Here is a 57,481-nt window from a genome sequence, read left to right as displayed (position 1 = left end):
CGAGGTGGATGCCGGCAAGCCGGTGGACGTCCAACAGGTGGTTAATGCGGCCACGGCAGCACTGGGCGGGCTTGAGCCGGCGACGGTGGAGACGGGTGGCGGCGGCGAGCGCGTGGCGATGCGCTACGCCGAGACGCTGAGCAAGGACCAGATTGCCGCCCTGCGCCAGGGCCTTACCGACAAACTCGGTTCGACGGTCAACTTTACCGAGAGCACCGTCGATCCCCTGTATGCGCGCGAACTGGCCCAGAAGGCGGCTTGGGCCGTGCTGATCGCCTCCGTGGGCATTGCCCTGTACGTGCTGTTGCGCTTTGAATACCGTTTCGCCGTCGCCGCGCTGGTGTCGCTCTTTCACGACGCTCTGGCGACCATTGCCGCCTTTTGGCTGCTTCGCCTGGAGGTGGACTTGCCGTTCATCGCCGCAGTGCTGACCATCGTCGGGTACTCCATCAACGACACGATCGTGATTTTTGACCGCATCCGGGAAAACATAAAGTACGCGCAGCGGCTGAAGACGGCGGACGATCTGGCGCGCCTCGTGAACGCCAGCCTGAACCAAACTTTGACCCGTTCGGTCAACACGGTGCTCACGGTGCTGTTTACCGCCGTCGCCCTCTTCTTCCTCGGTGGGGAGGGCATTCGCAACTTTTCCCTCGCCCTGATCGTCGGCCTGGTCTCGGGAGCGTACTCGTCCATCTTCGTTGCGAGCCAGCTGTGGTACGAGTGGAAGGTGTGGGAGCTGCGCCGTTCGCGGGCCAAGGCCGTGGAAAGCGCTTCGTGACATGGTATACTAATAACGGATTTGCCAGTGTTTGGCCGCGGGAGACCCCCGCGGTTTTCGATTTCCGTTCGCCCGTTGCGGCGATCGTTGTGATTCGGGGTGGAGGACGTGACGATCGAACGGCGCTTTCGCCTGGCCAGCCGCCTGGCGGTCATGGGCGTCGGCGTGAACGTGCTCTTAGCCGTGGTCAAGGGGCTTGTCGGCGTATGGGCGGGGAGCCGCGCGCTGATCGCCGACGCCGTCAATTCGGCTACCGATGTCGCCGGATCCCTGGCGGTGTGGATCGGGCTGCGCTTAGCCCATCAGCCGCCCTTTTCCTATGTGCGCGACGCCTGGGTTCACGTCAACCCGTTATCACGGAAATGTTCGGATTTCCAAGGTGAAGACCCCGGAAACGGCGGGAAAACAGCGGGCAATCACGTTGTATAATCGAACGTTTACACCGCCTCATCCATCTCGTATAATGAAAGCGGTCCGAGCAAGGAGTGAAGTGCGTGCTGAAGCCCAAGACGCGGTGGCACATGCGGCCGTACGATGAGCAGGCGGCCGAGCGCCTGGCCCGGCTGTGTGGCCTGCCGGTGCTGGCGGCGCGCCTGCTTGTTCAGCGGGGGATCACCAATCCCGAGGAAGCGGAGCGCTTCCTCAACCCGGCCCCGGACCACTTTCACGACCCGTTCCGTCTCGACGGCATGGAACGGGCCGTTTCCCGCATCCGACGGGCCATAGCCGACGACGAGCCGATTCTCATCTACGGCGACTACGACGCGGATGGCGTGACCAGCACGGCGCTCATGATCCACCTCCTGCGCATGCTGGGCGCACGGTTCGCTTACTATGTACCAAACCGCTTTACCGAAGGGTATGGTTTGCATCCGCAGGTGGTCGAATGGGCCGCTGAACAGGGGTTCGGCCTCCTCGTAACCGTCGACACGGGCATTACCGCCGTGGAGGCCGTTGCGCGCGCCCGTGCGCGCGGCGTGGACGTCGTCATCACCGATCATCACGAGCCGCCCCCGGAATTGCCCGATGCCTATGCCGTGATCAACCCGAAAAAGCCGGGCTGCGCGTATCCCTTTGATCAGCTGGCCGGCGTGGGCGTGGCGTTCAAGGTGGCCCACGCGCTCCTGGGCCGTCCGCCTATGGAACTGGTCGACCTCGCCGCGGTGGGCACGATTGCCGACCTCGTTCCGCTGGTGGATGAAAATCGCGTCCTGGCCAAACTGGGGCTCGCGGCATTGAACGGATCGAACCGCCCGGGTTTGCGCGCCCTGCTGCGCGTCAGCGGCCTTGAGGGGAAATCCGTCGACGAGGGACACGTGGCCTTTGCCCTCGGCCCGCGCCTGAACGCCGGCGGTCGGCTGGAGTCGGCCGACGACGCGGTTCGCCTCCTCGCCACCGACGATGCGGCGGAAGCGGAGGCGCTGGCCAAACGCCTCGACGCACTGAACCGGCAGCGGCAGGACCTCGTCGAGCAGATGGCCGCCGAAGCGGCGGAGGAGGTGGCGGCCACCTGCGATTGGTCGCGCGACCGCGCCATTGTGGTGGCGCGGGAAGGGTGGAACATCGGTGTGGTGGGCATCGTTGCCTCCAAACTGGTGGAGCGCTTTTATCGCCCCACGGTGGTGTTGTCCATCGATGCGGCGTCGGGGATGGCCAAGGGTTCCGCGCGGAGCATCGAGGGGTTTGACCTGTATCAAGCCCTCTCCACCTGTCGAGATCTCTTCACCCATTTCGGCGGGCATCCCATGGCCGCCGGCCTGAGCCTGCCCGCCGATGCTATCCCGCATCTGCGCGAGCGGTTCAATGCCGTAGCCAGCGCACGCCTTCGGGACGAGGACCTGGTTCCCGTCACCCATGTGGACGCCGCGTGCACCCTCTCGGAGGTGACCCTCGAAGCGGTGGAGGCGCTGATGCGGCTGGCGCCCTTCGGCGTTGGCAACCCCTGTCCGCGGGTGATCCTTTCCGGCATGCGTCTGGTCCAGTATCGGCGCGTCGGGCGGGACGGGCAGCATCTCAAGGCACTGCTTTCGGACGGCAGCGGCACGTTGGATGCCGTGGGGTTTTCGCTGGGCGAACTGGCCGGTTCGCTCACCCCGGCCGATCGCCTTGACGTGGTGGGGGAGCTGGCCGTCAACGAGTGGAATGGCGTGCGTCGTCCGCAGCTTGTCCTGCGCGATGTGGCCGTTCCCCATGTGCAGGTGTTTGATTGGCGCGGTGCGCCGAATCCCGGGGAAAGGCTGCGTGATGTGCCCGAGCCCCGGCGCACCGCCGTGTTCGTGTTTTCCGACCGGCGCGAACGGGAGCTGGCCTACGTCCTCGACGTTGTCGGGAACGGCCTGCGCGGGGGCCGCGTGATGCCGGATGGCGCGGTGCGATGGGTCAATGCGCCGCCCGTGGCCGACGAGGTGGAACACGTCGTGCTGTACGACCTCCCGACCCATCGGGAGGCGCTGCGCCTGGCGCTGAAGGCTTTTCCGCGTCTGAGCCGCGTGTATTGTTTGTTTGGGGGCGATCCGGAGCGCGCCTTTGGGGCCTTTCCCGGGCGCGAGGCGTTCAAGGTGGTGTACTGCTGCCTTCCCAGCGGCCGGCCGCGGCGGCTTGACGAATCCTTCTTTCGCGCGGTTGCGCGATTTGGTGTCAGGCCCCGCACGGCGCGGTTCATCCTTGAGGTGTTCGCCGAACTCGGCTTGGTGACGCTAACGGCGGAAGGGGTGGTTCGCACGCCCAATCCGGCGCGGCGTCAGCTGGCCGACTCGCGGCGGTACCGCGAAGAGGAAGAGCGGTGCGCCCTGGAGCGCGAACTGGTCTATTCGTCCCAGACGGCGCTGGCGGAGTGGTTTGCCCAGCTGCTGGGCGAGACGGTGAACGAGGAGGCGTTGTGCCATGACCATCAACTTTAAGGAAAAGATTCGCGTCATCCCCGACTTCCCCGAACCGGGCATCCTGTTTAAGGACATCACTACGTTGCTCAAGGACGGCCCCGCATACAAGGCGGCCCTTGACGCCCTGCTGGCCTATGCGCGGGAGAAGGACGTGGAGCTGGTCGTCGGGCCCGAGGCACGCGGCTTTGTGATCGGCGCGCCGCTGGCCTATGCCTTGGGGGTCGGATTCGTGCCGGTGCGCAAGAAGGGCAAGCTGCCGGCGGAGACGGTGGAAGCCCGCTACAGCCTGGAGTACGGCAAAGACGTTCTGGCCATGCACAAGGACGCGGTGAAACCGGGCCAGCGCGTGCTCATCGCCGACGACCTTTTGGCCACGGGGGGAACCATTTCGGCGACAATTTCCCTCGTCGAGCAGCTGGGCGGGCGCGTGGTCGGGTGTGCCTTCCTCATCGAGCTGACGTACCTGAAGGGGCGCGAGCGGCTGGCCGGGTACGACATCTACTCTCTGGTCCAATACTGACGGAAGAAACGGATCGAAGAGGCGGCCTGCACGAGGTGCAGGTCGCTTCTGTTATGTGAAACCTTTACAATGCTCCCGCCCATGGTCGATAATGTACAATAAAATCATGACTATCCGTGCGGAACGAAAAAGGTGATCGGGTTGGGGATTGATGATCTGTTACAGACCGTTCGAACTTACCTGTCGGACGACGGCGTAAACAAAATCGAGCAAGCATACCAGTTTGCGGCCCAAGCCCACGCCGGACAATTCCGCAAGTCGGGCGAGCCGTACATCAGCCACCCCTTGGCGGTGGCGTCCATCCTCGCCGACTTGCAGCTGGATGAGGTGACCATTGTTGCCGCGCTTCTCCACGACACGGTGGAGGATACCGAGGTGACGCTCGACGCGATCCGCGAGCGTTTTGGGGAAGAAGTCGCCCGCCTGGTTGACGGCGTGACCAAATTGCGCCGTTTCAAATATCAGTCTAAGGAAGAACAGCAGGCGGAGAACCACCGCAAGATGCTGGTGGCGATGGCCAAGGACATCCGCGTCATCCTGATCAAGCTGGCCGACCGCCTGCACAACATGCGTACGCTGCAGTACCTTCCGGAGGAAAAACAAAAGCGGATTGCTGAGGAGACCCTGGAAATCTTCGCCCCTCTCGCCCACCGACTGGGCATTGCCTCGATCAAATGGGAGCTGGAGGACATCTCCCTGCGCTACCTCAATCCCCAGCAGTATTACCGCATCGTCAACCTGATGAAGAAAAAGCGCCAAGAGCGGGAGCAGTACCTGGAGGAAGTGATCGCCAAACTGCGCGACAAGCTGAACGAGGTGGGGATCAAGGCCGACATCTCCGGACGGCCCAAGCACATCTACAGCATTTACCGTAAAATGGTTACCCAGAACAAGCAGTTTAACGAAATTTATGACCTCTTGGCCGTGCGCGTCATCGTCGACACCGTCCGCGACTGCTATGCCGTGCTGGGGATCGTCCACACGATGTGGAAACCCATGCCCGGCCGGTTTAAGGATTACATCGCCATGCCCAAGCCGAACATGTACCAGTCCCTGCACACCACGGTGATTGGCCCGAGCGGCGAACCGATGGAGGTGCAGATCCGCACGTGGGAGATGCACCGCACGGCGGAATACGGCATTGCCGCCCACTGGGCGTACAAGGAAGGGCGGACGAAGCTCGATGACCCCTTTGAGAAGAAGCTGTCGTGGTTCCGCGAAATTCTCGAGTGGCAGCAGGATTTCCGCGACGCCCAGGAATTTCTGGAGTCCCTCAAGGTGGACCTGTTTTCCGACCAGGTGTTCGTGTTCACGCCGAAAGGAGACGTCATCGAGCTGCCGAAGGGCGCGGTGCCCCTCGATTTTGCCTACCGCATCCATACCGAGGTGGGGAACCGCTGTATCGGGGCCAAGGTGAACGGCAAGATTGTCCCCCTCGATTACGAGCTGAAGACGGGGGACATCGTTGAGATTTTGACGTCCAAGCACAGTTACGGGCCCAGCCAGGACTGGCTGAAGATCGCCAAGACTAGCCAGGCGCGCAACAAGATTCGGCAGTGGTTCAAGAAGCAGCGCCGCGAGGAGGCGATCGCCAAGGGGCGGGAGGCGATCGCCACCGAACTAGAAAAACACGGAACCGAAGCCAAAGAGATGCTGACGAACGAGAACCTCGCCCGTGTTGCCGGCCAGCTCAATTTCCAAAGCGCCGATGATTTGTTGGCCGCCGTGGGGTACGGGGAAATCTCGCCCGGCTCGATTGCGGGCCGTCTCCGGGAGCACCTGCGTCAGGACCAGGACGAAACCCTCGTCGTTCCCGAGGTGCGTGCCCTGCCGCGCAAAAAGCAGGCCGACAACGGTGTGCGCGTGCAGGGGATGGAAAACCTGCTCGTCCGCTTTTCGCGTTGCTGCAACCCCGTTCCGGGCGACGAAATTCTCGGTTATGTCACACGGGGCCGCGGGGTTTCCATTCACCGGAAGGACTGCCCCAACGTGAAGAACGGGTGCGATCCCGAACGGCTGTTGCCTGCCGAGTGGGAGGTGGGCACGTCCGACGCCTATTACCCGGTGGACATCGAGATCAAAGGCCTGGACCGGCGGGGGCTGCTCAACGAAGTGCTGCAGGCGGTGGCCGAAACGAAGACGAACATTACCGAAGTGCAAGGCCGGACCGACCGCAACCGCCTGGCCAGCATTCACATGACGCTGGCCATTCGCAACCTCGAACATCTGCACCGGGTGGTGGAGCAGATCAAGAAGGTGCGCGACATCTATGCCGTGCAGCGCGTCATGCAGTAGGGCGCGCTTTTTTGTGCGGCCACCCGGGTCCGTCCCAAGGTGCGGCAAGGCTGGAAATGGGCAGAAGGCATAACACCGATGGGCTGAAGAAGAAGGGAGGAGGATTTCGGTGCGCGTGGTGGTGCAGCGGGTGCGCGATGCGCGAGTCACCGTTGGGGGTGAGACGGTCGGCGCCATTGCGCACGGACTTTTGCTGCTGGTGGGGTTTACCCATGGGGATGCGGAAGAGGATCTGGCCTGGATGGCCGAGAAGGTGGTGCATCTGCGCGTCTTTGAGGACGATGCCGGCAAACTGAACCGGTCCTTGCTCGAGGTTGGGGGGGACATCTTGTCGGTGTCCCAGTTTACCCTCTACGGCGATTGCCGGAAGGGGCGCCGCCCCAGTTTCGTCGCCGCGGCGCGTCCGGAAGAGGCACAGCGCCTGTACGAGGCCTTCAACGAGCGTCTGCGCGCGTACGGCGTGCGGGTGGAAACGGGGCGTTTCGGCGCCATGATGGAGGTGACGTTCACCAACGTGGGACCGGTGACCCTCATCCTGGAGTCGCCTTCTCGGGGAACCTGATGCTGTTGTGACAAAACGAACCCCCCTCCGGACAATGCCGGAGGGGGGTTGTGCTTATGGCGTAGACGAGACGGCGGCGCTCGCGAGGGCCGGTTGGGAATGCGGTGCCAAGGCAAAGTAACGGATCAAGCCCTGCACAATGCCCTGTGCGGCGCGTGCTTGAAATTCCGGATCGCGCACGAGGCGCTCTTCATCGGGATGGCTTAAAAAGCCGATTTCGCACAGGATGGCCGGATATGGATTGTTGACGATGACATAATAATTGGCGCGACGCACCTGCAGGTCGCGGAGCCCGATGGCGCGCACCAATTCTTCATGCACCGCCTCGGCCAGTAGGCGAGAGAGCCCATCCTTGGCGTAAAACGTCATGGTTCCGCGCACTGTTTGATCGAGCGCCGAGTTGTGATGGATGCTGATGAACACGTCTCCTTGCATTTGTCGGGCGTAGGCGACCCGTTCGGCCAGGGTAGGATAACTATCGTCTTCTCGCGTCATGAACACTACGGCTCCCAGGTCTTCCAGGCGTGCTTTCACCAATTTTGCCAGCTGAAGATTCACCGTTTTTTCCATTGTACCTAGCGTACGGCCGATGGCCCCCGGGTCCTTGCCGCCGTGACCGGGATCGAGGATGATGCGCTTTCCGCGCAGAACGGCGCTCGGATCGTTGGGTGCGGGTGCCGGATTGGTTCCCGGCGCGTGAATGGGTTGCGGTATCGGCGCCGGGGACGTCGATGGTGCGGGCAAGGCGGGCGTCCCCGTATCCGCGCGCAGGTACTGGCTTGCGACCCAGCCTTTCAGGCTACCGGCCTGGACGCGCCACCAGCCACTGCGCTGCTCAAGGACGGTAACCCGCGTGCCGTTGGGCAGGGACCCGATCACCGCGTACTGGGTGCCGGGACCGCTCCGGACGTTGAGACGCGAAGCGGTAACGATAGCGGTCTTGGCACTCGGGGTTGTGCTGCTTCCGGGCGCCGGGGTGGCGCTGACGGGGCGCACGTACTGACCGGACACCCATCCGGTGCGGCCGTTGGAAAGGCGCACCTGCAGCCAGCCGCCCTGCTGTTTCAGCACCGTCAGGCGGGTGCCGCGTTTCACCTGGCTGGTGATGGCGTAGTTGGTGCCCGGCCCGGAGCGCACGTTGAGGACGGAGGCGGTCACCTCGACGGTCTGAGAGGAGGGTGCCGCCGGTTGTCCGGAGCCTCCCTGGGCGGGCGCCGGGGTGGCGCTGACGGAGCGCACGTACTGACCGGACACCCATCCGGTGCGGCCGTTGGAAAGGCGCACCTGCAGCCAGCCGCCCTGCTGTTTCAGCACCGTCAGGCGGGTGCCGCGTTTCACCTGGCTGGTGATGGCGTAGTTGGTGCCCGGCCCGGAGCGCACGTTGAGGACGGAGGCGGTCACCTCGACGGTCTGAGAGGAGGGTGCCGCCGGTTGTCCGGAGCCTCCCTGGGCGGGCGCCGGGGTGGCGCTGACGGAGCGCACGTACTGACCGGACACCCATCCGGTGCGGCCGTTGGAAAGGCGGACCTGCAGCCAACCGCCCTGCTGTTTCAGCACTGTCAGCAGGGTGTTGCGTTTTACCTGGCTGATGATGGCGTAGTTGGTGCCCGGCCCGGCCCGCACGTTGAGGACGGAGGCCGTGACGGTGACCTGGGAAGCCGCCGCGGCCTGTGCAGGATGGATCAGAATGGGCACCGCAAAGGTTGACGCGAGAAGGGCGAGCGCCATGGCAACCGCCATCCGGCGCAAGTGAAAACGGGCGTTCATGGCGATCGCCTCCTCATGTGATGGTGCATTCCATTTCTACACCATTCGACAGGGACGCGAAAAATCCTGTTCCTTATCGGAAAATGGGTTCTTGGTCCGGGGAAAAATGGTCGGTATGAACCCAATGAATGGGGGCACCCTAACCATGGAACGCGCGAGAGCCGGGGAACGTACTTCACAGGAGGTTGTCGCATGCGCCAACATGACCAGGAGCGGCTGGCGAACGACACGGCGCGACGCCTGATGAGCGTCGATTTTCACGACTTTTTGGAACGCGCCTCCCGCTTGGACGATGTTGAACTGGCGCGGGAATGGGGACTTTCGGTGTGGGAGGTGCGGATGTTGCGCAAGCGCATCCGGCGGCGCTGAGCGCTTTTCATTTCGCGCCAAAAAACCTATAATAACCGTGACGTGAAATGAGCGGTTTACGTGACGTTCCGTGAAGGCATCCCGGGGAATTCCGGGGCTTTTGCGTTTGAAAGGGGAGATGGGCCGGTGCGGCTGTTTGTCGATTGCGCGGATCCCTACGCGCGGGAACTGGAGCTGATTGCCAAGCTCTTCTTTGATGGCCTGTCGTTCGTGCGCGACACGCCGGAGGAGGCTTCCTGGCGCGCCCGTGTAACGGTCGAGGAGGGCGAGGGGTGCAACCCGGTGCGCGCGGTGGCCCAACTCACGACGCCGGAGCGGACCTACCGTGCGGAGCATGAGCGACCCGTGCGCTTGGGGAACGAGGCGCGCGCGCGACAGAAGGCGGCCAAGAAGGCGGCGGCGTACGTGTTCCTTGAAGTCCTCGAACAAGCCACTGGCATCGTCCAGCCCTGGGGCGTGCTCACCGGCGTGCGGCCGACGAAGCTGTACCATCAGTTCGTTCAGGCCGGTTATGCGCCCGAGGAGATCTCCGCCCTTTTGGTCCGTGAGTATCGCCTCGCGCCGGAGAAGGTTGACTTGCTTGCCCGCATTGTTGCGCGTCAGCGGACCGTGCTGCCCGACCTGTATGAGCTGGACCGGGAAGTCAGCCTGTACATTGGCATTCCCTTCTGCCCGACAAAGTGCGCCTACTGCACTTTCCCGGCCTACGACATTCGCGGCCAGCAGGGTTCGGTGGACGACTTTTTGCGCGCCCTCATGGACGAGATCGCCCAGGTGGGCGCGTGGCTGCGCGATCGGGACCTTCCCGTCACGTCGATCTACTTCGGCGGGGGCACGCCGACAAGCATGACCGCCGAGCAGCTGGACACGCTGCTGAAGACCTTGCGCACCCACATGCCGCACATCGACCGGGTGCGCGAGCTGACCGTCGAAGCCGGCCGCCCGGACACGATTACGCCGGAGAAGCTTGCCATATTGAAGACGCACGGCGTTGACCGCATCAGCGTCAACCCCCAATCTTTCACCCAGGCCACACTGGAGGCCATCGGCCGCCATCACACCGTGGAGGAAACGATCGACGCCTTTCACCTTGCGCGCCGGATGGGGGTCGACAACATCAACATGGATCTGATCATCGGCTTGCCCGGCGAGGGCGTCGACCACCTGCGTCACTCCCTGGACATGGTGGGGCAGCTGCAGCCCGATTCCCTCACCATCCACACGCTGGCCTTCAAGCGCGCCTCGGCGATGACGCAGAACCGCGAGGCGTACCGGGTGGCTTCCCGCGAGGAGATCCACCGCATGATGGCGCTGGCCGCCACGTGGACGGCCGCCAACGGGTACCATCCGTACTACCTGTACCGGCAAAAAAATATTCTCGGGAACCTCGAAAATGTGGGCTACGCCAAAGATGGAAAAGAGAGCGTCTACAACATCATCATCATGGAGGAGCGGCACACGATTATTGGCCTTGGCTGCGGTGCAGTAAGCAAGATCATTCCCCCGGGCACGGACCGGGTGATCCGCTTCGCCAATCCCAAGGAACCGAAGGCGTACATCGAACACTACCATGACACGTTGGCCAAAAAGCTGGCCCTGCTGGACGAGGCCTACGGGACGATGGGGATGCGTCGGTAACGGCGATCGAGAAAATGGCAGATGGGTGAGTCACGGTGATCACGCAGATCAACGTTCTACGGGTGTTGGCCGCATTCAGCATCATCGCGATTCACGTCACATCGGGACAAGCAGCGGTGAGTGCCGGCGCGTATTGGGTGAATCAATTGACGCGGTTTGCTTCACCGCTTTTTGTGGTGATGTCCGGGATGGTGCTTGCCGCTAACGAGTGCAAGCGACCGTCTCCTTCGCTTGGTGTTTTTTATCGCAAGCGGTTTTTGCGTGTGCTCATTCCGTATGTTTTCTGGAGTTTCCTTTACGAACTGTATACCCTGTGGTCGCAGGGGCTTCTTTTTGATGGGGCAACGATTCAAGCCGTGTTGCGGGAGCAATTTCCACGAGACCTTTTCTGCGGTACGGCGTTTGTGCATTTGTATTTTATTCTTATAATGGTTCAACTTTATGTACTTTTTCCTTTTTTATTCCGTTTTCTAGCCGTGTGCCCACGCACCGTGCTGGCGGCAGCCTTTTCATTGTCCGCCGCCATGCAAGGGCTCATTTACGCGCACCAGCTAGGCGTGCTAACATTGCCTCGACTCCCGGTTCCTTATGCAGCGCTCTTTTTGCCGTGGCTGTTTTATTTTGTGCTCGGAATGGCGGTGATGGTTTACGAAGAGAAATGGCAAGAGATGTGGCGCAAGCCGGCACGGCACATGACGGTTGTGCTGATGTGGCCACTTTCGTTTTGGCTTTTTGCGGTTGATGGCCTCTTGAGCGGGACGTATGCGGTGAGCATCAAACCGAGTGCGTTTGTCTACGGCATCGTGACCTTTTTGCTGTTCTATCTGATCCTGTTTGTATGGCTTCCAGAGCGCATGTGGGAGCGCGGGCAGAAGGCGTGGCGTTATTTTGCCCAAATGTCCTTTCTCTATTACTTGGTGCATCCCCTTATCATGCAGTCTCTCGTGAAGGCGAGCGAACGTTACGGGGGCGCTTCTCTCTTCCATGGTGGCAAGGGACTGTGCCTGTTGTATGTCCTTACGCTTTTCGGTACGTTGCTGACCAGTTGGCTTGTGGATCGCCTGCCGTTTTCCTACTGGTTGGGCGGAAGACGAAAGACGCTGTCGAGGGAGACCGGTTCCGGGGTCCCCACAAGTGCCTCATATGGGATTCCCTTCGGAAAGGGTGAAGGGGTTTGATAAGTAGGTCTCCGTGGTCCTTATCTGGGGGGCGCGGATGCGCTCTGACAGGGCTATGGAGCGTTGCGGCGCATTTTTGACAACAAACGGTCGGGCGATATAGAATAAGGGAGAACTTGTGCCCAGAGGACGGCTCATGGCAGGGGAAACAACCAATGACGGAAATCCCATGACGGGGACCGAACCGGAGGACCGGCTGTCCAGAGAGGAGGGGCCGCGGCTGCAAGCCCCTCCCTGCCGGTTCCGGGGAGAACGCCCCTGAGGACCTGCGGCGAACGCCGGCGGGAGCGGGCCAGTAGCCGCAGGCGCGCAGCCGGCGTTACCGGCATCGAGGGGGGCGCCCGCTCGTGTGTGGACAAGCGCAGGCGGGCGGCGCCCAAGCAGGGTGGCACCGCGGGTGATGGCGTACATCTCTCGTCCCTGATCGGAGGGGATCAGTGTCGAGGGATGTTTTTCTTTTACGGCAAATCGGTGTCCCCCTCTGGAAGCACGCAGTGGGAACATCGTTTGTGGAGGCAGGGAGGAACGGAGAATGCCCATCCAGAAGCCGCGCGGAACGGAGGATATCCTGCCGGGGCAGTCGGAAGCCTGGCAGTACGTGGAACAGAGAGTCCGGGAATGGTTCACCCGGTACCGGTACCGCGAGATCCGGACGCCGCTTTTTGAGCACACCGAACTCTTCCAGCGCGGCGTCGGCGAGACGACGGACATCGTGGAAAAGGAGATGTACACTTTTGCGGACCGTAAAGGGCGCAGCCTCACCCTGCGCCCGGAGGGGACGGCCGGGGTGGTGCGGGCTTTCGTCGAACACAAGCTGTACGCCGAGCCGGACGTCGTCAAGCTGTACTACCTCGGCCCCATGTTCCGCTATGAACGGCCCCAGGCCGGGCGGCAGCGCCAGTTCCACCAGATTGGGGTGGAGGCTTTTGGCAGTCTTGATGCGCGCCTCGACGCCGAGGTGATGGAATTGGCCTGGCGCATCTTCACCGACCTTGGGGTGCAGAACCTGCGCCTCGACGTGAATAGCGTCGGCTGCCCGGCGTGCCGACCGGCCTACCGCCAGGCGCTGGTGGACCAACTGGCGGGGGTGAAGGACGAGCTGTGCCCTGACTGCCAGTCGCGCCTTCTGCGCAATCCCTTGCGCGTGCTCGACTGCAAGCAGGAGCGGTGCAAGGCGCTGACCCAGGATGCCCCAACGATGCTCGACCACCTGTGCGACAGCTGCCGGACCCATTTTTCCGCCGTGCGGGAGGCGCTTGAGGCGCTCGGCGTCCCGCATACGGTCAACCCGCGTCTGGTGCGTGGCCTCGATTACTACACGCAAACAGCCTTTGAGTTCATCGTTGAAGGAGAGGGCCACCTGGCGGGAACGATTTGCGGCGGCGGGCGGTACAACGGGCTCGTGGCCGAGCTCGGCGGCCCGGACGTGCCGGGCATCGGCTTCGCCTTCGGCGTTGAGCGGCTGCTCTACGTTCTCGCCGCGCAGGGGACTCGCCTTCCCGCCGGTGGCGACCTGGATTGCTTTGTCATTGCCCTGGGTGAGGCGGCTAAGAACCAGGCGCTGTTGCTGGCACAGCGCCTGCGTGCAGCGGGGCTTTCTGCCGACATCGACTACCTCGACCGCAAGCTGAAGGCCCAGTTTAAGGTGGCTGACCGCTACGGCGCGCGGTTTGCCGTCATCCTCGGGGATGACGAGCTTGCCCGCGGCGTTGTGCAGCTGAAGAACCTGGCAACCGGTGAGCAGGATGAGGTGCCACTGGCCGGGGTGGCCGAAGCTGTTTGCCAGCGATTGGACCGGCGAGAAGGATAACCACGTGAGGGGGACATGAAGGGAGGCGATTGCATGTGGACGATCCAGCGCAGCCATTGGTGTGGGGAATTGCGTTCCACGCACGTGGGAACGGAGGTGGCCCTCAACGGCTGGGTGCACCGGCGACGCGACCTGGGTGACCTGATCTTCATCGACCTGCGCGACCGCACCGGGCTGGTGCAGCTCGTCTTCGATCCGTCGATCTCCAAGGAGGCCCACGCCGCGGCGAAGGAGGTGCGCAGCGAGTACGTGCTCGCCGTGCGCGGCCAGGTGGTGGCGCGGACGCCGGAGACGGTTAACCCCAACCTGGCAACCGGGGAAGTGGAGGTGCAGGTGCACGCCGTCGAGGTGGTCAACACGGCCAAGACGCCGCCCTTTGTCCTCGACGACCGCGTGGAAGTGGATGAGAGCGTGCGGCTCAAGTATCGCTACCTCGACCTGCGCCGCCCCGTGTTGCAGCAGACGCTGATGCTGCGCCACCGTGCGGCCAAGGCCTTCCGCGACTTCCTCGACGCCCGGGGGTTTGTGGAGATCGAAACGCCGATGCTGACGCGGTCGACGCCGGAGGGGGCCCGTGACTACCTGGTGCCGAGCCGTGTCCATCCGGGCCAGTTTTACGCGCTGCCCCAGTCACCGCAACTCTTCAAGCAGCTCTTGATGGTGGCCGGTTTTGAGCGCTACTTCCAGATTGTGCGCTGCTTCCGCGACGAGGACCTGCGCGCCGACCGGCAGCCGGAGTTCACCCAGGTGGACATTGAGACGTCCTTCCTGCGCGCTGAGCAGATCCAGGAACTGGTGGAAGAGCTGACGGCCTACGTGTGGAAGGAGACGATCGGCGTGGACGTTCCGCGGCCCTTCCCGCGCCTGTCGTACCAAGAGGCGCTGGACCGCTACGGAACGGACAAGCCGGACATCCGCTTCGGCCTGGAGCTGAAGGACGTATCGGATATCGCCGCCGCGTGTCAGTTCCAGGTGTTCCGCCGCGCCGTGGAGGCCGGCGGTCGCGTGCAGGCCCTCAACGCCAAGGGCTGTGCGGGCTTTAGCCGCAAGGAGATCGCCGCCTACGAGGAGGAGGCCAAGCGCCACGGGGCCAAGGGACTGGCCTATTTGGCGCGCACGGCGGAGGGATGGAAGGGGCCGATTGCCAAGTTCTTTACCGAAGGGGAGCTGGCGGCCCTGGCTGAGCGGCTGGAGGCGAAAGTGGGTGACCTTCTCTTCTTCTGCGCCGACCAGGCCGACGTGGTGGCCGCCGTGCTGGGCAACCTGCGCCTGAAGCTGGGACGGGAGCGGGGGCTCATTCCCGACAACACCTTCGCGTTCCTGTGGGTCACCGATTTCCCCCTTCTCACGTATGACGAAGAAGAAGGGCGCTTTGTGGCCAACCACCATCCCTTCACCATGCCGCGGGAGGACGACATTCCTCTCTTCGACACCGATCCGGCCCGCATCCGCGCCCAGGCCTACGACCTGGTGTGCAACGGATACGAGATCGCCGGCGGCAGCATCCGCATCCACCGGCGCGACGTGCAGGAGAAAATGTTCCGGGCGCTCGGCTTTACCGAGGAGCAGGCGCGGGAGAAGTTCGGCTTTTTGCTTGAAGCCTTCGAATACGGCACACCGCCCCATGGCGGTATCGCCTTCGGGTTTGACCGCGTGGTGATGCTCCTGGCCGGGCGAAGCAATTTGCGGGAGACGATTGCCTTCCCCAAAACGACCAGCGCCGCCGATCTGATGGTCGGCGCGCCGTCGCCCGTCGATCCGCGGCAGCTGGACGAGCTGCGCATCGCGGTTATCGACGAGGCGCGCGCCACCCGTTGAACCGGGGGGGCCTCTCGGTAGACGGCATTGTCGCAATGCACTGAACGGGCCCGTAGCGATTTCGATTTTGGGCGCGGCTTTTGTCGGCAGGCAGGATTTCATTGGACCGCCGTCGAACCCCACGCGTAAGATATCAGACATTGGAAGGGTCGGGCGGGGATGGTGGAGGAGAAGAAGAAGGCCGTTGAAACGTTTGTCCGCGGCGGCGATGTGGTTTGGGTTACGTATGTGGACGGACAGCGGCGACAGGTTACGGAGCGGGGAAAGTTCCTCTATCTCGTGGGCGATGCGGCGGTGTTTGTGGGCCAGCGGGAAGGCCGCCCCATCGTCCTCCATTTCCGCCGCATCCTGCGCATCGAACCGTTCTATCGCGGCATGAGGCGGGAACGATAAGAACGGGGGGAGAGCCCCCGATGGCCGGCTCCCGGTTGAGCCGGCGCTTTTATTTCCGACCTTTACACACGGAATTGCCATCGGTATAATACCGGTGAGACCTCGGGCAAAGGAGCGGGCGTCCATGGATCTGTTCGACTACGCCGGGGAAGCGGAGCGGCAGCGCCTGGCCCCCCTGGCGGCACGTATGCGGCCGCGTACGTTGGAGGAGTTTGTCGGTCAGCAGCATATCCTGGGGGAAGGGAAGCTGCTGCGCCGGGCCATCGAGGCCGACCAGCTGTCGTCGCTCATTTTTTACGGCCCGCCCGGAACGGGGAAGACGACGCTGGCCCGCGTCATCGCCAACACGACGAAAAGCCACTTTACCGATCTCAACGCCGTGACGGCTGGCGTCGCCGATATCCGGAAGATTGTCGACGAGGCCAAGGCAAGGCTTGGCATGTACGGCCAGCGCACGATCCTGTTTATCGACGAGATCCACCGCTTCAACAAGGCGCAGCAGGACGCCCTCTTGCCGTACGTGGAAGAGGGGACGGTGGTGCTCATCGGGGCGACCACGGAAAACCCCTTCTTTGAAGTGAATGCCGCGTTGCTGTCGCGGTCGCAGATCTTTCCGCTTCATCCCCTTACGGAGGAGGAGCTGCGCCTCATCGCCGAGCGTGCGCTCAGCGATGCGGAACGGGGACTGGGCGCGCTCAACATCCGCATGGACGACGACGCCCTGGCCCACCTGATCCGCTATGCAGACGGGGATGCCCGGCGCCTCTTGAACGCCCTGGAGCTGGCCGCCCTCACCACACGGCCAGGGACCGACGGCGTCGTGCACATCACCCTCGACGTGGCCGTGGAGTCGATCCAGCGCCCCGCGGTGCGTTACGACAAGTCGGGCGACAACCATTACGACACCATCTCGGCATTCATCAAATCGATTCGCGGCTCCGATCCCGACGCGGCGCTGTACTGGCTGGCGCGCATGCTCGACGCCGGGGAGGACCCGCGCTTCATCGCCCGACGTCTCGTCATCTCCGCCGCTGAGGACATCGGCAACGCCGATCCCCAGGCCCTGCAGGTGGCGGTGGCCGCCTTCCACGCCCTAGAACTGGTGGGCATGCCGGAGGGACGCATCCCCCTGGCCCAGGCGGTCACCTACTTGGCCACGGCACCGAAGAGCAACGCGTCCTACGTGGCCATCAACGAGGCGTTGCGCATGGTGCGCGAGGAAGGCCACCGTCCGGTGCCGCCGCACCTGCGCGACGCCAATTACAAGGGGGCGGCGGCTCTGGGACATGGTCAGGGGTATCTGTACCCCCACGACTACCCGGACCATTTCGTCCCGCAGCGCTACCTGCCCGAGGGCGTGGACGCCGTGTTTTACCGTCCGTCGAAGAACGGCTACGAGCGGGAGATCGGCGAGCGGCTGGCGCACTGGCGGGCCCGCCAGCGGGAGGGCGTATAGGAGACGAGCGCGCCGCAAACACTTGAGGTCATACGGGAAAACATAATGGGCGGCCTGCTCCAGAGCGTACGGCAGACCGACAAGAAGGGGTGGGAGTGTTGAAGGTTTCCACGCGAGGACGCTACGGGCTCACCATCATGATGGAGCTGGCGCGACGTTATGGGGAAGGACCGACGTCACTTCGGATGATTGCCCAGAAACATGACTTATCTGAGCATTACCTTGAACAACTGGTTGCCCCGCTGCGCAACGCCGGTCTGGTGAAGAGCGTGCGCGGGGCCCACGGCGGTTACATGCTGGCGCGTGAGCCGGAGCGCATCACCGCCGGGGACATCTTGCGCGTGCTGGAAGGCCCGCTGTCCCCGATCGACGAGGAAGAGGACGATCCGGCCAAGCGGGAACTGTGGATGCGCATTCACGACAAGGTGACGGAAGTGCTCGACACGACGACGTTGGCCGACCTGCTCACCTTTGGCAAGGAAGGGGACGAAGACTACTACATGCTCTACATCTGACGTTGGAGGCGTAGGACATGACCACCATTTACCTGGACCACGCGGCGACGACGCCCGTGCACCCGGACGTGGTCGCGGCGATGGTGCCGTATTTTCAGGAACACTTTGGCAACCCGTCGAGCATCCATGGCTTTGGGCGCAAAGTGCGCCTTGCCATCGAGGATGCCCGGGAGACGGTGGCGCGGGCACTGGGTACCGAACCGTCGCGCATCGTCTTTACCAGCGGCGGCACGGAGGCCGACAACCTGGCCCTCTTCGGCCCCGCTTTTGCGCATCGAGGCGCAGGCAAAACGCACCTCGTGACGACGGAGATCGAGCATCATGCCGTCCTGGAGACGTGCCAGCACCTGGAGCGCCTCGGCTTTTCGGTGACCTACCTGCCCGTCGACCGTACCGGGCGGGTCAACCCCGACGACGTTGCCCGGGCCATCCGTCCGGAGACGGTGCTCGTCAGCGTGATGTACGGCAACAACGAAGTGGGGACAATCCAGCCCGTGGCCGAGATCGGCCGCATCTGCCGCGAGCGCGGGGTGTATTTCCACACCGACGCCGTGCAGGCCTTTGGCGTCGAGCCGATCGACGTGGCGACCCTGCCGGTTGATCTCTTGACGATTTCGGCGCACAAGATCGGCGGTCCCAAGGGGGTTGGGGCCCTGTACGTGCGGCGCGACGTGGTGATGTTCCCGCACCTCTTCGGCGGCGCCCAGGAGCGCAAGCGGCGGGCGGGAACGGAAAACGTGCCCGGCATCATCGGGTTTGCCAAGGCCGTAGAGATCGCGATGGCCGAGCGCGCGGCGCGGCGGGAACGCTATCTCGGTTTCCGCCGGTTGATGCTGTCGGTGTGGGAGGCGCGCGGCATCGACTACGTCCTCAACGGCCACCCCGAAGCTTTCCTGCCCCACGTGCTCAACGTCAGCTTCCCGGGGGTGGACACGGAAACGCTGCTGATGAACCTCGACTTGGCGGGGATTGCCGCTTCCAGCGGTTCGGCCTGCACGTCGGGCTCCCTGGAGCGATCCCACGTACTGAAGGCCATGGGCTTGCCCCCCGAGGTGGTGGGCTCGGCGGTGCGCTTCAGTTTTGGACCGGCGAACACCGAAGAGAACGTGCGCGAGGCAGCAGAGCGCGTGGCCGAAATCGTTCAGCGTCTGCGCAGGCGGAAGTGAAGCGAAGGCCGGGGTCACGCCGGGGAACAGGCGAGGATCAAAACGCGCAATGCGGCTCCGATCAGAGGGGTTTTCTCACACGAAACATCAGGTATACTAAAGGTTAAGAACCAAAAGAAATCCGAGGAAGGGCGAGGTGGGGATCATGTACGACGTGGCTGTGGTGGGCGCCGGTCCGGCCGGAGCCAGCGCCGCCTTGTTCCTGGCCAAAGCCGGGAAGAAAACCGTTGTCATCGACAGCGACCAGAGCATCACGAAGCGGGCCTGGATCGAGAACCATTACGGCGTCGAGGCCATCACCGGTCCGGAACTGGTCGAGCGGGGGAAGCGGCAGGCGGCCAAGTTTGGCGCGGAACTGGTGACGGGGAAAGTGACGAACATCGTCAAGAAGGACGACGGATTCCGGTTGGAGACCGAAGACGGGAAGGCGTATGAGGCGAAGCAGGTGATTTTGGCTACGGGGATTGCCGTCGAGCTGGCGGAAACCGTCGGCATCCGGACCAAACCCGGAACGGAACCGCGGATCAAGACGGTGATTGACGTGGATCCGGCCGGAAAGACGAACATCCCCGGGATCTGGGCGGCGGGTACCGTTGCCGGCTGCAGCGTGCACACGATCATCACCGCCGGCGATGGTGCGCGCGTGGCCATCAACCTCATCAGCGAGCTGAACGGCGAGCGCTATGTGGACCACGACGTGCTGAAGGCATAGCGTACCGGTGCATGGAGGAGGGAGCCGACCGCTCCCTCTCTCTTTTTCGCTGTCCCTGTGTGTGGTGTCTCGGTTCCGTGGCGGGTGGTGCACCACCGAATGTGGTACAATAAAAAAACAGGCTGTTCGCTGTCTCGTGGCGGGCAGCTGCACGAAGCTTGGAAGGTTTCCCCGGTCGGGGATTGAAGGAAGGGATCCTTTTATGACGAAAAAAGTCGTTGTGGCCATGAGTGGCGGCGTCGACAGCTCGGTCACGGCCGCGTTGATGAAACAGGCGGGCTATGAGGTGATCGGCATCACCATGCGCCTGTACCAGCCGGATGATCCGCTGGAGCAGGCCAACTATACCGGGGGCTGCTGTTCCCTCGACGATGTGTACGACGCCCGCCGCGTATGTGAGCAGCTCGGCATTCCGCACTACGCCGTCAACTTCAAGCACGAGTTCAACGAAAAGGTCATTGCCTACTTCGAGCGTGAATACAAGCGGGGACGCACGCCCAACCCGTGCATCGCCTGCAATATCTACATGAAGTATGACCTGCTCCTGCAGAAGGCCCTGGATCTGGGTGCCGATTACCTGGCCACCGGTCACTACGCCATTCGCGAATACGACGAGGCGCGGGGCCGCTATGTGCTGAAGAAAGGGGTTGACCCGCGCAAGGACCAGTCCTACGTGCTCAGCCATATGACGCAGGAGCAGCTCAAGCATACGCTGTTTCCGCTCGGCCGGTACCGCAAGGACCAGGTGCGCCAGATGGCCAAGGAATTCGGCCTGCGCGTGTACAGCAAGCCGGACAGCCAGGAAATCTGCTTCATTCCCAACAACGACTACCGGTCCTTCATCCTGAAGCGGTCCAAGGACGAAATCCGGGAAGGGTACATCTACGACACGAAGGGGAACATTGTCGGCAAGCACAAGGGCATCCCCTTCTACACCATCGGCCAGCGCCGCGGGCTGGGCCTCAACCTGGGCCGTCCGGTCTTTGTGGTGGACATCATCCCCGAGCGCAATGCCATCGTTGTCGGAGGCCCGGAGGACGTCCTCGGCACGGAGCTCGTGGCCGACAGCGTGAACTGGATCGCCATTCCCGAGCTTACCGAGCCGATTCGCGTGGAAGCCAAGATCCGCTCTCAGGCCGAACCCGCCCCGTGCACCGTGACGCCCCTTGAGGACGGGCGCGTCCACGTCCGTTTTGACGAACCGCAGCGGGCGATCACCCCGGGTCAGACTATTGCCTTCTACGACGGCGACCTGGTCGTCGGCGGGGCGATCATCGACAAGCGCATCCTGCCCCAGGCGGAAAACCCGGCGGAACCGGCGGTGCCGGCGACGCCGTAATGGCGCGCCATTTCCCTTCAACCGGCTGCTCCTCGTTACCCGTGTGGGAGCCGCTCGGCATGGTGGGGCCATTCCCCCTTGCCGGGCGGCTCCTTGTTTTCGACATGTGTTAGAATGGACAGGGAAACAATGGGACGCGGAGGGACGGCCATGCGCCGGGACGCGGAACAGATGGCCCTGTTTGGCGGCGGCTTTTTGAAGGGGGAAATCGTTCACGAGATCTTTCATAATGACGAGACGCTGTATACGGTGGCCCGGATCAAAGTGCTCGAGGCGTCGGAGGAAGGCGCGCCGGACGAGGCGGTGGTAGTAGGGCATTTTCCACGCCCCCATCCCGACGAGCAATACGTCTTCTACGGCGAGTGGGTCGATCACCCCAAGTTCGGCCGCCAGTACCACGCCCGCCGCTTCGAAAAGGCCGTGCCCAAGACGCGTGCCGGCCTCATCAAGTACCTCTCCAGCGGCCTGTTTCCGGGCGTAGGGAAGAAAACGGCGGAGAAAATCGTCGACCGTTTTGGCGAACAGGCCCTCACCATCATCGCCCAAACCCCGGAACGGCTCGAGGAGATTCCCGGCCTGTCGACGGCGAAAGCGCGCAAAATCCACGAGGCCGTCCTTGAACACCAGGCCCTGGAGCAGGCCCTCGTTTTCCTCTACGAATTCGGTATCGGCACGGCCCTGGCCCTGCGCATCTACCAGGTGTACCGCCACGACACCCTGCGGGTGCTGCGGGAAGACCCCTATCGCCTCATCGTCGACGTGGAGGGTGTCGGCTTCAAGCGGGCCGACGAGATCGGCCGGGCCGTGGGCGTCGCGGTGGATTCGCCGCGCCGCGTGCGGGCGGCCTGTCTCCACCTGTTGCAGGAGGCGGCCCACGGCGGCGGGCACGTCTTTCTCCCCGTTCCCGAGCTGGTGGGGCGGGCGGTGCGCCTCCTCGACGAAAGCGGCGACCACCGTTTCGCCGACGCCGACGTGGAGCGGGAAATCCTCGCCCTGCATGAGGAAGGACAGGTGGTGGTGGAGGGGTCGAGTTGTTACCTGCCGTCCCTCTACTGGGCCGAGGTGGGGGTGGCCCGCCACGTGGCCCGGCTGCTGGCGACGCCGGCGGTGGAGCGCTTTTCCGATGACGAGGTGCGCACGGCCCTGGCGGCGGTGGAGGACGAGATGGGCCTTCGCTACGCCCCGTCCCAGCGCCTGGCCATTGAGACGGCGGTGCGCGAGCCGCTGATGATCCTCACCGGCGGGCCGGGGACGGGCAAGACGACGGTGCTGCGGGGCCTGTGCCGCCTCTTTGCGCGGCTGTGGAATCTGCCCCTCGACCCCGCCGCCTACCGCGCGCCGGGCAGTCCGCCCTACCCGATCCTGCTGGTGGCCCCCACCGGACGCGCCGCCAAGCGGATGGGCGAGGCCACCGGTCTGCCGGCGATGACGGTGCACCGCCTGCTCGGCTGGCGCGGCGACGCGGTGGAACGCGACGCCGACAATCCGCTGGAAGGGAAGCTTCTCATTGTCGACGAGACGTCGATGATGGACATCTGGCTGACCAACCAGCTGCTCCGCGCCGTGCCCCGCGGCATGCGTGTCCTCTTCGTCGGTGACGCCGACCAGCTGCCGTCGGTGGGCCCGGGCAACGTGCTTGCCGACCTCATCGCCTCGCAGCGCGTGCCCGTGGTGCGCCTCACCGACGTGTACCGGCAGGCCGAAGGCTCGTCGATCATTCGCCTGGCCCATGCTGTGAAGGATGGGGCGCTGCCCGACGACTTCGCCGCTCCCTTTCCCGACCGCCGCTTTTTTCCCTGCAGCGGCGAGACGTGCGTCGACGTGATCAAGCAGGTGTGTCTCGCCGCCCTTGGTAAGGGGTACACGGCACGGGACATCCAGGTGCTGGCCCCGATGTACCGCGGCCCCGCCGGCGTCGACCAGCTCAACCGCGAGCTGCAGGCCCTGTTCAATCCGCCGGCGCCGGACAAGCGCGAGCTGGAATGGGGCGAGACGGTGTTTCGCGTGGGGGACAAGGTGCTCCAGCTGGTCAACAACCCGGAGGAACAGGTATTCAACGGCGACATCGGCGAGGTGGCGGCGATTTTGTCGCCGGAGGAGACTGGGGAGCGGGAGGCGGTTCTGGTTGTCCGGTTTGACGCGCACGAGGTGCGCTACCGCCGCAGCCAGCTGCACCAGCTCACCCTGGCCTACTGCTGTTCCATCCACAAGGCGCAGGGCAGTGAGTTTCCGATCGTGATTTTGCCCCTCCTGCGCGCCCACTGGCGCATGTTGCGCCGCAACCTGTTGTACACCGGCATCACCCGCGCCAAATCGTACCTGATCCTGTGCGGCGAGCAGGCCGCCTTTGCCCACGCGGCCCGGTGCGCGGATGACCGCGAGCGGTTTACCGCGCTGTTGGAGCGGCTGGCGCATGCGGTGGACGGTGTACCAGACGAAGGAGAGGATGAAGCCGCGCCGGATGGGCAGACTAACGGGTAAGCGGGGTTTGGCGCAGGCGGGAGCGGGCGAGCGCATCCCTTTCCCGGTCAACCATGCAAAGCACGTATGTTGCGTTTCGAGCGCGCGGAATAGGACGGGAATGGTCTGGCAATCCTGATACCGATCGTTTTCATCTGGATTTTCACGATCGGGAGGCCAGACCATGTGGCAATGTCCGAACTGCAAGGGAAAGGATGTCGGGAAAGTGGGCAGCCGCCAGTTCTATTGCTGGAACTGCCTCATCGAATACAGTGTGAGCGGCGGACAGGTCCATGTATACGAGGTGGAAGAGGACGGTTCGCTCAGCTCCCTGGACGATCTGTTTGCGCCCGAGGAACTCCGCCTACAGCCGTAACGAGGAAGGAGGAGGCCGATGAACGGCAAAGGCTGGCTCGTTACCGCACTGGCCGGCGGCCTGCTGATGATGGCGGCGGTGATGGTTGCGCGGCGAAACGCGTCGCCCGCACCGTGGAGGCGGATGGTGCGCATGGGACGGTGGGCGGTGCGCATGGCGCCGGTGTGGCGGATGGTGCCCATCGCCTCGGGCATGCGACCCTTGTTGTCGGCGCGCCTCATGGGCCGGGCCGGGCGCCAATTGGCCCGCCTGTGGCGATGAACGGAACGGGGGAGTGCGCTGGGAGTGGAAGGAAAGCCCTTTGAACCTGGGTTCAGAGGGCTTTTTTTGAGGGAAGGGAGGTGCGGCCGTGGAAGGTGGACGCGTGGCGCGTAACGGAAGATGGCTGGTGGCGGCGGGGGGAATCCTCCTTGCCGTGTATGGGCTTACCCTCGTCATGCCGGTGTTGTCGAGAGTCTTTTCCTTTCTGCTCACCCTCGCCACACCCTTTGTGCTGGCCTTTATCATCGCCTATTTGCTCCATCCCCTCGTCCGCCGGTTTACACGCCGCCGCGTGCCCCGCCCCGTCGCCGTTATCCTGGCGTACACATTGTTTCTTGCCGTGGCCACAGTGGCGGTTCTCCGCGTTGCGCCCGAAGTGGTGGTGCAGATGCGCGAACTGGCCCGGCAGCTCCCGCAATGGGCGACGGCGTACCAACAGTGGCTCGACTGGTTCCACTTGCAGGTGTACCAGCTCCCTGACGGCATCCGCCAGGGCATTTCCGCCTCCATTGCCCATATGGAGACGCGCACCCAGCGGTGGATGATGTCGTGGCTGAACGGGCTGGATGATCGCTTCAAGCAGGCCATGGTCCTGTTTGTGGCCCCCTTTATCGCCTATTACATCCTGCGGGATTACGGGCGCCTCAAGAAAACGGTGTTGGAAGTTGTGCCCCGACACCATCGTCGCCGCGTGCTGCGCGTATTGCGCGACATCGACCGCACCCTGGGCAGCTACATCCGCGGCCAGCTCCTCGTTTGCCTTGTGGTTGGCGTGCTGGCGTACATTGGCTACCGCCTGATTGACCTGCCCTACCCCCTCTTTTTGGCGGTGATGGTGGGGATCACGAACATCATCCCCTATTTCGGCCCCATCCTCGGCATGATTCCGGCTCTCCTTGTCGCCGTCACCGTGTCCGGTAAAATGGCGCTGATGGTTGTGGCGGTCAACTTTGTCATCCAGTTTATCGAGGGCAACATCGCCTCGCCGCTCATCGTCGGCCGTACGCTGCATCTGCACCCGCTGTGGATCATCTTTGCCCTTTTGGCCGGCGGCGAGCTGGGCGGCATCGTGGGGATGATCTTTGCCGTGCCGGTATTTGCCGTGCTGAAGGTGCTCGTGCAGCATGCGGTGATGTATGCGGCGGTGAGGAGGTAGCGAGCCGGTTGCTGTGGAAGGTTGCTTACATTCACACCAGAACGAATCAAACGAGTGAAGAAAATGATGTTAATATTTTTATCATATGTTAATAATACCTTGACACTGTCAAAAAAACGTCACATAATGAAAGTGAAAGCTGTTACACGAAAATCGCCAGGGATTTAGAAGGAACCATTCCAGGTAACAGACTTGCAAACAAGGAGGCACCCAACATGCAACGGTTTGAAGAATTGAACAAAAGTTTCATTAATGGGGAATGGGTCGAAGGTTAAAGTGAACGTACGTCTGATATTTTGAATCCATATGATAATTCTGTAATTACGACCGTTCGTCTGGCTTCGAAAAAACAACTTCAAGAGGCGTTTGAAGTTGCCCAACGGGCGCAAAAAGAATGGGCGAAGTCGACTGCTGAGGAGCGGAAACAGGTCCTCCGCAAGGTACTCGCGTACTTCAAGGAGAACCGCGAAGCGATCCTCTCCCTTCTGGTCCGGGAAACCGGCAGCACCGTGTTGAAGGCAAACATCGAGATCGACATGACGATTGCCGAACTGCAAGAGGCACTGAACTACGCGGATGAGATCAACAAGGTCCGTGAAGTGCCCTCTGTGGTGCCCGGTAAGGTCAACCGCATCTATCGCCTGCCGATTGGCGTGATCGCGTCGATTTCGCCCTTCAACTTCCCGCTGTACCTCTCCATGCGCACCATTGTCCCGGCAATCGCGCTGGGGAACGCGGTGGTGCACAAGCCTGATCTCCAAGTCGGCCTGAGCGGGGGTTCCGTGATCGCCAAAGCCTTTGAAGAAGCCGGGCTGCCCAAAGGGGTGCTCAATGTCCTGCTGACGGAAGTCGCGGAAATCGGCGACGACATGCTCACCAACCCGATTCCGCGGTTGATCAGCTTCACCGGTTCTACCGCTGTGGGCCGGAAGGTCGGGGAAATCGCCGGTCGGAACCTGAAACGCGTGGCCCTGGAACTAGGTGGAAATAGCCCCTTCGTGGTGCTGTCCGACGCCGACGTTGACAAGGCCGTCGAGGCGGCGGTGTTCGGTAAGTTTGTCCACCAAGGCCAGATCTGTATGGCCATCAACCGCATCATCGTCCACAAGGACAAGTACGACGAGTTTGTTGCCAAGTTTGTAGAGAAGGTCAAGACCCTGCCCTGCGGCGATCCGTCCGATCCGAAGACGATTGTTGGCCCGATCATCAACGAACGGCAGATGCAAAAGGCGCTGCAGGTCATCGAAGAAGCCAAGCGCGAAGGCGTCAAGGTGGCCCTGGAGGGTAAGCGGATCGGGAATGTCCTCACCCCGTACGTTTTCGTGGATGTAGACAACTCCAGCAAGCTGGCGCAGACGGAACTGTTCGCCCCGATCGCGTCGATCATTAAGGCCCGTACCGACGACGAAGCGATCGCCATGGCGAACGATACCGAATACGGCCTGAGCGCTGCAATCTTCACGTCTGACATCGAGAAGGGCGAAAAGCTGGCGCTTGAAATCGACAGCGGCATGACGCACGTCAACGACCAGACGGTGAACTGCGAACCCAACACGCCCTTCGGCGGGAACAAGTGCAGCGGCGTGGGCCGCTTCGGCAGCCCGTGGATTGTGGAAGAGTTTACGATTCCGAAGTGGGTGTCGGTGCAACCGAATTACCGTGAATATCCGATTTAACGGAGCAAGTAAACGAAAACCGGGTACCGTGGCGGTGCCCGGTTTTCTTGTGGTGCGCCCGGCATGGGCGCTGTCTATAGGATGGAAGTCCCGAACGGCGAAGGCGGCAGTTGCCGTTAGCTTAAGGCAAGGGCATCCGTCGTGAAGCGGAGTCTGAAGGAAGCCAGTGGCAAACTTCCGGCCCGACGAACACAAGGAAAGGGGTGGGTGCGACAGGGTTCGCGAGAAGGGCGACGACAGCCGAAAATCCCGAAAGGGAGCTGCCTACGGGAGGAAGCGGTGAACCTGCGGGGGACCGTAGAAGTTGCGCCGTGTTGAGCAGAACAAGGGTGCACCAGGGGTTGACAGGATGGAGGTGAAAGACCTCCGAGCCTATCTCGTCAACCACTGGACACGCATCCGCGAGGAGCTGCTTGCGGGAACCTATCGGCCGACTCCGGTCCGTCGAGTCGAAATCCCGAAACCCGGTGGCGGTGTGCAACTGCTGGGGATCCCTACGGTGCTGGACCGCCTGATCCAGCAGGCCCTCTTGCAAATCCTCACGCCCATCTTTGACCCAGGGTTCTCTGATGCCAGCTTTGGTTTCCGGCCGGGACGCAGCGCGCACCAAGCGGTGCGCCGTGCCCAAGGGTATGTGGAAGCCGGCTATCGCTATGTGGTGGATATGGACCTGGAGAAGTTTTTCGACCGGGCGGGCCACGACATCCTGATGGCCCGGGTGGCCCGCAAGGTGAAGGACAAGCGCGTCCTGAAACTGACTCGGGCCTACCTCCCTGGTGTCATGGTCATATGTAAAGAGCCGTCGGGCAGGCGAACGCGTCATGGCCAGCATTCGGAGGTTTGTCGAGGGACGGCTAAAGCTGAAGGTCAACCTGGAGAAAAGCGCGGTGGATCGCCCGTGGAAACGCAAATTCCTGGGATTCTCGCTCACCAGCGAGAAAACGCCGCGCATCCGCCTGGCGGCGGAAACCGTCAAACGGTTTAAAGCGCACATCCGAAACCTCACCCGTCGGAACCACAGCGTTAACATGGAGGAGCGAATGGAGCGGCTGAATGCCTACCTGCGGGGGTGGATCGGCTACTTCCGCCTGATTGACACCCCAAGCCCACTCCAATCCCTGGATGAGTGATCCGAAGACGGTTGCGGATGTGCCTCCTAAAGCAATGGAAAAGACCGAAGACGATCCGCCGAAACCTGATAGCTCTTGGGTTGCCGCCTGGATGGGCGAAAATGCTGAGTGGTTCCCGAAAGGGATACTGGCGCCGGGCTTTTTCTCCACAAATGAATAAGGCCACCGGCCTCGCTTACTGGCGAGAACGGGGCCTCTTCAGTTTAGCCGACTTGTACGCTCAGCTTCGTCAATCCTTGTGAACCGCCGTATACCGAACGGTACGTACGGTGGTGTGAGAGGACGGGGGTTAGCCGCCCCCTCCTACTCGATTTAATGACGTAATCATTTTTTTATGTGTGCTATTTATCTGTTAAGGCGTTCAGAGAGGAAATAAGGGGGGTGACTATTATTAGATGGATATGTTCTCTATCGACGCTTCATGGTTTCAAGATCTTGGCGATGTATTCTCCCCGTTGGAAAATTAATGGATACTCCTGTTCCAATTGGGCTTCCGAACGACCATTGGCATCCTTGATTTGAGAGGCAGGCGTAGTGGTAAGCAGATAGCCTTCCAAGTGAATTCGCTTACTTTGAAATTCGTGTTGGCGGCTGAGATTCTTCAGGGCCTTCAGAGCTTCAAATTTGTCTTCGCTTCCGGAAAGTCCGTCATGATGGAGACCGTGAGGATCCACGAAGATCACGCGGGTTGTGCCGGTTAGCGGGTTGTACAGCCAGAGGATGAAATCCGGGTAGAAACCGCTGCGGTGGAAGAGACCGATGCCATTGCGGGCCAGGTTGCGCAACACATACAATTCACAACCCCGAAACGTAGCCGTGTGACAATGCTGTTCCCAGAAAGCGCGTAAGTCTTTGATAAACCGCTGCTCATCACGGTTTAGTGCAGGAGGATGGACAGAAACATCCTGCTTCCACTGCTGTTCACCTTCGATGAGAAGGGGATTGAATAGACTACGATCAAAATACAAGCGGGGCAGCGGTTCGCCTTCATCTTGCGTGGGAAGTTTTGTCTGGAGCAGGTTTTCAATCTGCTTGAGCAGATCCTTTCCTGTGACCCGAATTCGGTATTCATACAGAACCCGCGGATCCTCGGCGGTTAGGTAAGCCGGTTCCACGTTCTGGCTCTCGGCTTCTCGCTCCTTCATGCGCACGAAACGATCCATGTACGTTTTGAGGGCTTGAGTGGCGACCAGTTGTAAGCGCTCGGGAGTGCAATCGTTTTGCAGCAACATTGCGCGGCATCGTTGTTGCACGACCTGATTCACAGCCTTTGGCGTGATGTACAGATTGGCGTAGCCGCGCATTTTTTTGTGTTCCAGTGCTTCCAGGTAGAGGGCTTCGTAATCTAGCACCGAAGCGAATTGGGGCTGTCCAAAATCCACGTTTACTACATCGGGTACGTATCCTCTTGTCTGAACGATGCGGGATTGCTCTTTCGTTGTCGTTGTGGTAAGGGCGGATAGGCGTGGAGTCAAGTCCAGTTCGACCTCTCGGCCGCTGCTATCCAACACCCAGGTCAGATGAGACGCATCGAAGCCGGCCTTTTTCTGGGGTACAGGTAACTTCTGTACCGGCCACGGATCGATTTTTTGGGTACGTAAGATGACTTCCTTGCCCAATCCTTCGTTTTCTATGATGGTGCGGAAGATATGGATGTAGTTGGCGTTCCATCCGAAAATTGTTAACGTTTCTAGGTGCTGAATTCCTTCGGGAGGAACGTCGCCCGGTAAGGCCGCGCTGCGTTTTAAACTCATTCCTTTACCCTTAAGGCGTACGCCGCGGCCGAAGAGCTGGATGATTTGCGAACCGGCGTTTTTCCCCACGTTGAGCAAACCCATGGACGACACCCGCCACGAAGACCATCCTTCGATGAATTTCTTGGCACCAATGAGCATGTAGATTGGTGAATCGGGCGTGTCTACTAGGTTGAATTGCGATGGGCGGAAGTTGTCTTCTTGAACCTCAATGCCCAGGTGCTCGATTAGGTATTTTTTAAAGGCAGGGACATCGCCGATGTTGATGACACCGAAGTATGGCGCTTTTTCGTCGGCAGTGGAAAGGCGCAGGCCTAGTTCGCCGTCTGCCTGTTTGATTTCCCACACTTCCAAGCCGCCACTGCCGTGGAAAACTTCGGCCAGGATCCGCTCGTATACCTCCGTGGCATTCAAGCCGCGCAAATGCGCGATGTGGGGTTCGAACAGATCCTTTCCGCTTTCAGCGTTCTGGAAGCCGCTTTGACCTGCCAGGATGCGTTCCATGACCGAAACGGCCCACTCCCGCTCTTCCACGAAGCGCTTCAGGAAGGCCACCACCTCGGCCACGTCGCTTCGGCGCTTGTTGGCTTGGGTATAAAGAGCATTGACGCTGCTACCTAAAAGCACCCATAGCGGCTTTTCGATGTTGTAGGGCCGGTAGGCGACTTTGTTTTGCATATAGAGGTAGAGTTGGTGGTAGAAGGCCAGAAGCCCGCCTACCAATAGTTCGTGGGCCTGCTCGGGGCGGGAGTCCTGCAGGTTTAGCACGGTAAAGTCTTTGCCGTAGCCGTCGCCGTGGAAGTGGGCATAGGAATAGTCAAAGAGAATGGCCTGCCCGTATTCTTGAAGCAGTAGTTTTTGAACTTTCTTTCCGGAAGCAGCGATGGCCTGGGCAAACGTAGCGCTATACTCCAGCAAAAAGCCGCCTTCGCTGAGATACTTTTGACGGCGTTTCCAGGCCTGTGCTTCGCTCCCTGTTCCCTTATGGCCTTCGTCCACGATAACCAGATTGTTCTGTCCGATCTCCTCTAGCACAACGCTCACGCCGTCACGGGAGGGTTCTTCGGTTAGTTTGTGAATTTCGATGACTTTCACCTGAGGGCCGAAAAGACTATCGTGTCTGTGCCGGGCCTCGATGAACAGAGCGGCCTCGAAGCCGCTTTCCTGGAGTTCGGTCAAGTGCTGAGCAGAAAGGCCTTCGTTTGGAGTGATGAGCAGGATGTTGTCGAATCGACGAGTGTGTGGAGTGCCGGGAAGCAAGGCCTCCGGATGGCGGCCGTGTTCCAAGTAGTACAGCACTTGCCAAATGTTCACGTGCATGAGCAACGTCTTGCCGCTGCCGGTGGCCATGAAGAATGCCAGGCGGCGCAAGTTGTCGGGTTTGAAGTCTGGAAAGTCAGCTAGGTCGGGTTCTTCGTTTTGCAGATCGTGCAGAAAGCGGTTAATTTCGGCAGCAAAGGCTGCTGGGTTTTCCGTCAGATGATCGAGGAAAATCTCGGTGTAGAGTAGGGCCAGGTACTGAAAGTAGCGAAAGCCTTGAAAGCCCCGCCGTTCCTTGCGCAGGCGAGTTTCGTAGTTCATCACCCGGCGATCATACGTTTCCAGCCGGTCGCGGGGGATGCGCAAATCTGGCTGGGTGACGAGGCGCGCGAAGAAGTGGCTTTGCCCCGAGCCGTCCGGTCCTTCGGGTAGGGAGCGCAGAAGGTTTTTGAGTGTCTCGAAGTCTTCGGCGCCCAGGAGGTGGTGCATGTAGCGGTTGAGGACCAGGTGGTCTTCTAAACGTGGCATATCACACATCCCCTATCCTTTTTAGCCTTTCCTTGTCAACTTGCTTCATAGCTTCTCTGAATTAGATCTTTTGCTCGATCAAGATCCTTCCGGCCGCGCAGCGTGACTTCGAGATCTCCTGTCCCATAATGACCAATTTGCCGCACGTCACGGGTGAAGCCGGGCTTCAGCTCGACTTCGTCCGGATTGACCTTGAGATACATCGTGATGGCCTTCTTAGCCGGATGGACCTCGACGCAGGCAAAGTTCTTGATGCGCTTAAATGCCACGTAGTATTTGAGAACTTTCTCTTGCACGTCGTCGCCGAGCGCCAGAAGGTAGGACCGTAGCTCTTCATAAAGATCCCGCAGCGGCCCGGAAAGCTCTGCGAGGGTTTCGGAGATGGTCTTGGAAGACGTGATGGTGGTTTTTCCAGGAGTACCCGTTAACGCTTCTGTCCGGACCGTTACAGCGTTCACCAGTTCGAGCAGAAGCAGATCATTACCGAATCGTCGGTAACGGATGAGTTCGATGTTGCGGTTTATCTGCTGCACGGCATGTTCATCGTAGCGGGTGAAATCGCCGGCGATGCAGATCAGTCGGGGTGCCGACCAGTCAATTTTGTCGGCTTCTTGGTCGCCAAGCTTTTTTTGAACCAGGAGATGGAAGTCCGCCTTGTGGTCGAGCAGCCAGTCTAGGTAGAATAGCCCCTGATTGATCACGTTTTCATTGGTGGCCCGCTTGTATTCAATGATGACGGGGCATCCGTTCTCGTCAATTCCTAACGTGTCGATCCGCCCGCCGTGCCTCGGGCCGGTGGGATACTCGCTGGCCAAGAAGCGCACACCGAGCAGGCTCTCAAGGTTATTTTCAATTAAAGTTTGCAGTGACTTCTCCAACGTGACTGAGCTGCCGATGAGTTCTTGAACGCTACCGTTCTTGATCCTGAACAGTTTAATATCGCTCATTTTTCCTCCCCTCGCATCATCAGTCGTTTGAACAGGGGATCCAGCGAGGTTACGCCCGGCGTAGGACTGTCACCGTTGATAAGGATCTCGTCCCACGTTTCCCCCTGCGCTTCCATTTCGACGATCTTGCCTTCCAGGAAGGTGCGTTCGGCCTTAGGATCATAGTCTTTCATGTCACGCCAGAGGACCAGGACACGTCTCTTGTTCTCGCGGTCAGCAGCTTTTACAACGCGGTATTCCCGGTTGCTGTCCTCAGGGTTGCGCCAGGTCTCATAACGACGGACACGCAGGCCGTAGAGGTAGTTAAAGGTCTCTACCACGTCCACGGGTTTCTTTACCGGGCCGCTGTCGGTGAGGATTTCCAGTTTGTAGTCGAAAGGATGGGCAAGGTCGAGGGTGCGCAGGCAGGTTTCGGCCTCCCGTAAAGGAAGCTCGATCCAGTAACGCAGGCGGTAAGCGTCTTCTCCGGCCAGTTCTTTGTAAGTCTTTTCATGCTGACCGGCTCGTTCCAGTGTAGACGGAGCGACCAGGTTGTGCAGGGCATCTTCGTAGGATTCAAGGCGGAGGATTTTGACCAGCCGCGGCGTGCGCTGGGCCTCTTCAGGCGTGGCTTCCCGCTTAGGCTTGCCATCTTTCCACTCCGGTGTGTACATCACCTTGGCGATGCGGGGTAGGAGCACGGTGTCGAAGTACTCGCCCATTTCCACGAGGATGAATTTGCGCCGCCCGCCGTCCTCACGGTTCAGGTTGATGACCGCGTGGCCCGTGGTTCCGGAACCGGCGAAGAAGTCTAGAACCAAATCTGACGGATTTGACACAGCATACACCGAGTCGGCTACAGTATGGATCGATTTAGGGTAAAGATTTTCATCAACTTTGATTCCTAATTCAGTTAACCATCTAGTTCCATAGTCTCCTGCTATATACTTTGGGTCATCCCAAACAGTTTTGAAAGATTTTACCGATCTTGCTTTTAGAATCTGGATTTCTCCGGTATTTGTGACGTGTACCTTTAGCAAGTGCCGAATTTGCTCAATGGTGTCTCTTGCATATCTCCATTTTCTTTCTATGCCTTGCGAGTCTACAGGATAAACAGCTACTTGACGTTCATTGACGTTGATGTTTGCTTGTCCTGGATGGAAATCATCATCACATACTTCACCAAAACCTACAATTTCGCCATTCTCAACATAGATAGGATAGAAGCAATTTCTAGCAGTTTCTCGCTCTGATTCTCGTCCCCATGCCCTAAGATTATCGAATTCCCACTCTGACTCAGGAACTGGTTTACTATTGATCTTGGTAAGTGTTTTCGGTATACAGAAATATGCAAAATCATGGTTATATGAAAAATACTTACCTTGAATACCTTTTTTATTATGCACGATTGAAACACATACTTTTTCGTACAGGTTCTCCGGAAAATGTAATGAAAGAAGCCTACCTAGCAATTCTTGTTCGTTTTCATCTATTGCTATTACATGACTACCATCTGAGGCAGAAAATTCCTTGCTTATGGAAATTCTTCCATCTATGAGTGAAAGCCAAGATGAATGCTTGTAAGAGTTCTTATACATAATTTCGGATGTCTTAGAATTATATGGTGGGTCAATGTAGACACACTTGACCTGTTCTCGATAGCGCTCTAGAAGCAGGCGCAGTGCCTGATAGTTTTCGCTATGGACCAGCAAACCATCGGTAGCCTCGTCCAGGTTTTCAAAGGGCAGCGCCTCCAGCAGGCGGCGTACAAAATCGCGGTCAAAATGCTTGGTGTGCAGCGGCAGGGTAGGGTGGGCTTCCAAGAAGGCTTCGTTGATCGTGCCCTCTTGGTTGAACAAGTCTTTCTGCGGCTCCAGCGCCAGCCATTTCCTCCATTCGGCCACTTGAGCCTGGTTGGCCAGAATCTCTGGCCAGAATTCCCGTGGCACGTGCTGAACGGGAATGAGATAGTCGGTTTCCAGCACGAACTTCTTCTTTTCAAAGAGCGCCTTCTGGGCGTCTTCGATGGTGGCCAGGAAGTCGATCACCTTCTCAGCTATCTTGCGGAAGGTACGCACTATCCGACGTTTGGCGTCGAGGTCCCCCTCCAGGTCCATCAGGTGGATAATTTGATCCTTGATGTAGAACTCCAACTCGCGGGTCAAAAAGCCACGCAGGTTCTTGTGGATGAAGTAGTCGCTGGTGTTGCGGCGGCAGAAGTGTCGCAGGCGTTTCTGCAGAATGGTTGGCGCTTCCTCGCTTCCATCGGCCGATCGGCTGAGCAGGGCACGCAGGTTCGCATCTGGAACGGCCTCCAGGATGCGAGGGAGGGATTCTTCTAGGATGGTTTCTTGCGCCTTGCTGGTTGTGCCGTATTGCTCAAGTTCCTCCGGCGTGGGCAGACGGTACTCAAAGGGCAGAATGAATTCCCTCGCCTTGGCGTCATAGGCCGCTAGGTCGGGCCGGGGGAAGAAGTAGCGGGTATTGCCCTTGGTGTTGTCTTTGGGGATGGAGGCTTCAGCCATGGTAAAGCGCACCCGGTACTCTCCCGTGAGGTCTTGCACCTTGAAAGCGTAATCCCGAAAGCGCTCGGCAGTCTTGACGTAGTGCTGGTCGCGGTTGGCCCAGTAGAAGAAAACTTCCTCGCCGTTATAGGGCACCGCGTAGGTTTCCCGCGTGCCATAGCGTCGCTTGGGGATGAAGTCGCCATCCTCGTAATAGCGACTGAAGAAGTTGACGAGATGGTTGAACACCTCAGCCTTGTGGCCTTCAGTCACTTGTAGTTTGATAAGTCTGGTGCGGATTTCCTCGTAGCGCTGACAAAGCTTTATGGAGCGATAGATTTCGGCAATGGAGCCATCAGACTGGATCGCGTCCTCACTGATGTTCTTCCGGATTTCCTGGGCGATCTTGTCCAACTCTTCCTGAAGCCGCTCACGATCTTCGCTGCTTGCCTTGGTAAAGGCCTCCTCTACCTCACGAGGCAACTGCTCAGTAATGAAGGCCTCAATCTCGGTGCGCTTGAGATGAAAGAGACGATAGAGACCAAAGTCCAGATCTGCAAGGTCGAACTCAAAAAGCTTCCGCATTAAGTCTTGAAACTTCTTCATGGCTGCATCCATAGGAAAAAGCGCCTCCTCAATGACTGCTATCTTTACCTTGAATAGTTTAACGCAACCCAACAACCTGAACAAACAATTCGTTTGGGAAATTTCACGTGATGTGACTCGTTCTTAACCCGACCTGGAGCGTGTAAAGTTTCAGTAGGAACACGGTGAGGAAAAAACGAAAAGAGACCTCACCGCAAGTTGTCTGGCCAGGCAACTTGCCCCGACACGAAGTCGAGGAGGCGGTGAGGTCTCATGGAATGGATTCGCGAAACCGTGCAAGAAATCCTCCTTCTTGTGCAGGAAATGGCTGACCTCCTGAAGCAAAGCCGGGATTTTGAGGCATTGGAGAAGGGCATCTACCGGCTGGTGCAGCAGGCAACCCTCCGGCTTTTGCAGGCGGCCTGTGCGGAGTTGGATCAACAGTTTATGAAAAACCGGGATCGGAAGCATTTAAAGATCGTGCATCGCAAGGAGCGCACGGTCCTGACGCCCTTTGGTGAGGTGCGTATTATACGTCGGTACTACGTGGACCGGGAAAGCGGTCAGGGCCGGTACCTTCTGGATGAGGCGCTGGGCTTGGCACCACGCCAGCGGCTTTCGCCGTGGGCAAGACAGTTGGCCGTAGCCCTGGCGGTGGAGATGCCGTATCACCGGGCAGCGGAAGTGCTCAAGCACGTGACGCTTGGGAATGTGGACATCCGGGCCATGAGCATCTGGCAGGAGGTACAAAAGGCCGGTAGGGAATTGGGGCAACAGATCGAACAGCGGCGGCGGGATGTGTTTGAACGGGGCGTAAGCCCCAAAGGGCAACGAAAGAGCTCGGCAGTGTATGTGGAAGCGGATGAGGTTTGGGTACCAGCCCGGCGTTCGGAAGGGAAGCGGGCAACGATTCCCGTCAAGGTGGCGGTGGCCTACGAGGGAAAAGGGGACGTTTCGGCCCAGCGGCGTCGTTTGCAAGAACGTTGTGTGCATGCCGGTGTAGCAGAAGGGTTGACTTTTTGGGAAGAGTGTGTGGCGAAATTTGGTCAGCATTGGGACTTCGATGCAGTGGAGCAATGGTATGTGGGAGGCGATGGGGCCGCGTTTGTAAAGGAAGGGTGTGCGTATTTTCCGGGAGCGCAATACCGGCTCGATCCATTTCACCTTCGTCGGAACCTGGTGGAGAGTCTTCGACATGACGAGAAGGCGTATCGGGAGGTTTGTGCTGCGCTGGCAACGTCCGATTGGGAAGGGGTTGAGCAGGCTCTGAAAGCAGCCGAACATCGCAGCCGCGGGGCACAGCGGCAGCGTGTGGTTCAGTTGTGGCGCTATTTGCGGACGAACTGGGAAGGCATTCGGGAGTTGGGAGAGCCCGTGCGATTAGGGGCGATTGAGGGACAAGTGTTTCATCACATTGCACGGCGGATGAAGCGTCATGGAGCGCGTTGGAGCGTCGAGGGGGCCGGCCGGTTGGCGCGGCTTTTGGCGTCGCGGGCAAATGGGGAACTGGCTGAAGTGGTGAAAACCAAGTGGACAGCCCAACCGGAAAGAATGAGCCATGTGTTTGGCAAAGGAGCGGCGGAGGAAAGGGAAAAGAGTTGGAGAGCAGACATAGAGGGATGGCTGCGCGCAAGGATTCCGGCCCTTAACGGGCCTGGATCCGGTGCGCCTTGGGTAAAGTATGTGCTTCGTGAGCTTGTGCGGACGATTCCAAGAATGGTTTAAATTGACCTAATTTTTGTGTCGGGGCACCTACTGAAAGTTGACACGCACCCCGATCTGACCTTTTCTTGACAACCCCCCGCCCCTTTTGCTACGTTTAACATTGACAACCTGCATGTCCAACGCTGGCCAACGCCATGACGGGGCGAAGTAGACCGCAGCCCTTCTCCAGAGAGGAGGCCCCTTGGGCTGGAAGGGCCTCTAGAAGAAGAGCGGTCGAAGGCCACCCCGGAGCGCGGGCAAACCCCGCCGGTGACACGCCGTTATCGTGCCGAGCGACGCGGACGGCCGCAGTGCGCAGCGGAACCCGGAAGGTGTTGCGGAGCCCCAACCGGGAACCGGTCGCGTGCAGGTTCGTTCGCGTAAGCAGGGTGGTACCGCGAGAGCCAACTCTCGTCCCTGAGGGGCGGGAGTTTTTTGTTTCGGACGCAAGACCACGGACGGAGGGATGGGTGCATGAAAGCGAGCGAGATCCGCCGGAAATTCCTCGACTTTTTCGCCTCCAAGGGGCACAAGATCGAGCCGAGCGCCCCGCTTGTGCCGATCGACGACCCGTCGCTCTTGTGGATCAACGCCGGGATGGCCCCGCTGAAGAAGTACTTCGACGGTCGCCTCGTGCCCGACAACCCGCGCATCGCCAACGCCCAGAAGTGCATCCGCACCAACGACATCGAGAACGTCGGGAAAACGGCCCGCCACCACACGCTCTTCGAGATGCTCGGCAACTTCTCCATCGGCGACTACTTCAAGGAAGAGGCCATCACCTGGGCGTGGGAGTTCCTCACCGGCAAGGAGTGGATCGGCTTTGATCCCGACCGCCTCAGTGTAACGATCCACCCCGAGGACGACGAAGCCTTTGAAATCTGGCACAAGAAGATCGGTCTGCCCGAGGAGCGCATCATCCGCCACGAGGACAACTTCTGGGACATCGGCGAAGGCCCCTGCGGCCCGTGCTCGGAGATCTTCTACGACCGCGGGGAGCACCTCAACCACACCGCCGCAAGCCCCGAGGAGCTCTATCCCGGCGGGGAGAACGAGCGCTACCTCGAGGTGTGGAACCTTGTCTTCTCCCAGTTCAACCACAACCCCGACGGCACGTACACCGAGCTGCCGAAGAAGAACATCGACACCGGGATGGGCCTGGAACGGATGGCCTCCATTCTGCAGGACGTGCCGACCAACTTCGACACCGACCTGTTCCGCCCGATCATTGACCGCACGGCGGAGCTTTCCGGCCTGCGCTACGGGGTGGACCGCGAGCAGGACGTGGCCTTCAAGGTCATCGCTGACCACGTGCGCGCCGTTACGTTTGCCATCGGCGACGGGGCGCTGCCGGGGAACGAGGGTCGCGGCTACGTCATCCGCCGGCTCCTGCGCCGCGCCGTGCGCTACGGCAAGGTGCTGGGGATCGACCGGCCGTTCCTCCACGAGCTGGTGCCCGTCGTCGGTGCCATCATGGGTGATTACTACCCGGAAGTGGTGGAGAAGGCCGACCTCATCCGCCGCGTCATCCGCACCGAGGAGGAGCGCTTCCACGAGACGCTGGAGGAGGGCCTTTCCCTGCTGCAGGAGCTTGTCGACGCGGCCAAGCGCGAGGGGCGCGACACGATTACCGGCGAGGAGGTCTTCCGCCTGTACGACACCTACGGCTTCCCCCTCGACCTGACCGAGGACTTTGCCGCCGAGCAGGGCCTGAAGGTGGACCGGGACGGCTTTGAGACGGAGATGGCCAAGCAGCGCGAGCGGGCCCGGGCGGCGCGCGGTGAACTCAGCGGCATGCGCGTGCAGGGCGGCGTGCTGGGCGACCTCACCGTGGAGAGCGCCTTCGTCGGCTACGACCGCCTGGAAGTGGAGACCCGCGTCGCGGCCCTGGTGAAGGACGACGCCCTCGTCAACGAAGTGGCCGAGGGTGACACGGCCCAGGTGATCCTCGCCGAGACGCCCTTCTACGCCGAAAGCGGCGGCCAGGTGGCCGACAAGGGGCGCATCGTTGGGCCCAACGGGGAGCTCGAGGTGGAGGACGTGCAGAAGGGCCCCAACGGCCAGCATGTCCACACCGTGCGTGTTGTCCGCGGCCGCGTGTGTGTCGGCGACGCGGTGACGGCGGCGGTGGACAGGGCGGCGCGCGCCGACATCGTCAAGAACCACACCGCCACGCACCTCTTGCACAAGGCCCTCAAGGAGGTCCTCGGCGAGCACGCCAACCAGGCCGGCTCTCTCGTGGCACCGGATCGGCTACGCTTCGACTTCACCCACTTCAGCGCCCTCACCGACGAGGAACTTCAGCGCATCGAGCGGCGGGTGAACGAGCAGATCTGGAAGCAGATTGACGTCACCATCTTCCACACCGAGCTGGAGAAGGCCAGGGCCATGGGGGCGATGGCCCTCTTCGGCGAGAAGTACGGCGACGTGGTGCGTGTCGTGCAGGTGGGCGACTACAGCCTCGAGCTGTGCGGCGGCTGCCACGTGCGCAACACGGCGGAGATCGGTCTTTTCAAGATCGTCAGCGAAAGCGGCATTGGCGCCGGCACGCGGCGCATCGAGGCGGTGACCGGCCGCCACGCCTACGCGTACCTGAACGAGCAGCTCGACTTGCTGCGCACGGCGGCGGATATGCTAAAGGCGGGACACGTTGGCGACGTGCCGGCACGCATCCAGCACCTGCAGGAGGAGCTGCGCGAGCTGGAACGGCAAAACGAGTCGCTGCAGGCGCGCCTCAGCCGGCTGGAGGCCCAGACCCTTGCCGAACGGGCCGAGACGGTGGAAGGGGTGAAGGTGATCGCCGCCAAGGTGAGCGGCGTCGACATGGACGGCCTGCGCACCCTGTGCGACGAGCTGAAGAAGAAGCTGGGCTCGGGTATCGTCGTCCTCGGCACGGCTGGTGAAGGCAAGGTGAACCTCGTCGCCGGCGTCACCGCCGACCTGGTCCAGCGCGGCTTCCACGCCGGGAAGTTGGTCAAGGAAGTGGCCGCGCGCTGCGGCGGGGGCGGCGGCGGCCGTCCGGACATGGCCCAGGCCGGGGGCCGGCAGCCGCAGCGGCTGGACGAGGCTCTGGCCTACGTGAAGGAATTCGTGCGCACGGTGCAGGTGGGCTGAGCCAAAAGTAGGCGAGCGCGACGCGCGATGCATGCGGGAGCCGCGCGATTCGGGCGTCGCTCCGACAAGGGGAAAATCCCGTCTCGCCGCGAAGAGGAAACAGGCCCTTCGCGGCGAATTTGTACCTGTAGACCGCTGAGCGAGGTGGCACCGGACCATGAGTTCGATGGACAGGACGATGCGTTTCCGCGTGAAGGAGGACGGTGGAGACCTCTCCCCGCGCGATGTGATCCTTACCGTGTACGATGCCCTCAAGGAAAAGGGGTACAACCCGATCAACCAGCTGGTGGGGTACCTCTTGTCGGGCGACCCGGCCTACATTGCCCGCCACAACAATGCCCGCACGCTGATTCGCAAAGTGGAGCGCGATGAGCTGATCGAAGAGCTGGTCAAGCACTACCTGCAGGTCAACGGACGGGAGTAGTGCTGCCGGCGAAAAGCCGAATGCGCCCGGCTGCCGCTCCGGGCATCCGGTGACCGGTTCCGGAGGGCGGGGCCCCGTGTTCCGCTATGGGTGCCCTCGCCAACGGGTGCGGCGTGAATGGCGGACGGGCCAGTGGACCAGACTAGGAGTGGGAACGGTTGCCATGCGCATCATGGGACTGGACGTGGGGGAGCGGACCATCGGCGTGGCGGTGAGTGACGAGCTGGGCCTGACCGCCCAGGGCGTCGCCGTCATCCGCCGTACGTCGAAGGAAGCCGATGCGGCCGCTCTTCAGCGTCTCATCGAACAATACGGTGTGGCCGCCATCGTTGTCGGCCTGCCCGTAAACATGGACGGCACCCTGGGGCCGATGGGGGAACGCTGTCGTGCCTTCGCGCGTTTTCTGGAAAAGCGGCTGGCCTTGCCGGTTCATCTGTGGGATGAGCGGCTGACGACGGTGTTGGCCGAACGGACGCTGCTCGCGGCCGACCTGAGTCGGCGTCGGCGCAGGCAGGTGGTCGACAAGGTGGCCGCAGCGGTCATGCTGCAAGGGTATTTGGACGCCAAAAGGAGGGAATGCCATGACGATGCAGGAGCCGATTGAAGTGGGCGATCCGGTCACGTTGGTGGATGGGGAGGAAGAACGGGACTTTCGGGTGATGTACGAATTCGAGAACAACGGGACCCGATATTTCGCCCTGGTGCCGGAAGAGCAGGTCCATGACGAGGAGCAAGATGTCTACCTGTTCCGCTTGGAGGAGGACGGGAGCCTGGCGCCTGTTGAGGATGAGGACGAGTTCAACGCCGCCTGGCAGGTGATCGAGGACGCCTACCACACCCTGGCCGATGAGGGCATGTTTGACGACGAGGACGACGCCGGGGAAGACGAGGAGGCGGGGCGATGACGGAACCGCGCATGGCCCGGGAAGTCTTTTACCTGCGCGAGGCGATGGGCGACGAGGTGGCGCTGGTTGGCGACGGGGCGGAGGAGCGCTACCGCGTGCTGACCGAGTTTGACCTGGACGGCACCGTCTACGCCGTGCTCAAAGGGCGGCGCGACGTGGACGGGGAAGACTGGTATCTCTTCCGCGTCCGCTTCGGTGAAAACGGCCCGGTGGCCGTGGAGCCCATCGAGGACGAGGACGAATGGGAGCGGGCGGCGGAAGCCTTCGACGAGTGGCTCTATTTCCAGGAGGAAGAAAACACGGGGCGCTAGGACGGTGCCCCGCATTTTTCGCGCAGTCCAGATGCGCAACCGCGGTCCGGCGGCCCACATGGCTCGGGCCGCTTTTCGTTTTCTCCGCCACACGCTTTCGGGGGCGAGCCGTATCGACGCCGTTTGACCCGCCGCGTTCCTGGCTATCCTATCCAATATCCCGTTTGCGGGGAGGATGGAATGATGGATGCGGCGCGGGGATGGCGGCACCGCAACCGGCTGTTTGCGCTGATGGCGGTTGGCGTGCTGATGTGGGCGGTGCTGTTGGGACGGTTGGGATGGATTCAGGTATGGGCGCAGCGCAGTTTTTCCGAGCGCGGGGTTGACCTGGTGGAGGCATCGGTGCGCCAGCGCGAGCGGGTATTGGTGCTTGATACCGGACGTGGCCCCATCGTCGATCGCCAGGGGCGGCCGCTCACCGGGCGCACGGTGCGGGCGCTGGCCTACTTGCCCGTGGCGCGGCGTGCGCTGCCCGACGACGCGGCCGTGCGGGGCCTGGCGGCCATTCTCAGTGCCGATCCCGAACGGCTGGCGCGCTGGTTTCGCGAGGCGAAGGGCCCCGTTTTCTGGCGCGACGCGCGCGGCCGCCTGGTGGCCCTAACGGCCCGGCAGGAGCGCGCCGTGGAAGCTTTCGGCCTCCCCGGCTTGCGCGTCTTTTCCGTAGCCGAGCGCTACCCGGAAGGCGGTGTGGCCCGCCATGTGCTCGGCTTTCTGAGCCAAAGCCCTGACCTGGTGCGCCGCCTGTACGAGGCGCGGGAGCGCGAGGATGGACCGCAGCCCCCGATGGTCGGCGCGGCGGGGTTGGAGCGGGCCTTTGACCCCTTTCTCCAGGGAGTGGGCCCCACGACGATTGCGTATTTCACTGATGCCCGCGGGAACGTGTTGTCCGGTCTGGGTCTCCGCGTCCGCGTGCCGGACAACCCCTTCTACCCGCTGGAACTGGTGACCACCCTGGATCTTCCGCTGCAGCGGGCTCTGGAACGCATCGCCGATCGCTTCCCCCTGCGCGACGGGGCGATCGTCGTCCTCGACGCCAAAACGGCCGAGGTGCGGGCCATGGTGAGCCGGCCGACCTTTGACCCGCGCGATCCCTACGCCGCGGGGGACGCGTGGCGCAACCGCGCCCTGATGCGCACGCCGCCGGGATCGGTGTTCAAGATCGTCGTTGCTGCCGCCGCGCTCGAGGAGGGCGTGACGACGGAGGAGGAGCGCTTTTTCTGTCCCGGCGAGCTGGGCAAGTATGGGTTTTCCTGCTGGAAGCCGGGTGGCCATGGTCACCTCACCATGGCCGAAGGGTTTGCCCAGTCGTGCAACATCGTCTTTGCTGAGCTGGCCAAGCGCCTGGGCGGCAAGCGGATGGAGCGGTACGCGCGGGCCCTCGGCGTCGTCGGTACCGTGGGCTGGGCGGAGGCGCCCTTTTTCCGCTTCCCGCGCTTGGCCCAGTTTCCCGAAGAGGAAGCGGGCCAGGTGTATGCCCGTCCGGAGGATTCGGCGGATGAGGGGGTGCTCGTTCAGACGGCCATCGGCCAGCGCGATGTGCGCCTGACGCCCCTGTCAGCGGCGAATCTGGTGGTCACGCTCCTCAATGGGGGTACACCCGCCGCGGTGCGGGTGGCGACGGAACTGCGCTACCAAACCGGCACGTCCTTCGCCGCGTTCGCCAAGCAGCGACTCCCCGAAGCGCCGGGCATTTCGCCGTATACAGCCTACCGGCTGCGCAAGCTCATGCGCGGGGTGGTCGAAGAGGGGACGGGCAAGGCGCTGGCCGCTCATCCGTGGAAACTGGCCGGAAAAAGCGGAACGGCCCAAGCCGTCCTGGGCCAACGCCGGGTGAATCACCACTGGTTTGTGGGATTTGGTTCTGTGCAGGAGCCGCGTTACGCGGTGGCCGTGCTGGTGCGCGGCCAGCCCCTGGAAGGCGAAAACCAGGCGACGCGCCTGTTTGGCGAGGTGATGGAGGTACTGGCGGCAAAAAAATAACCGCCCGGGCCCCTGCGGCATACCCTAACACGGGACTTCCGCAGGCCGGGAGGGGTGTCCGTGATCTTTGAAGAGCTGCTCTTTTTGGGCCCGTTTCTGGCGGTGTTTTTGGGATTCATCCTGCTTGTGCTGCCGGCGATGTGGAAGGAGCTTTTCCGGACGACGGGATGCCTGTTTGCCCTCTTTGCGACCATAATTATCGGCGCGCTGCTCGTGGCCCTCGCGTTTGCGGTGTGGGTGTACCTGTTTGTCTATTTTGATGTCGTCTAGACGGCAGGCTTACCGCTGTTCCACCGGGGCTTTCACGGCGGCGTCGGCTGCGTTGGAGTCGGTCGCCTCCGGCAGGCGCCTGATGTTCAAGCGGGAGATGCGCAGGCGATCCATCTCCGCCACCTCAAACAGCACGTTGTCGTACACCACCGTCTTCCCGACTTCCGGCGCCCCTTCCAGACGGGTATACACCCATCCGCCGATGGAATCCACTTCCTCGTTCTCGATGTCCAGCGAAAGCAGCTCGTTTACCGTCTCGATCAGCACGCGTCCGTCGACGGAATACACGTCGCCTTTCTTTTCCCACAAGGGCCGTTCGTTGTCAAACTCATCCTGAATGTCGCCCACGATTTCCTCGAGGATGTCCTCGAGGGTGAGCAGCCCCGCCGTCCCACCGTATTCGTCGACGACAATGGCCATGTGCACCCGCTTTTTCTGCATCAGCCGGAGCACTTGGCTGAGTTCCATCGACTCCGGAACGGTCAGGATCGGGCGGATCAGCGGCTTTAGGCTCTTCTCGCTGCCCGGTTTCAGGGCTTCGGCATACAAGTCCGAAACATGGACAAAGCCGATGATGTTGTCCTTGTCCTCTTCGGCCACCGGGTAACGGGTATGGCGCGTTTCGCGGGCGATGCTGAGGTTTTCCTCAAAGGAATCCTCCAGGTACAAGACAACCATCTTGGTCCGCGGCACCATCACCTCGCGGGCCAAGCGTTCGGAAAATTCGAAGACGTTGTCGACGAGCACGCGTTCCGTCTGATCGATGAGTCCGCGCTGATGGCTCTGCTTGACGAGGATGCGGATCTCCTCTTCCGTGTGGGCCTGCTGGAGCTCGTCGACCGGTTCAATGCCGATGCGCCGCAAAAAGGCGTTCGCCGTCCCGTTCAAGAACCAGATTGCCGGATACATCACCTTGTAGAAGAGCATGAGCGGCGGAGACAGCCACAGCGTGGCGGGTTCCGCCTTGCGGATGGCAATCGACTTGGGCGCCAGCTCGCCGAGCACGATGTGCAGGAACGTGATGAAGGAGAACGCGATGACGAACGAGATGGAGTGCACGGCCATCGACGGGACGCCAAGCGGCTCGAGAACGGGCTCGATCATGCGTGCGATGGCCGGCTCACCTACCCACCCCAAGCCCAGGGAGGCCAGCGTAATGCCCAGCTGGCAAGCGGAGAGGTAGGCGTCGAGGTGATTCGTGACGTGCTGGGCGTAGCGCGCCTTGCGGTTTCCTTCATTGGCCAGCTGGAGGAGGCGCGACTGGCGCACCTTGACGATGGCGAACTCGGCGGCAACAAAGAACCCGTTCAAGAGCACCAGCAGGAACACCACAAGAAGGTTGAACAGGACGGTAAGGAAACTCGGACTTTCCAAGGTGTTAACGCCCTTCCCCGGAACAAGGGGGAAGGGCACACCCCCCTTTCCCAAACGTTCCGGTTGCCGTGCAGGCGAATGGAGTTCGGGTTATTCCACCCGATATTCTCGTCGTTCTTCCATTATTCTTCACGGTTGACCTGGGTAAAGATCATGACATACTTCACCAATTCCAGCACAGCAACCAGGGTTGCGGCCACATACGTGAGGGCCGCCGCACTGAGCACCTTGTCAACACCCTTTTCTTCACCGCGGGCAATAAATCCTTCTTGCAGCATCAGCTTTTTCGCGCGGCTGCTGGCGTTGAACTCCACGGGAAGGGTGACAAGCTGGAAGGCCACGGCCGCGGAGAAGAGCACGATGCCCAGGCCGATCAGGTTGGCCCATTGCAGCAGAAAACCGCCCAACAGGAACAGCGGGGCCAGCGACGCACTGAAGTTGACCACCGGGAACATGCGGTGGCGCAGCACCAACATTGGGTAGCGAACCTTGTGCTGGATGGCATGCCCCACCTCATGGCAGGCAACCGACAGCGCGGCAATGCTCCGCCCGTAATACACGTTCTCCGACAGGCGCACAACGCGGTGGATGGGATCGTAATGGTCGGTCAGGTGACCGGGCACCGGTTCCACGGGCACGTTGTAGAGACCGTTGCGGTCCAGCAGGATGCGTGCCGCCTCGGCCCCGGTCAGGCCCGATGCGGCCGGAACACTGTGCCAGCGGCGGAAGTTGCCCTGCACGCGAAACTGCGCCCACAGCGAAAGGCCAAAGGCGGCAAAAATCAGGATATCCATAGGATGGAAGAACATCGAGTTCGCCCTCCATCTACCAAATGTTTTTGTGTTCCCCTGTTGTCGACTCCGGAAGCCGCAGCTCTACACCGGCGGCGGGGAGTTGCTCAAGAGCACGAGCATGCCTTGAAGCGTGGACATGGCCCGCGCGGCAAACTGTTTGGCCGCGTGACCGTGATCCTGGCTTTGCAGATGGGAGAGGGCCGGTGTGAGTTTGGCCAGCTCCTTTTTGGCTTGCTCCAGGGAGGCCAACACCTCTTCCATTCGCTGGGCCAGGTTGCGGAGGTTGCCCTCCTGCAGCAGATGATCCATTTCATTCAGCCACTCGCGGATTTCTTCCAGCGTGTACTTTTCCGCCTTGAGTCGCTCAATCCACCGCAGGCGGATCAGGGCGTCGTCCCCGTAATAGCGGTAGTTCGACGGGCTTCGCCGGACGGGGCTCAAGAGACCGATCTGGGTGTAGTAGTCGATGGTGCGCACGCTGAGCCCCGATTGGCGGGCCAGCTCGCCGATGCGGTAGAGTCTCCGTTCCCCATGGGTTTCACCTCCCGCTTTGAGCGGTCTTCCCTTTCAGTATACCCTCACCCAAACCATACAGTCAAACTGTATGCTGTAGGACAGACACGGACAGATGCCCAGCCACATAAAGTAGCACCATCCGTCGCACCGGGGAGGTGGCTGGGTGTGTTCGGTCTGTTTGGCGGGTTGGTTTTGCTCTTGAAAGATCTGTTGTTCTTTGTGTCGTACATCAAGAACAATGCCTTTCCTCAACCCCTGAGCGAGGAAGAAGAGGCCCTGTACTTGCGCCGGATGGCCGAAGGGGACCGGGAGGCGCGCAACAAGCTAATCGAGCACAACCTGCGCCTGGTAGCCCATATCGTAAAGAAGTTTGAAAACACGGGTGAGGAGACCGAGGACCTGATTTCCATCGGCACAATCGGGTTGATAAAGGGAATTGAAAGTTATCAGATGGACAAGGGAACAAAATTGGCCACATATGCGGCTCGCTGTATCGAAAATGAAATCCTCATGTATCTCCGTTCCCTAAAAAAGACGCGTCGGGAAGTCTCGTTGCACGACCCCATCGGCCAGGACAAGGAGGGCAACGAGATCACCCTGGCGGACATTCTCGGCACCGAGATGGACGAAGTCGTCGACGCGGTGCAGTTCGAGATGGAGAAGGACCAGATTTATGCGCACCTCGATTCCCTCGACCCCCGGGAGCGCGAGGTGATTCTTCACCGCTTCGGACTGGTGCGCGAGGAAGAGAAGACGCAGCGGGAGATCGCCAAGGAACTGGGCATTTCCCGTTCCTATGTGTCGCGCATTGAAAAGCGGGCGCTCATGAAATTGTATCAGGCCCTGTACAAACAGGGGCGCAACAAGCGGAAAGAGACGGAAGCGGAACGGGAATGAGGGGATTTTCCAATCGAGTCTGCACGGAAATGGGGAAGTATGATATAGTAGTGGCCGTAACGAATCGTTCGGGGAATTTTTCCGGTTGAGGTGAGCGGGTGCTTCTCCAACGGCTCGTTCCGGATTGGTACGTGGACAGCGTGTTTCAGATTGACCTTGACGCCTTGTGGAACGCAGGGATTCGCGGGATCATTACCGATCTGGACAACACGCTGGTGGAAGCCGATCGGCCGCAGGCCACGCCGCGGCTGGTGGCGTGGCTAAAACACGTACAAGACCGCGGGTTTCGCGTGGTCATCGTGTCCAACAACACCCGCACCCGCGTGGCCGCGTTTGCCGATCCCCTCGGCATCCCCTACATCCATCGTGCCCGAAAGCCGATGCGCAGCGCGTTTTTGAAAGCGCTGCGCATGTTGCAGTTGGACATCCCGCAGGTCGTCGTGATCGGCGACCAGCTGTTTACCGACGTGCTGGGAGGAAAGCGCATGGGACTGGCCACCATCTTGGTGCTTCCCCTCTCCGGTAAAGAGAGCTTCGGGACGCGCATCAATCGCAAGTTGGAACGGATTGTCTTTCGCTGGATGCGACGCAACGGCTGGCTCAAGTGGGAGGAGACGCGATGAAGCAGGGAAAACGGATTTGTCCCGGATGCGGGGCGGTGCTGCAGTCGGAGGACGAGACCCGACCCGGTTACGTTCCCGCCCAGGTGCTTGCGGAGCGGGAGGAGGTCACCTGTCAGCGCTGTTTCCGCATTACCCACTACAACGAAGTGATGACCGTTCGGCTGGAAGCGGAGGAGTTTGCGCGCATCCTGGAGCGGATCGGACAGACCGACGCCCTCGTCGTCAAGCTGGTTGACCTGTTTGACGTCAACGGGACGTGGATTCCCGACGTGGCGCGCTATACCGGTGACAATCCCATTCTCCTCGTGGGCAATAAGGTGGACCTCTTGCCCCGTCAGACGAATTGGCAAAAGGTGCGGCTGTGGCTGGAAGGGATGACGCGGGAACTGGGCCTGATCCCGACGCGCATCGAGCTGTGCAGCGGAAAGAAAGGGCTGCGCCTCGAAGCGGTGGCGGAGGCCATCGAGGAGCTGCGCGCCGGACGGGACGTGTATGTGATCGGGGTGACCAACGTCGGCAAGTCGACGTTCCTTAACCGCCTGCTCTCCCTCTATGGCGTAGGCACGCGGCGCCCCATCACCACGTCCCGATTCCCGGGCACGACCCTTGACGTCATCGAGATCCCGCTGGGCGACGGGCGCCGGCTTTATGACACGCCGGGCATCGTGAACGAACAGCAGATCAGCAACATGGTGTCCCCGCAGGACCTTAAGATCCTCATCCCGGAGGAAACGCTGCGCCCGCGGGTGTATCAGCTCAACGACCAGCAGACGCTGTTCTTTGGCGGCCTGGCACGGCTCGATTTCGTGCGCGGTGAGCGGCAATCCTTTGTCTGCTACGTGTCCAACCGCCTGCGCATTCACCGCACCAAGCTGGCCAATGCCGACGCGCTGTACGAGCGGCATCGTGGAGGGCTCCTGTCGCCTCCGCGGGGCAGCGATTGGCAGCGCCTGCCGCCGTGGGTTCGCCACACCTTCGAGGTGCCCCCGGATCCGGTGGACATCGTCATCTCTGGACTTGGCTGGGTCTCGGTGCGGGGGACGGGCGCCCTTGTGGACGTGTACGCCCCACGCGGCGTCGGGGTCGGGTTGCGTCGTGCCTTGATCTAGAGGGCAAGGAGCGGTGCGAGGATGAGCGGGCTCCGCGTGTGGTTGGGCGTGGCGGTTCTTGCCGTCCTGTTGGCCGTAGGGGCGTGGGCGGCCCTGGAATACCCACAAAATCCGGCCAAACGGATTACCATCGAACCGGGCTGGAGCACGGCGCGCATTGCCGACTACCTCGAGGCGGAAGGGTTGGTGCGCAACGCGGCCTACTTTCGGTGGCGGGCGGCCGACAAACCGCTGAAGGCGGGCACGTACGACATCCCGGCCAACCTGTCGGTGGGCCAGCTGATCGCCTTGCTTGCCGAAGGTCGAACCGTTCGTGAGTGGGTGACGGTGACCATTCCCGAAGGATGGACCCTGGAACAGATCGCCAACCGCGTGGCCGAACTGGGCATTGCCGACCGAGCGGCATTTTTTCAAGCCCTGGCGGCGGCCAAGCCTCCCGCAGGCGTGGAAGGGAAGCTTCCCCCAGGAAACCGTCGGCTTGAGGGCTACCTGTACCCGGACACCTACCGCCTGTTAAAGGGCGACGATGCAAACGACTTGGTTGCACTGATGCGCCAGCGCTTTGACAGGGTGGTTCGGGAGCTGGCCATCCCCCCTCACCGCCTGCATGAGGTGGTGACGATCGCGTCGATGGTGGAGCGGGAGGCCAAACGCCCCGAAGAGCGGCGGCGCATCGCGGGGGTCATCTACAATCGTCTGAAGAAGGGCATGAAGCTGCAGATCGACGCCACCGTGCAGTACGCGCTGGGGACGCACAAAGAACGGCTGCTCTACGAGGACCTCAAGATTGACTCGCCGTACAATACCTATCGCTACCCGGGCTTGCCACCGGGACCCATTGCCGCGCCGGGACGGGGCGCGCTGCAGGCGGCGCTCCATCCCGAGCAGCACGACTTTTACTACTACGTCGCCCGCCCGGACGGCTCGCACGTGTTCAGCAAGACCTATGAGGAGCACCTGCGGCGGATTCGCGAAGTGCGGGGTGCGGCGGGCTCATCGTGAGCGGAGGCAGGGCATTACGCCGCGAACCTCGCAGTAACTGGCAAGATGTGAAAGATGCGCCGGCAAGACGGCAGGGGAGGGGCGATGTGCGATGACCATTACCGCCGAAACCCGCCTGGTTGGACTCTTTGGTTACCCGGTCAGCCATTCTCTGTCGCCGGCCATGCACAATGCCGCCTTTGAGGCCTTGGGCCTGAATTTGCGCTACATGGCCTTTCCCGTCCCCCCCGAGCGGCTGGCCGACGCGGTGCGGGCCCTGCATGCCCTGTCGTTTCGTGGGGTCAACGTGACGATCCCGCACAAGGTGGCCATCGTGCCTCTCCTCGACGACCTCGACGAGGAGGCGCGGGCCGTTGGGGCGGTCAATACAGTGATCGTGGAGGCGGATGGACGCCTTTTGGGCACCAATACCGACGGGCGCGGATACGTGCGTTCCCTGGTCGAGGAGACGGGTGTGGACCTCGCCGCGCAGCGGGTGCTCATCCTCGGTGCCGGTGGGGCGGCGCGGGCGGTGGCCGTCAGCCTGGCCAGGTGCGGTGCATCGCGCATTGCCATCGCCAACCGAACGCCGGAGAAGGCCGTGGAACTGGCGGCGCACGTGGCACCGTACGCTGACGCCTGGGCAGTGCCCCCTGAGCGGCTGGCCGACGCCGTGCGCGAGGCGACGCTGCTCGTCAACACGACGTCGGTGGGCATGGCGCCCCGCGTGGACGAGACGCCGCTTCCACCGGAATGGCTGCATGACGGTCTTCTGGTGAGCGACCTCGTGTACCGTCCGCTGAAGACGCGCCTCTTGCGCGAGGCCGAGGCGCGGGGGCTCATCACCCACGGCGGGTTGGGCATGCTGGTTTACCAGGGGGCCTTGGCCTTTGAACGGTGGACCGGCCGTGCGGCGCCGGTCGCCCTCATGCGGGAGGCCGCGCTGCGGGCGCTGGGGGCCAGAGAGGAGGGAAACGGATGCTGACCGGCAAGCAGAAACGCTACTTGCGCGCCCTGGCTCATCCCCTCACGCCGATTTTCCAGGTGGGCAAGGGCGGCGTGAACTCCAACTTGATCAAGCAGGTGGACGATGCCCTGGAAGCGCGGGAACTGATCAAGTTGAACGTGCTGAAGAACTGTCCGCAGGACAAGGACGAGGTGGCCCGCCAGCTGTGCGAGGCAACGGGGGCGGAGCTTGTTCAGGTGATCGGCAAGGTCATCGTCCTGTACCGGGAGTCGCGCGAAAAGAAGCGCATCGAGTTGCCGAGGTGATCGGGTGAAAGTGGCGCTTTTTGGCGGGACCTTTGACCCGCCGCACATGGCGCACCTGGTGGCGGCCGAACGGGTGCGCGACGAGCTGGCCCTCGACGAGGTGTGGTTCGTGCCGGCGGGCCAGCCGCCACACAAGCCGCCCGAAGCGGTGTCGCCGGCGCACCACCGGCTGCGCATGGTGGAACTGGCCGTTGCCGATCACCCGGCCTTTCGCGTGTGCGACATCGAGCTGCACCGCCCCGGCCCCTCATATACGGTGGATACGGTCAAAGCGCTACGCCGGCAGCACCCGGAAGTGGAATTTTACTTCATCGTGGGGGCGGACATGGCCGCCGATTTGCCGAACTGGCACGGCATTGACGAGTTGAAAACCCTTGTCCGCTTCGTCGCCCTCGGGCGGCCGGGGTATCCGCGCCCTGTTCTACCCGACATCCGCGTGCACTGGGTGGACATGCCCCTGATGGAAATTTCAGCCTCCGAGCTTCGCCGCTGGATCCGCGAGGGGCGTTCGGTGCGCTACCTGGTGCCCGAAGGGGTGCGGCAGTACGTGGAGGCGCATGATGTGTATGGGAAAGGAGATCGTTAACCGCGAGAGGTTGCTGCAGGCACTGCGGGACGAAGTGCCCGAACACCGCTTCCGCCATACTCTGGGCGTGATGGAGGCGGCGGTGCGTCTTGCCGAACGCTATGGGGCCGATCCGGCCAAAGCAGAGATGGCTGCGATCTTGCACGATATTGCCAAATACTGGCCTGTCGAACGGCTGCGCGCGGCGGTACAGGCGAGTGCTTTCCCGCAGGATGTCCTCGCCTACGACGCCGAGCTGTGGCACGGCCCCGTCGCCGCCGAGGTGGCGAGGACGCGTTTTGGCGTGACCGACGAGGATGTGCTGAACGCCATCCGCTATCACACCACCGGGCGACCGGGCATGAGCGTCCTGGAGAAGGTGGTTTGCCTGGCCGACTACATCGAGCCGGGGCGGCAGTTCCCGGGAGTCGACGAGATTCGCCGCCTGGCGGAGGCCGATCTGGATGCGGCGCTGGCCAAGGCATTGGGCGGAACCATCGCCTACCTCATTTCCCGGGGAATGCGCGTATATCCCCTCACGCTTTTGGCCTACAATGATCTCATCGGCGCAACCGCTGCGCGGGACAAGGAGGGTGGAGGATGACGGGCAAAGAGGTGGCGCACCTGGCGGCGACGGCCGCGCAAGACAAAAAGGCACAAAACGTCTTGATTTTGGATATTCGCGGCCTGTCGGTGATTGCCGATTACTTCGTCATCTGCCACGGAAATTCCGAGACGCAAGTGCAGGCCATTGCCGCGGCCGTGCGCGACAAACTGGAGGAAAACGGCGTCTTCGTGCGCGGGATGGAGGGGTATGACGAGGCCCGCTGGGTACTGGTGGACGCGGGTGACGTGGTGGTCCACGTCTTCCACCGTGAGGAGCGGGATTTCTACAACCTCGAGCGCCTGTGGGGCGATGCCCCCGTCGTCCCGCTTCCCAACCAACCGCCGGTATTGGGTTGACAACAAGCGGAAGATGTGCATATAATCCATTCACAACCTTTTGCTGTACACGGGCGTTGAAGAGGAGCAGTAGCCGCGCCGGCTGTCGATCAGAGAGTTGACGGGTGGTGCGAGTCAACCGGCCGGTCGGCGAACCTCGCCTCGGAGCCCGCCGGGTGGAAGGAGCACGGGCGTTCCGTTTCCCGTCCGGAGCTTTGCGTACATCCGGCCGTCTTCCCCACGATACGGGGGCAAAGGGAGTGCGCCCGCCGGACCGCGGGACACCTGCAGACAGACGCGCAGGTTGCGGCGGGGAAATGGGCGCGCTAACTAGGGTGGTACCGCGGGAGCGAACCTCCCGTCCCTAGCACGGTTGGGGGCGGGAGGTTTTTCACGTGTTGGGGAGGCCTTGCCGGCGGTTGGAGGAAGCGCGGGGCGGCGGTTGCGCGGCAGACCAACCAGCATGAAGGAGGGAGCGTACCGTGGCCAAGACGGGTGTGGCCAGCACCTACAATCCAAAAGACATCGAACCGCGCTGGCAGCGCGTGTGGGAAGAGCAGGGGACCCATCGCACCGACGAGGAAAGCGACAAGCCGAAATTCTACTGCCTGGAGATGTTTCCGTACCCGTCGGGCCGTCTGCACATGGGCCACATGCGCGTCTACTCCATCGGCGATGTCATTGCCCGTTTCAAGCGGATGAACGGTTACCGCGTGCTGCACCCGATGGGGTGGGATGCCTTTGGGCTGCCGGCGGAGAACGCGGCCATCAAGTATGGGGCCCAGCCGGCTAAATGGACCTACGAGAACATCGCCTACATGAAGCAGCAGCAAAAGTCCCTTGGTGTCAGCTACGACTGGTCGCGCGAGGTGACCACCTGCTCGCCCGACTACTACAAGTTTACGCAGTGGATGTTCCTGCTTTTCTACGAGCGCGGCCTGGCCTACCGGAAGAAGGCGCCGGTTAACTGGTGTCCGGAGTGCAACACCGTGCTGGCCAACGAGCAGGTGGAAAACGGGCGCTGCTGGCGCTGTGACACCGAGGTGACGAAGAAGGAGCTGGAGCAGTGGTTTCTGCGCATCACCGACTACGCCGAGCGCCTCTTGGCCGACCTGGACAAGCTGGAGGGGTGGCCGGAGCGGGTCAAGGTGATGCAGAAGAACTGGATCGGCAAGAGCGAGGGGGCCAACATTGCCTTTTCCGTGCCGGAACTGGGTGAGACGATCACCGTCTTCACCACGCGACCGGACACGCTGTTCGGCGTCACCTACCTCGTTTTGGCGCCCGAGCATCCGCTGGTGGAGCGCCTCATCGCCGGCAAGGAGACGGAGACGGCGGTGCGGGCCTTCGTTGAGCGGATGAAGAAACTGCGCGATTTTGAGCGCACAGCGGCGGACGCCGAAAAGGAAGGCTTGTTCACCGGCGCCTATGCCGTCCATCCGCTGACCGGCGAGCGGGTGCCGATTTGGGTGGCCAACTATGTGCTGATGGATTACGGTACCGGCGCCGTGATGGGCGTGCCGGCCCACGACCAGCGCGACTTCCTGTTCGCCAAGAAATACAACCTGCCCATCCGCGTCGTGATCCAGCCGGCCGACGGCACGTCCCTCGACGCCGAGCGCCTGACGGAGGCTTATGTTGACGATGGCGTGCTGGTCAACTCCGGTGCCTTCGACGGGATGCCCAACCGCCAGGCCATTCGGGCCATCACCGAACATCTGAAGGAGAAAGGCCTTGGCGGGCCGGCGGTCTCCTACCGGCTGCGCGACTGGCTGATCTCCCGCCAGCGCTATTGGGGAGCGCCGATCCCGATCGTTTACTGCGACGACTGCGGCATCGTTCCCGTACCGAAGGAGCAGCTTCCCGTCCTCCTGCCCGACGATGTGGTCATCGACGGCAAGCGCAACCCGCTGACCACGTCGGAGTCCTTTGTGAACACGACCTGCCCGCGGTGCGGCAAGCCGGCCAAGCGGGAGACCGACACGATGGACACCTTCATCTGCTCGTCGTGGTATTTCTTCCGCTACTGCGACCCGCGCAACGACCGGATGCCCTTCGATCCGGAGAAGGTCAGCCGGTGGATGCCCGTCGACGAGTACATCGGCGGCATCGAGCACGCCATCCTGCACCTGCTGTACGCCCGCTTCTTCACCAAGGTGCTCTACGACGCCGGGCTGGTCAACGTCGACGAGCCCTTCGCCCGGCTCCTGACCCAGGGGATGGTCCTGAAGGACGGGGCCAAGATGTCTAAGTCGAAGGGCAATGTCGTTTCCCCCGACGAGATCATCGAGAAGTACGGGGCCGACACGGGCCGGCTGTTTATTCTCTTTGCCGCGCCGCCGGAGCGCGATCTGGAGTGGAGCGACAGCGGCGTGGAGGGCTGCTTCCGCTTCCTCAGCCGCGTGTGGCGCTTGGTGGACCAGCATCTCGACCTCTTTGAAGACCGCCGACCGGCCGAGCCCGCCGATCCGGCGGCCAAGGCCCTGTACCGGCAGATGCACCAGACGATTAAAAAGGTGACCGAGGACATCGACAAGCGTTACCAGTTCAACACGGCGGTCAGCGCGATCATGGAACTGGTCAATGCCATCTCCGCCTATCCGGAGGGCGCCGACCGCGGCACGCTGGCCGAGGCCATCGAGAAGACGATCGTGCTTCTGGCGCCCTTCGCCCCGCATATCGCCGAGGAGCTGTGGCACCGCATCGGCCATGCGGACAGCGTACATGCCCAGCCGTGGCCGACGTGGGACGAGGCGGCCCTCGCGGCCGACGAGGTGGAGATCGTCGTTCAAGTGAATGGCAAGGTGCGCGACCGCGTGGTCGTGCCGGCAAACGCGTCGCGCGAGGAGATCGAGGCGGCGGTGTTGGCCCAGGAGAAGGTGAAGGCACACCTCGCCGGCAAAACGGTGAAAAAGGTGATTGTGGTTCCGGGCAAGCTGGTCAACCTGGTCGTGGGATAAAGAGGGGGGATTTCCCCCTCTTCTCCTTTTTTCCGCGCCTTGTGCGCGTGTAAAGGATCCGCGCGTTCTTCATGCTAAGAAACGGAGGGATGGACGCGAGGTGAGAGCGGATGCGTGCAACACTCCTTGTCGGCATGGCATGGCTGGGGCTGGTGGCGGCGGTGTCGTATCCCGCGCCCGGTCCGGCAGAGGCGCGCGCGGTGGCGCAGACGACCACGTCGGCGCAAATGGAGCAGGTAGCAAAGCCGGTGCGGGAGATCCACATCGACCTGTGGAAGCGCCGGCTCCACGTGCTGGAAAACGGTGTCGTCATTAAAACATACCCCATCGGGCCGGGAGCCAGCGCCACGCCGACCCCCATCGGCGAATTCCGCGTGGTGACCAAGTCGCGCAACTGGGGCGGCGGCTTTGGTACGCGCTGGCTGGGCCTCAACGTGCCCTGGGGCATTTACGGCATCCATGGCACCAATCGGCCGCATCTCATTGGCGGGTATGTGAGCCACGGGTGCATCCGCATGCGGAACCGTGACGTCGAAGAGTTGTACGAGCTGATTCCCCATGGGACGCGGGTGGTGATCGACGGGCCACTGTTTGGGTATGCCGGGGTGGAATACCGCAAGCTGGTGCGCGGCGACCGCGGTTCCCTGGTAGTGCTCGTCCAAAACCGCCTGCAGGCGGCGGGGTTTTATGCGGGACGTTGCCATGGCGTCTTTGATGGGGCTACGGAAGACGCGGTAAAGCGGTTTCAGCGGGAATGGGGCATGCCCGTGACGGGCCAGGTAGACTGGCGGGACTACGTGGCGCTGGGGCTCATCGAGTGAGCCTTTCGACATCTGTTAAGTGCAATTCCTTATTTACCGTCGAAAGAAAGGAAAATTTTTGTCGAAATGTGCGAAAAGTAAATATTGAATAATTGATCTTAA

The 57,481-nt window shown here is 61.6% G+C and carries 46 protein-coding genes and 3 pseudogenes; 42 read left to right on the top strand and 7 right to left on the bottom strand.

Features of this window, described 5'->3' with window-relative positions; genetic code table 11:
- From secF to dtd, 6 genes and pseudogenes are all read left to right on the top strand, one after another.
- Positions 1-781: protein translocase subunit SecF (secF, locus tag ACYQ0Z_RS01435; protein ID WP_459863697.1), on the top strand; the 781-nt coding region annotated here is incomplete at its 5' end.
- A 153-nt stretch (positions 782-934) separates the two neighbouring features.
- Positions 935-1,093: pseudogene (locus ACYQ0Z_RS01430) on the top strand (cation efflux transmembrane domain-containing protein); the annotation flags it as partial.
- 182 nt (positions 1,094-1,275) lie between these two features.
- On the top strand, positions 1,276-3,681 hold the full coding sequence (gene recJ / locus ACYQ0Z_RS01425) for a single-stranded-DNA-specific exonuclease RecJ (protein WP_459863695.1): 2,406 nt from the start codon (positions 1,276-1,278) through the stop codon (positions 3,679-3,681).
- Positions 3,665-4,183 carry an adenine phosphoribosyltransferase gene (locus ACYQ0Z_RS01420; protein ID WP_459863693.1) on the top strand — a complete coding sequence of 173 codons (519 nt, stop codon included), beginning with the start codon at positions 3,665-3,667 and terminating at the stop codon, positions 4,181-4,183. The genes recJ and ACYQ0Z_RS01420 overlap by 17 nt, the downstream gene beginning before the upstream one ends.
- Positions 4,184-4,324: 141 nt before the next feature.
- Positions 4,325-6,478: a RelA/SpoT family protein gene (locus ACYQ0Z_RS01415; protein WP_459863691.1), complete on the top strand. Its 2,154-nt coding sequence runs from the start codon at positions 4,325-4,327 to the stop codon at positions 6,476-6,478.
- A gap of 109 nt (positions 6,479-6,587) precedes the next feature.
- Positions 6,588-7,040, top strand: coding sequence for a D-aminoacyl-tRNA deacylase (dtd, locus tag ACYQ0Z_RS01410; RefSeq protein WP_459863690.1), 453 nt, complete (start codon positions 6,588-6,590; stop codon positions 7,038-7,040).
- A 54-nt stretch (positions 7,041-7,094) separates the two neighbouring features.
- On the opposite strand, the gene ACYQ0Z_RS01405 is transcribed toward dtd, so the two are convergent.
- Positions 7,095-8,807 (bottom strand): N-acetylmuramoyl-L-alanine amidase family protein, encoded by a 1,713-nt coding sequence (locus ACYQ0Z_RS01405; RefSeq protein ID WP_459863688.1) that lies wholly within the window; start codon positions 8,805-8,807, stop codon positions 7,095-7,097.
- A 192-nt stretch (positions 8,808-8,999) separates the two neighbouring features.
- Between ACYQ0Z_RS01405 and ACYQ0Z_RS01400 the strand changes: the two genes are divergently transcribed.
- The 17 genes and pseudogenes from ACYQ0Z_RS01400 to ACYQ0Z_RS01320 all read left to right on the top strand — a co-directional run bounded on the left by ACYQ0Z_RS01400 (position 9,000) and on the right by ACYQ0Z_RS01320 (position 28,502).
- Complete coding sequence (locus tag ACYQ0Z_RS01400; RefSeq protein ID WP_459863686.1) at positions 9,000-9,176, top strand: hypothetical protein; 177 nt, start codon at positions 9,000-9,002, stop codon at positions 9,174-9,176.
- Between the two features lie 126 nt (positions 9,177-9,302).
- Entirely contained in the window at positions 9,303-10,814 is a 1,512-nt protein-coding gene (locus ACYQ0Z_RS01395) for a coproporphyrinogen III oxidase (protein ID WP_459863684.1), read from the top strand.
- A gap of 35 nt (positions 10,815-10,849) precedes the next feature.
- The gene (locus ACYQ0Z_RS01390; protein WP_459863682.1) at positions 10,850-11,992 is read left to right on the top strand and encodes an acyltransferase; all 1,143 of its coding nucleotides are present in this window, start codon (positions 10,850-10,852) and stop codon (positions 11,990-11,992) included.
- Positions 11,993-12,524: 532 nt separating this feature from the next.
- Entirely contained in the window at positions 12,525-13,802 is a 1,278-nt protein-coding gene (gene hisS, locus ACYQ0Z_RS01385) for a histidine--tRNA ligase (RefSeq protein WP_459863680.1), read from the top strand.
- Between the two features lie 42 nt (positions 13,803-13,844).
- Complete coding sequence (aspS, locus tag ACYQ0Z_RS01380; protein WP_459863714.1) at positions 13,845-15,620, top strand: aspartate--tRNA ligase; 1,776 nt, start codon at positions 13,845-13,847, stop codon at positions 15,618-15,620.
- A gap of 159 nt (positions 15,621-15,779) precedes the next feature.
- The gene (locus tag ACYQ0Z_RS01375; protein WP_459863677.1) at positions 15,780-16,013 is read left to right on the top strand and encodes a hypothetical protein; all 234 of its coding nucleotides are present in this window, start codon (positions 15,780-15,782) and stop codon (positions 16,011-16,013) included.
- A gap of 124 nt (positions 16,014-16,137) precedes the next feature.
- Complete coding sequence (locus ACYQ0Z_RS01370) at positions 16,138-17,469, top strand: AAA family ATPase (RefSeq protein ID WP_459863675.1); 1,332 nt, start codon at positions 16,138-16,140, stop codon at positions 17,467-17,469.
- Between the two features lie 98 nt (positions 17,470-17,567).
- Entirely contained in the window at positions 17,568-17,984 is a 417-nt protein-coding gene (gene cymR, locus ACYQ0Z_RS01365; protein ID WP_459863713.1) for a cysteine metabolism transcriptional regulator CymR, read from the top strand.
- Between the two features lie 17 nt (positions 17,985-18,001).
- Positions 18,002-19,150: a cysteine desulfurase family protein gene (locus ACYQ0Z_RS01360; RefSeq protein ID WP_459863672.1), complete on the top strand. Its 1,149-nt coding sequence runs from the start codon at positions 18,002-18,004 to the stop codon at positions 19,148-19,150.
- A gap of 145 nt (positions 19,151-19,295) precedes the next feature.
- Positions 19,296-19,862 carry an NAD(P)/FAD-dependent oxidoreductase gene (locus ACYQ0Z_RS01355; RefSeq protein WP_459863670.1) on the top strand — a complete coding sequence of 189 codons (567 nt, stop codon included), beginning with the start codon at positions 19,296-19,298 and terminating at the stop codon, positions 19,860-19,862.
- A gap of 202 nt (positions 19,863-20,064) precedes the next feature.
- Complete coding sequence (mnmA, locus tag ACYQ0Z_RS01350; protein ID WP_459863668.1) at positions 20,065-21,201, top strand: tRNA 2-thiouridine(34) synthase MnmA; 1,137 nt, start codon at positions 20,065-20,067, stop codon at positions 21,199-21,201.
- Between the two features lie 150 nt (positions 21,202-21,351).
- Entirely contained in the window at positions 21,352-23,682 is a 2,331-nt protein-coding gene (recD2, locus tag ACYQ0Z_RS01345; protein WP_459863665.1) for an SF1B family DNA helicase RecD2, read from the top strand.
- Between the two features lie 163 nt (positions 23,683-23,845).
- A complete protein-coding gene (locus tag ACYQ0Z_RS01340; protein WP_459863663.1) occupies positions 23,846-24,037 on the top strand; it encodes a hypothetical protein in 192 nt (63 codons plus the stop codon).
- Positions 24,038-24,055: 18 nt separating this feature from the next.
- Positions 24,056-24,298, top strand: a complete 243-nt coding sequence (locus tag ACYQ0Z_RS01335; RefSeq protein WP_459863661.1) for a hypothetical protein — start codon at positions 24,056-24,058, stop codon at positions 24,296-24,298.
- An 88-nt stretch (positions 24,299-24,386) separates the two neighbouring features.
- Positions 24,387-25,454: an AI-2E family transporter gene (locus ACYQ0Z_RS01330; RefSeq protein WP_459863659.1), complete on the top strand. Its 1,068-nt coding sequence runs from the start codon at positions 24,387-24,389 to the stop codon at positions 25,452-25,454.
- Between the two features lie 215 nt (positions 25,455-25,669).
- Positions 25,670-27,130 (top strand): annotated as a pseudogene (locus ACYQ0Z_RS01325) (aldehyde dehydrogenase family protein).
- Between the two features lie 304 nt (positions 27,131-27,434).
- A pseudogene (locus ACYQ0Z_RS01320) lies at positions 27,435-28,502 on the top strand (group II intron reverse transcriptase/maturase).
- 177 nt (positions 28,503-28,679) lie between these two features.
- Here ACYQ0Z_RS01320 and ACYQ0Z_RS01315 read toward each other — a convergent pair.
- Genes ACYQ0Z_RS01315 through ACYQ0Z_RS01305 form a run of 3 tightly spaced genes read right to left on the bottom strand, consistent with a single transcriptional unit; the run spans position 28,680 to position 35,850 of the window.
- Positions 28,680-31,802 (bottom strand): DEAD/DEAH box helicase family protein, encoded by a 3,123-nt coding sequence (locus ACYQ0Z_RS01315; protein WP_459863657.1) that lies wholly within the window; start codon positions 31,800-31,802, stop codon positions 28,680-28,682.
- A gap of 35 nt (positions 31,803-31,837) precedes the next feature.
- A complete protein-coding gene (locus tag ACYQ0Z_RS01310) occupies positions 31,838-32,749 on the bottom strand; it encodes a DUF5655 domain-containing protein (protein WP_459863655.1) in 912 nt (303 codons plus the stop codon).
- The gene (locus ACYQ0Z_RS01305) at positions 32,746-35,850 is read right to left on the bottom strand and encodes a DNA methyltransferase (RefSeq protein WP_459863654.1); all 3,105 of its coding nucleotides are present in this window, start codon (positions 35,848-35,850) and stop codon (positions 32,746-32,748) included. Before ACYQ0Z_RS01305 ends, ACYQ0Z_RS01310 begins: the two co-directional genes overlap by 4 nt.
- A 240-nt stretch (positions 35,851-36,090) precedes the next feature.
- Between ACYQ0Z_RS01305 and ACYQ0Z_RS01300 the strand changes: the two genes are divergently transcribed.
- The 8 genes from ACYQ0Z_RS01300 to ACYQ0Z_RS01265 all read left to right on the top strand — a co-directional run bounded on the left by ACYQ0Z_RS01300 (position 36,091) and on the right by ACYQ0Z_RS01265 (position 44,525).
- Positions 36,091-37,542: an ISLre2 family transposase gene (locus ACYQ0Z_RS01300; RefSeq protein WP_459863653.1), complete on the top strand. Its 1,452-nt coding sequence runs from the start codon at positions 36,091-36,093 to the stop codon at positions 37,540-37,542.
- A gap of 453 nt (positions 37,543-37,995) precedes the next feature.
- Complete coding sequence (alaS, locus tag ACYQ0Z_RS01295; RefSeq protein WP_459863651.1) at positions 37,996-40,635, top strand: alanine--tRNA ligase; 2,640 nt, start codon at positions 37,996-37,998, stop codon at positions 40,633-40,635.
- 157 nt (positions 40,636-40,792) lie between these two features.
- Positions 40,793-41,059, top strand: a complete 267-nt coding sequence (locus ACYQ0Z_RS01290) for an IreB family regulatory phosphoprotein (RefSeq protein WP_459863649.1) — start codon at positions 40,793-40,795, stop codon at positions 41,057-41,059.
- Positions 41,060-41,222: 163 nt separating this feature from the next.
- Positions 41,223-41,663, top strand: a complete 441-nt coding sequence (gene ruvX / locus ACYQ0Z_RS01285) for a Holliday junction resolvase RuvX (protein ID WP_459863647.1) — start codon at positions 41,223-41,225, stop codon at positions 41,661-41,663.
- A complete protein-coding gene (locus ACYQ0Z_RS01280) occupies positions 41,641-41,964 on the top strand; it encodes a DUF1292 domain-containing protein (RefSeq protein WP_459863645.1) in 324 nt (107 codons plus the stop codon). The genes ruvX and ACYQ0Z_RS01280 overlap by 23 nt, the downstream gene beginning before the upstream one ends.
- Positions 41,961-42,275: a DUF1292 domain-containing protein gene (locus ACYQ0Z_RS01275; RefSeq protein ID WP_459863643.1), complete on the top strand. Its 315-nt coding sequence runs from the start codon at positions 41,961-41,963 to the stop codon at positions 42,273-42,275. The genes ACYQ0Z_RS01280 and ACYQ0Z_RS01275 overlap by 4 nt, the downstream gene beginning before the upstream one ends.
- A gap of 183 nt (positions 42,276-42,458) precedes the next feature.
- Positions 42,459-44,255, top strand: a complete 1,797-nt coding sequence (locus tag ACYQ0Z_RS01270; protein ID WP_459863641.1) for a peptidoglycan D,D-transpeptidase FtsI family protein — start codon at positions 42,459-42,461, stop codon at positions 44,253-44,255.
- Between the two features lie 60 nt (positions 44,256-44,315).
- On the top strand, positions 44,316-44,525 hold the full coding sequence (locus tag ACYQ0Z_RS01265) for a hypothetical protein (RefSeq protein WP_459863638.1): 210 nt from the start codon (positions 44,316-44,318) through the stop codon (positions 44,523-44,525).
- Positions 44,526-44,534: 9 nt separating this feature from the next.
- Here the strand turns inward: ACYQ0Z_RS01265 and ACYQ0Z_RS01260 are convergent, their stop codons facing one another.
- The 3 genes from ACYQ0Z_RS01260 to ACYQ0Z_RS01250 form a co-directional block, all read right to left on the bottom strand.
- Positions 44,535-45,899, bottom strand: coding sequence for a hemolysin family protein (locus ACYQ0Z_RS01260; RefSeq protein WP_459863633.1), 1,365 nt, complete (start codon positions 45,897-45,899; stop codon positions 44,535-44,537).
- Positions 45,900-46,021: 122 nt separating this feature from the next.
- Positions 46,022-46,708 (bottom strand): zinc metallopeptidase, encoded by a 687-nt coding sequence (locus tag ACYQ0Z_RS01255; protein ID WP_459863626.1) that lies wholly within the window; start codon positions 46,706-46,708, stop codon positions 46,022-46,024.
- 66 nt (positions 46,709-46,774) lie between these two features.
- Positions 46,775-47,170: a MerR family transcriptional regulator gene (locus tag ACYQ0Z_RS01250; protein ID WP_459863624.1), complete on the bottom strand. Its 396-nt coding sequence runs from the start codon at positions 47,168-47,170 to the stop codon at positions 46,775-46,777.
- Between the two features lie 204 nt (positions 47,171-47,374).
- On the opposite strand from ACYQ0Z_RS01250, the gene sigK reads away from it, so the two are divergent.
- The 11 genes from sigK to ACYQ0Z_RS01195 all read left to right on the top strand — a co-directional run bounded on the left by sigK (position 47,375) and on the right by ACYQ0Z_RS01195 (position 57,379).
- Positions 47,375-48,106 carry an RNA polymerase sporulation sigma factor SigK gene (gene sigK / locus ACYQ0Z_RS01245; RefSeq protein ID WP_459863622.1) on the top strand — a complete coding sequence of 244 codons (732 nt, stop codon included), beginning with the start codon at positions 47,375-47,377 and terminating at the stop codon, positions 48,104-48,106.
- 98 nt (positions 48,107-48,204) lie between these two features.
- The gene (locus tag ACYQ0Z_RS01240; RefSeq protein ID WP_459863620.1) at positions 48,205-48,729 is read left to right on the top strand and encodes a YqeG family HAD IIIA-type phosphatase; all 525 of its coding nucleotides are present in this window, start codon (positions 48,205-48,207) and stop codon (positions 48,727-48,729) included.
- Complete coding sequence (gene yqeH, locus ACYQ0Z_RS01235; protein ID WP_459863618.1) at positions 48,726-49,838, top strand: ribosome biogenesis GTPase YqeH; 1,113 nt, start codon at positions 48,726-48,728, stop codon at positions 49,836-49,838. Before ACYQ0Z_RS01240 ends, yqeH begins: the two co-directional genes overlap by 4 nt.
- 21 nt (positions 49,839-49,859) lie before the next feature.
- On the top strand, positions 49,860-50,840 hold the full coding sequence (gene mltG / locus ACYQ0Z_RS01230) for an endolytic transglycosylase MltG (protein ID WP_459863615.1): 981 nt from the start codon (positions 49,860-49,862) through the stop codon (positions 50,838-50,840).
- Between the two features lie 91 nt (positions 50,841-50,931).
- A complete protein-coding gene (locus ACYQ0Z_RS01225; RefSeq protein ID WP_459863613.1) occupies positions 50,932-51,804 on the top strand; it encodes a shikimate dehydrogenase in 873 nt (290 codons plus the stop codon).
- Positions 51,798-52,091: a ribosome assembly RNA-binding protein YhbY gene (yhbY, locus tag ACYQ0Z_RS01220; RefSeq protein WP_459863611.1), complete on the top strand. Its 294-nt coding sequence runs from the start codon at positions 51,798-51,800 to the stop codon at positions 52,089-52,091. Before ACYQ0Z_RS01225 ends, yhbY begins: the two co-directional genes overlap by 7 nt.
- Before the next feature lie 4 nt (positions 52,092-52,095).
- Positions 52,096-52,677, top strand: a complete 582-nt coding sequence (locus ACYQ0Z_RS01215; RefSeq protein ID WP_459863609.1) for a nicotinate-nucleotide adenylyltransferase — start codon at positions 52,096-52,098, stop codon at positions 52,675-52,677.
- A complete protein-coding gene (gene yqeK / locus ACYQ0Z_RS01210) occupies positions 52,658-53,260 on the top strand; it encodes a bis(5'-nucleosyl)-tetraphosphatase (symmetrical) YqeK (protein WP_459863607.1) in 603 nt (200 codons plus the stop codon). The genes ACYQ0Z_RS01215 and yqeK overlap by 20 nt, the downstream gene beginning before the upstream one ends.
- Positions 53,257-53,619, top strand: a complete 363-nt coding sequence (rsfS, locus tag ACYQ0Z_RS01205) for a ribosome silencing factor (protein ID WP_459863605.1) — start codon at positions 53,257-53,259, stop codon at positions 53,617-53,619. The genes yqeK and rsfS overlap by 4 nt, the downstream gene beginning before the upstream one ends.
- A 476-nt stretch (positions 53,620-54,095) precedes the next feature.
- Complete coding sequence (gene leuS, locus ACYQ0Z_RS01200; protein ID WP_459863711.1) at positions 54,096-56,558, top strand: leucine--tRNA ligase; 2,463 nt, start codon at positions 54,096-54,098, stop codon at positions 56,556-56,558.
- 110 nt (positions 56,559-56,668) lie between these two features.
- On the top strand, positions 56,669-57,379 hold the full coding sequence (locus ACYQ0Z_RS01195) for a L,D-transpeptidase family protein (protein WP_459863603.1): 711 nt from the start codon (positions 56,669-56,671) through the stop codon (positions 57,377-57,379).
- Positions 57,380-57,481 lie beyond the last annotated feature (102 nt).

It is taken from the genome of Calditerricola yamamurae, from assembly GCF_054654135.1.
This window is presented reverse-complemented; position numbering and strand designations above follow the sequence as displayed.

What these genes read in the sequence shown, in the direction of transcription:
- ACYQ0Z_RS01420 (WP_459863693.1), top strand. Translation starts at nt 3,665, where the DNA reads ATGACCATCAACTTTAAGGAAAAGATTCGCGTCATCCCCGACTTCCCC.
- ACYQ0Z_RS01405 (WP_459863688.1), bottom strand. Translation starts at nt 8,807, where the DNA reads ATGAACGCCCGTTTTCACTTGCGCCGGATGGCGGTTGCCATGGCGCTC.
- ACYQ0Z_RS01400 (WP_459863686.1), top strand. Translation starts at nt 9,000, where the DNA reads ATGCGCCAACATGACCAGGAGCGGCTGGCGAACGACACGGCGCGACGC.
- hisS (WP_459863680.1), top strand. Translation starts at nt 12,525, where the DNA reads ATGCCCATCCAGAAGCCGCGCGGAACGGAGGATATCCTGCCGGGGCAG.
- ACYQ0Z_RS01375 (WP_459863677.1), top strand. Translation starts at nt 15,780, where the DNA reads ATGGTGGAGGAGAAGAAGAAGGCCGTTGAAACGTTTGTCCGCGGCGGC.
- ACYQ0Z_RS01370 (WP_459863675.1), top strand. Translation starts at nt 16,138, where the DNA reads ATGGATCTGTTCGACTACGCCGGGGAAGCGGAGCGGCAGCGCCTGGCC.
- ACYQ0Z_RS01360 (WP_459863672.1), top strand. Translation starts at nt 18,002, where the DNA reads ATGACCACCATTTACCTGGACCACGCGGCGACGACGCCCGTGCACCCG.
- ACYQ0Z_RS01355 (WP_459863670.1), top strand. Translation starts at nt 19,296, where the DNA reads ATGTACGACGTGGCTGTGGTGGGCGCCGGTCCGGCCGGAGCCAGCGCC.
- mnmA (WP_459863668.1), top strand. Translation starts at nt 20,065, where the DNA reads ATGACGAAAAAAGTCGTTGTGGCCATGAGTGGCGGCGTCGACAGCTCG.
- recD2 (WP_459863665.1), top strand. Translation starts at nt 21,352, where the DNA reads ATGCGCCGGGACGCGGAACAGATGGCCCTGTTTGGCGGCGGCTTTTTG.
- ACYQ0Z_RS01340 (WP_459863663.1), top strand. Translation starts at nt 23,846, where the DNA reads ATGTGGCAATGTCCGAACTGCAAGGGAAAGGATGTCGGGAAAGTGGGC.
- ACYQ0Z_RS01335 (WP_459863661.1), top strand. Translation starts at nt 24,056, where the DNA reads ATGAACGGCAAAGGCTGGCTCGTTACCGCACTGGCCGGCGGCCTGCTG.
- ACYQ0Z_RS01315 (WP_459863657.1), bottom strand. Translation starts at nt 31,802, where the DNA reads ATGCCACGTTTAGAAGACCACCTGGTCCTCAACCGCTACATGCACCAC.
- ACYQ0Z_RS01310 (WP_459863655.1), bottom strand. Translation starts at nt 32,749, where the DNA reads ATGAGCGATATTAAACTGTTCAGGATCAAGAACGGTAGCGTTCAAGAA.
- ACYQ0Z_RS01305 (WP_459863654.1), bottom strand. Translation starts at nt 35,850, where the DNA reads ATGGATGCAGCCATGAAGAAGTTTCAAGACTTAATGCGGAAGCTTTTT.
- ACYQ0Z_RS01300 (WP_459863653.1), top strand. Translation starts at nt 36,091, where the DNA reads ATGGAATGGATTCGCGAAACCGTGCAAGAAATCCTCCTTCTTGTGCAG.
- alaS (WP_459863651.1), top strand. Translation starts at nt 37,996, where the DNA reads ATGAAAGCGAGCGAGATCCGCCGGAAATTCCTCGACTTTTTCGCCTCC.
- ACYQ0Z_RS01290 (WP_459863649.1), top strand. Translation starts at nt 40,793, where the DNA reads ATGAGTTCGATGGACAGGACGATGCGTTTCCGCGTGAAGGAGGACGGT.
- ruvX (WP_459863647.1), top strand. Translation starts at nt 41,223, where the DNA reads ATGCGCATCATGGGACTGGACGTGGGGGAGCGGACCATCGGCGTGGCG.
- ACYQ0Z_RS01280 (WP_459863645.1), top strand. Translation starts at nt 41,641, where the DNA reads ATGACGATGCAGGAGCCGATTGAAGTGGGCGATCCGGTCACGTTGGTG.
- ACYQ0Z_RS01275 (WP_459863643.1), top strand. Translation starts at nt 41,961, where the DNA reads ATGACGGAACCGCGCATGGCCCGGGAAGTCTTTTACCTGCGCGAGGCG.
- ACYQ0Z_RS01270 (WP_459863641.1), top strand. Translation starts at nt 42,459, where the DNA reads ATGGATGCGGCGCGGGGATGGCGGCACCGCAACCGGCTGTTTGCGCTG.
- ACYQ0Z_RS01255 (WP_459863626.1), bottom strand. Translation starts at nt 46,708, where the DNA reads ATGTTCTTCCATCCTATGGATATCCTGATTTTTGCCGCCTTTGGCCTT.
- yqeH (WP_459863618.1), top strand. Translation starts at nt 48,726, where the DNA reads ATGAAGCAGGGAAAACGGATTTGTCCCGGATGCGGGGCGGTGCTGCAG.
- mltG (WP_459863615.1), top strand. Translation starts at nt 49,860, where the DNA reads ATGAGCGGGCTCCGCGTGTGGTTGGGCGTGGCGGTTCTTGCCGTCCTG.
- ACYQ0Z_RS01225 (WP_459863613.1), top strand. Translation starts at nt 50,932, where the DNA reads ATGACCATTACCGCCGAAACCCGCCTGGTTGGACTCTTTGGTTACCCG.
- yhbY (WP_459863611.1), top strand. Translation starts at nt 51,798, where the DNA reads ATGCTGACCGGCAAGCAGAAACGCTACTTGCGCGCCCTGGCTCATCCC.
- yqeK (WP_459863607.1), top strand. Translation starts at nt 52,658, where the DNA reads ATGGGAAAGGAGATCGTTAACCGCGAGAGGTTGCTGCAGGCACTGCGG.
- rsfS (WP_459863605.1), top strand. Translation starts at nt 53,257, where the DNA reads ATGACGGGCAAAGAGGTGGCGCACCTGGCGGCGACGGCCGCGCAAGAC.
- ACYQ0Z_RS01195 (WP_459863603.1), top strand. Translation starts at nt 56,669, where the DNA reads ATGCGTGCAACACTCCTTGTCGGCATGGCATGGCTGGGGCTGGTGGCG.